General features: G+C 63.4%; 61 protein-coding genes and 1 pseudogene. 43 read left to right on the forward strand and 19 right to left on the reverse strand.

Annotated features, from left to right (window positions below):
- Together ACGTN6_RS16670 and tal are read right to left on the reverse strand one after the other, a co-directional pair.
- Positions 1–143, reverse strand: a 143-nt coding sequence (locus ACGTN6_RS16670) for a hypothetical protein (RefSeq protein WP_394593852.1), incomplete at its 3' end; no start/stop codon positions are given.
- A gap of 15 nt (positions 144–158) precedes the next feature.
- Positions 159–1,112 (reverse strand): transaldolase, encoded by a 954-nt coding sequence (gene tal / locus ACGTN6_RS16675; protein WP_394593724.1) that lies wholly within the window; start codon positions 1,110–1,112, stop codon positions 159–161.
- Between the two features lie 339 nt (positions 1,113–1,451).
- Between tal and rpiB the strand changes: the two genes are divergently transcribed.
- Positions 1,452–1,931, forward strand: coding sequence for a ribose 5-phosphate isomerase B (rpiB, locus tag ACGTN6_RS16680; protein WP_394593725.1), 480 nt, complete (start codon positions 1,452–1,454; stop codon positions 1,929–1,931).
- A gap of 62 nt (positions 1,932–1,993) precedes the next feature.
- On the forward strand, positions 1,994–3,025 hold the full coding sequence (locus tag ACGTN6_RS16685; protein WP_394593727.1) for a sugar-binding transcriptional regulator: 1,032 nt from the start codon (positions 1,994–1,996) through the stop codon (positions 3,023–3,025).
- Between the two features lie 46 nt (positions 3,026–3,071).
- Here ACGTN6_RS16685 and ACGTN6_RS16690 read toward each other — a convergent pair whose 3' ends face one another.
- The 3 genes from ACGTN6_RS16690 to ACGTN6_RS16700 form a co-directional block, all read right to left on the reverse strand.
- Complete coding sequence (locus ACGTN6_RS16690; RefSeq protein WP_394593729.1) at positions 3,072–3,506, reverse strand: DUF411 domain-containing protein; 435 nt, start codon at positions 3,504–3,506, stop codon at positions 3,072–3,074.
- Positions 3,507–3,639: 133 nt separating this feature from the next.
- Entirely contained in the window at positions 3,640–4,077 is a 438-nt protein-coding gene (locus ACGTN6_RS16695) for a secondary thiamine-phosphate synthase enzyme YjbQ (RefSeq protein WP_394593731.1), read from the reverse strand.
- A gap of 88 nt (positions 4,078–4,165) precedes the next feature.
- A complete protein-coding gene (locus ACGTN6_RS16700; RefSeq protein ID WP_394593733.1) occupies positions 4,166–5,059 on the reverse strand; it encodes a LysR family transcriptional regulator in 894 nt (297 codons plus the stop codon).
- A gap of 193 nt (positions 5,060–5,252) precedes the next feature.
- Here ACGTN6_RS16700 and ACGTN6_RS16705 point away from each other — a divergent pair, with 193 nt between their 5' ends.
- Positions 5,253–6,440, forward strand: coding sequence for an MFS transporter (locus tag ACGTN6_RS16705; RefSeq protein WP_394593735.1), 1,188 nt, complete (start codon positions 5,253–5,255; stop codon positions 6,438–6,440).
- A gap of 12 nt (positions 6,441–6,452) precedes the next feature.
- On the opposite strand, the gene ACGTN6_RS16710 is transcribed toward ACGTN6_RS16705, so the two are convergent.
- The 3 genes from ACGTN6_RS16710 to ACGTN6_RS16720 all read right to left on the reverse strand — a co-directional run bounded on the left by ACGTN6_RS16710 (position 6,453) and on the right by ACGTN6_RS16720 (position 10,570).
- The gene (locus ACGTN6_RS16710) at positions 6,453–7,475 is read right to left on the reverse strand and encodes a serine hydrolase domain-containing protein (RefSeq protein WP_394593737.1); all 1,023 of its coding nucleotides are present in this window, start codon (positions 7,473–7,475) and stop codon (positions 6,453–6,455) included.
- Between the two features lie 160 nt (positions 7,476–7,635).
- Positions 7,636–8,793, reverse strand: a complete 1,158-nt coding sequence (locus tag ACGTN6_RS16715; RefSeq protein ID WP_394593739.1) for a polyamine ABC transporter substrate-binding protein — start codon at positions 8,791–8,793, stop codon at positions 7,636–7,638.
- The gene (locus tag ACGTN6_RS16720) at positions 8,780–10,570 is read right to left on the reverse strand and encodes a chloride channel protein (RefSeq protein WP_394593741.1); all 1,791 of its coding nucleotides are present in this window, start codon (positions 10,568–10,570) and stop codon (positions 8,780–8,782) included. The genes ACGTN6_RS16715 and ACGTN6_RS16720 overlap by 14 nt, the downstream gene beginning before the upstream one ends.
- 97 nt (positions 10,571–10,667) lie before the next feature.
- Here ACGTN6_RS16720 and ACGTN6_RS16725 point away from each other — a divergent pair, with 97 nt between their 5' ends.
- Positions 10,668–11,096 (forward strand): GFA family protein, encoded by a 429-nt coding sequence (locus ACGTN6_RS16725; protein WP_394593743.1) that lies wholly within the window; start codon positions 10,668–10,670, stop codon positions 11,094–11,096.
- 101 nt (positions 11,097–11,197) lie between these two features.
- Here the strand turns inward: ACGTN6_RS16725 and ACGTN6_RS16730 are convergent, their stop codons facing one another.
- Together ACGTN6_RS16730 and ACGTN6_RS16735 are read right to left on the reverse strand one after the other, a co-directional pair.
- A complete protein-coding gene (locus ACGTN6_RS16730) occupies positions 11,198–12,448 on the reverse strand; it encodes an ammonium transporter (protein ID WP_394593745.1) in 1,251 nt (416 codons plus the stop codon).
- 218 nt (positions 12,449–12,666) lie between these two features.
- Positions 12,667–14,064, reverse strand: coding sequence for an aminotransferase-like domain-containing protein (locus ACGTN6_RS16735; RefSeq protein WP_394593747.1), 1,398 nt, complete (start codon positions 14,062–14,064; stop codon positions 12,667–12,669).
- Positions 14,065–14,163: 99 nt separating this feature from the next.
- On the opposite strand from ACGTN6_RS16735, the gene ACGTN6_RS16740 reads away from it, so the two are divergent.
- A complete protein-coding gene (locus ACGTN6_RS16740) occupies positions 14,164–14,763 on the forward strand; it encodes a LysE family translocator (protein WP_394593749.1) in 600 nt (199 codons plus the stop codon).
- 46 nt (positions 14,764–14,809) lie between these two features.
- Positions 14,810–15,655, forward strand: coding sequence for a PhzF family phenazine biosynthesis protein (locus ACGTN6_RS16745; protein WP_394593751.1), 846 nt, complete (start codon positions 14,810–14,812; stop codon positions 15,653–15,655).
- An 89-nt stretch (positions 15,656–15,744) separates the two neighbouring features.
- On the opposite strand, the gene ACGTN6_RS16750 is transcribed toward ACGTN6_RS16745, so the two are convergent.
- Positions 15,745–16,707 carry a nucleoside recognition domain-containing protein gene (locus ACGTN6_RS16750; protein ID WP_394593753.1) on the reverse strand — a complete coding sequence of 321 codons (963 nt, stop codon included), beginning with the start codon at positions 16,705–16,707 and terminating at the stop codon, positions 15,745–15,747.
- A gap of 134 nt (positions 16,708–16,841) precedes the next feature.
- Here ACGTN6_RS16750 and ACGTN6_RS16755 point away from each other — a divergent pair, with 134 nt between their 5' ends.
- From ACGTN6_RS16755 to ACGTN6_RS16785, 7 genes are all read left to right on the forward strand, one after another.
- A complete protein-coding gene (locus ACGTN6_RS16755) occupies positions 16,842–17,159 on the forward strand; it encodes an Lrp/AsnC family transcriptional regulator (RefSeq protein WP_394593755.1) in 318 nt (105 codons plus the stop codon).
- 8 nt (positions 17,160–17,167) lie between these two features.
- Complete coding sequence (locus tag ACGTN6_RS16760; RefSeq protein WP_394593854.1) at positions 17,168–17,299, forward strand: hypothetical protein; 132 nt, start codon at positions 17,168–17,170, stop codon at positions 17,297–17,299.
- A gap of 173 nt (positions 17,300–17,472) precedes the next feature.
- Positions 17,473–18,756: an RNA polymerase sigma factor gene (locus ACGTN6_RS16765; protein WP_394593757.1), complete on the forward strand. Its 1,284-nt coding sequence runs from the start codon at positions 17,473–17,475 to the stop codon at positions 18,754–18,756.
- A gap of 115 nt (positions 18,757–18,871) precedes the next feature.
- The gene (locus ACGTN6_RS16770; RefSeq protein WP_394593759.1) at positions 18,872–19,693 is read left to right on the forward strand and encodes a YciI family protein; all 822 of its coding nucleotides are present in this window, start codon (positions 18,872–18,874) and stop codon (positions 19,691–19,693) included.
- 32 nt (positions 19,694–19,725) lie between these two features.
- Positions 19,726–20,103 carry a YciI family protein gene (locus ACGTN6_RS16775; protein WP_394593761.1) on the forward strand — a complete coding sequence of 126 codons (378 nt, stop codon included), beginning with the start codon at positions 19,726–19,728 and terminating at the stop codon, positions 20,101–20,103.
- On the forward strand, positions 20,100–20,453 hold the full coding sequence (locus ACGTN6_RS16780) for a DUF1428 domain-containing protein (protein WP_394593763.1): 354 nt from the start codon (positions 20,100–20,102) through the stop codon (positions 20,451–20,453). The genes ACGTN6_RS16775 and ACGTN6_RS16780 overlap by 4 nt, the downstream gene beginning before the upstream one ends.
- A gap of 105 nt (positions 20,454–20,558) precedes the next feature.
- Positions 20,559–21,035: a VOC family protein gene (locus ACGTN6_RS16785; RefSeq protein ID WP_394593765.1), complete on the forward strand. Its 477-nt coding sequence runs from the start codon at positions 20,559–20,561 to the stop codon at positions 21,033–21,035.
- Positions 21,036–21,104: 69 nt separating this feature from the next.
- On the opposite strand, the gene ACGTN6_RS16790 is transcribed toward ACGTN6_RS16785, so the two are convergent.
- Positions 21,105–22,010, reverse strand: coding sequence for a cation diffusion facilitator family transporter (locus ACGTN6_RS16790; protein WP_394593767.1), 906 nt, complete (start codon positions 22,008–22,010; stop codon positions 21,105–21,107).
- A 105-nt stretch (positions 22,011–22,115) separates the two neighbouring features.
- Positions 22,116–23,051: a LysR substrate-binding domain-containing protein gene (locus tag ACGTN6_RS16795; RefSeq protein ID WP_394593769.1), complete on the reverse strand. Its 936-nt coding sequence runs from the start codon at positions 23,049–23,051 to the stop codon at positions 22,116–22,118.
- An 80-nt stretch (positions 23,052–23,131) separates the two neighbouring features.
- Here ACGTN6_RS16795 and ACGTN6_RS16800 point away from each other — a divergent pair, with 80 nt between their 5' ends.
- The 9 genes from ACGTN6_RS16800 to ACGTN6_RS16840 all read left to right on the forward strand — a co-directional run bounded on the left by ACGTN6_RS16800 (position 23,132) and on the right by ACGTN6_RS16840 (position 31,702).
- The gene (locus ACGTN6_RS16800) at positions 23,132–23,791 is read left to right on the forward strand and encodes a LysE family translocator (protein ID WP_394593771.1); all 660 of its coding nucleotides are present in this window, start codon (positions 23,132–23,134) and stop codon (positions 23,789–23,791) included.
- A 130-nt stretch (positions 23,792–23,921) separates the two neighbouring features.
- The gene (locus ACGTN6_RS16805; RefSeq protein ID WP_394593773.1) at positions 23,922–24,419 is read left to right on the forward strand and encodes a GNAT family N-acetyltransferase; all 498 of its coding nucleotides are present in this window, start codon (positions 23,922–23,924) and stop codon (positions 24,417–24,419) included.
- Positions 24,420–24,422: 3 nt separating this feature from the next.
- Positions 24,423–25,328 carry a LysR family transcriptional regulator gene (locus ACGTN6_RS16810; protein ID WP_394593775.1) on the forward strand — a complete coding sequence of 302 codons (906 nt, stop codon included), beginning with the start codon at positions 24,423–24,425 and terminating at the stop codon, positions 25,326–25,328.
- A gap of 170 nt (positions 25,329–25,498) precedes the next feature.
- A complete protein-coding gene (locus ACGTN6_RS16815; protein WP_394593777.1) occupies positions 25,499–26,896 on the forward strand; it encodes an amidase in 1,398 nt (465 codons plus the stop codon).
- A 54-nt stretch (positions 26,897–26,950) separates the two neighbouring features.
- The gene (locus tag ACGTN6_RS16820) at positions 26,951–27,184 is read left to right on the forward strand and encodes a hypothetical protein (RefSeq protein WP_394593779.1); all 234 of its coding nucleotides are present in this window, start codon (positions 26,951–26,953) and stop codon (positions 27,182–27,184) included.
- A complete protein-coding gene (locus tag ACGTN6_RS16825) occupies positions 27,177–28,703 on the forward strand; it encodes a sodium:solute symporter family protein (RefSeq protein ID WP_394593781.1) in 1,527 nt (508 codons plus the stop codon). The genes ACGTN6_RS16820 and ACGTN6_RS16825 overlap by 8 nt, the downstream gene beginning before the upstream one ends.
- A gap of 93 nt (positions 28,704–28,796) precedes the next feature.
- Positions 28,797–29,006 (forward strand): alpha/beta fold hydrolase, encoded by a 210-nt coding sequence (locus ACGTN6_RS16830; protein WP_394593783.1) that lies wholly within the window; start codon positions 28,797–28,799, stop codon positions 29,004–29,006.
- A 69-nt stretch (positions 29,007–29,075) separates the two neighbouring features.
- The gene (locus ACGTN6_RS16835) at positions 29,076–30,740 is read left to right on the forward strand and encodes a cation:proton antiporter (RefSeq protein ID WP_394593785.1); all 1,665 of its coding nucleotides are present in this window, start codon (positions 29,076–29,078) and stop codon (positions 30,738–30,740) included.
- Positions 30,737–31,702, forward strand: a complete 966-nt coding sequence (locus tag ACGTN6_RS16840) for a universal stress protein (protein WP_394593787.1) — start codon at positions 30,737–30,739, stop codon at positions 31,700–31,702. The genes ACGTN6_RS16835 and ACGTN6_RS16840 overlap by 4 nt, the downstream gene beginning before the upstream one ends.
- Positions 31,703–31,887: 185 nt before the next feature.
- Here the strand turns inward: ACGTN6_RS16840 and ada are convergent, their stop codons facing one another.
- Positions 31,888–33,006: a bifunctional DNA-binding transcriptional regulator/O6-methylguanine-DNA methyltransferase Ada gene (gene ada, locus ACGTN6_RS16845; RefSeq protein WP_394593790.1), complete on the reverse strand. Its 1,119-nt coding sequence runs from the start codon at positions 33,004–33,006 to the stop codon at positions 31,888–31,890.
- A gap of 125 nt (positions 33,007–33,131) precedes the next feature.
- Between ada and ACGTN6_RS16850 the strand changes: the two genes are divergently transcribed.
- The 9 genes from ACGTN6_RS16850 (at position 33,132) to ACGTN6_RS16890 (ending at position 41,241) form a co-directional block, all read left to right on the forward strand.
- The gene (locus ACGTN6_RS16850; RefSeq protein WP_394593792.1) at positions 33,132–34,133 is read left to right on the forward strand and encodes a DMT family transporter; all 1,002 of its coding nucleotides are present in this window, start codon (positions 33,132–33,134) and stop codon (positions 34,131–34,133) included.
- A 145-nt stretch (positions 34,134–34,278) separates the two neighbouring features.
- A complete protein-coding gene (locus tag ACGTN6_RS16855) occupies positions 34,279–36,999 on the forward strand; it encodes a cation-transporting P-type ATPase (protein WP_394593794.1) in 2,721 nt (906 codons plus the stop codon).
- A gap of 445 nt (positions 37,000–37,444) precedes the next feature.
- Entirely contained in the window at positions 37,445–38,119 is a 675-nt protein-coding gene (locus tag ACGTN6_RS16860; protein WP_394593796.1) for an SH3 domain-containing protein, read from the forward strand.
- Between the two features lie 6 nt (positions 38,120–38,125).
- Positions 38,126–38,374 (forward strand): hypothetical protein, encoded by a 249-nt coding sequence (locus tag ACGTN6_RS16865; protein ID WP_394593798.1) that lies wholly within the window; start codon positions 38,126–38,128, stop codon positions 38,372–38,374.
- A gap of 232 nt (positions 38,375–38,606) precedes the next feature.
- Positions 38,607–39,074, forward strand: a complete 468-nt coding sequence (locus ACGTN6_RS16870; RefSeq protein WP_394593800.1) for a hypothetical protein — start codon at positions 38,607–38,609, stop codon at positions 39,072–39,074.
- A 67-nt stretch (positions 39,075–39,141) separates the two neighbouring features.
- A complete protein-coding gene (locus tag ACGTN6_RS16875; RefSeq protein WP_394593801.1) occupies positions 39,142–39,402 on the forward strand; it encodes a helix-hairpin-helix domain-containing protein in 261 nt (86 codons plus the stop codon).
- 189 nt (positions 39,403–39,591) lie between these two features.
- Positions 39,592–39,918 carry a DUF7709 family protein gene (locus ACGTN6_RS16880; protein WP_394593803.1) on the forward strand — a complete coding sequence of 109 codons (327 nt, stop codon included), beginning with the start codon at positions 39,592–39,594 and terminating at the stop codon, positions 39,916–39,918.
- A 142-nt stretch (positions 39,919–40,060) separates the two neighbouring features.
- Positions 40,061–40,555 (forward strand): nucleotidyltransferase family protein, encoded by a 495-nt coding sequence (locus tag ACGTN6_RS16885; protein ID WP_394593805.1) that lies wholly within the window; start codon positions 40,061–40,063, stop codon positions 40,553–40,555.
- Between the two features lie 152 nt (positions 40,556–40,707).
- Positions 40,708–41,241 carry an AAA family ATPase gene (locus tag ACGTN6_RS16890; protein WP_394593807.1) on the forward strand — a complete coding sequence of 178 codons (534 nt, stop codon included), beginning with the start codon at positions 40,708–40,710 and terminating at the stop codon, positions 41,239–41,241.
- A gap of 88 nt (positions 41,242–41,329) precedes the next feature.
- On the opposite strand, the gene ACGTN6_RS16895 is transcribed toward ACGTN6_RS16890, so the two are convergent.
- Entirely contained in the window at positions 41,330–42,223 is an 894-nt protein-coding gene (locus ACGTN6_RS16895) for a LysR family transcriptional regulator (RefSeq protein ID WP_394593809.1), read from the reverse strand.
- A 104-nt stretch (positions 42,224–42,327) separates the two neighbouring features.
- Here ACGTN6_RS16895 and ACGTN6_RS16900 point away from each other — a divergent pair, with 104 nt between their 5' ends.
- Positions 42,328–43,440: an FAD-dependent monooxygenase gene (locus ACGTN6_RS16900; RefSeq protein WP_394593811.1), complete on the forward strand. Its 1,113-nt coding sequence runs from the start codon at positions 42,328–42,330 to the stop codon at positions 43,438–43,440.
- Positions 43,441–43,530: 90 nt separating this feature from the next.
- Here the strand turns inward: ACGTN6_RS16900 and ACGTN6_RS16905 are convergent, their stop codons facing one another.
- Complete coding sequence (locus tag ACGTN6_RS16905; protein WP_394593813.1) at positions 43,531–43,986, reverse strand: DCC1-like thiol-disulfide oxidoreductase family protein; 456 nt, start codon at positions 43,984–43,986, stop codon at positions 43,531–43,533.
- A 445-nt stretch (positions 43,987–44,431) separates the two neighbouring features.
- On the opposite strand from ACGTN6_RS16905, the gene ACGTN6_RS16910 reads away from it, so the two are divergent.
- From ACGTN6_RS16910 to ACGTN6_RS16935, 6 genes are all read left to right on the forward strand, one after another.
- A complete protein-coding gene (locus ACGTN6_RS16910; RefSeq protein ID WP_394593815.1) occupies positions 44,432–46,096 on the forward strand; it encodes a dihydroxyacetone kinase subunit DhaK in 1,665 nt (554 codons plus the stop codon).
- 173 nt (positions 46,097–46,269) lie between these two features.
- The gene (locus ACGTN6_RS16915; RefSeq protein WP_394593817.1) at positions 46,270–46,515 is read left to right on the forward strand and encodes a hypothetical protein; all 246 of its coding nucleotides are present in this window, start codon (positions 46,270–46,272) and stop codon (positions 46,513–46,515) included.
- Positions 46,516–46,651: 136 nt separating this feature from the next.
- Positions 46,652–47,143: a 2-thiouracil desulfurase family protein gene (locus ACGTN6_RS16920; protein ID WP_444875044.1), complete on the forward strand. Its 492-nt coding sequence runs from the start codon at positions 46,652–46,654 to the stop codon at positions 47,141–47,143.
- Positions 47,144–47,525: 382 nt separating this feature from the next.
- On the forward strand, positions 47,526–47,798 hold the full coding sequence (locus ACGTN6_RS16925; protein ID WP_394593819.1) for a hypothetical protein: 273 nt from the start codon (positions 47,526–47,528) through the stop codon (positions 47,796–47,798).
- Between the two features lie 481 nt (positions 47,799–48,279).
- Positions 48,280–48,867: a GNAT family N-acetyltransferase gene (locus ACGTN6_RS16930; protein WP_394593821.1), complete on the forward strand. Its 588-nt coding sequence runs from the start codon at positions 48,280–48,282 to the stop codon at positions 48,865–48,867.
- Complete coding sequence (locus tag ACGTN6_RS16935; protein ID WP_394593823.1) at positions 48,864–49,259, forward strand: SH3 domain-containing protein; 396 nt, start codon at positions 48,864–48,866, stop codon at positions 49,257–49,259. The genes ACGTN6_RS16930 and ACGTN6_RS16935 overlap by 4 nt, the downstream gene beginning before the upstream one ends.
- 8 nt (positions 49,260–49,267) lie before the next feature.
- Here the strand turns inward: ACGTN6_RS16935 and ACGTN6_RS21145 are convergent.
- Positions 49,268–49,450 (reverse strand): annotated as a pseudogene (locus ACGTN6_RS21145) (hypothetical protein); the annotation flags it as partial.
- Between the two features lie 27 nt (positions 49,451–49,477).
- Between ACGTN6_RS21145 and ACGTN6_RS16940 the strand changes: the two are divergent.
- The gene (locus ACGTN6_RS16940) at positions 49,478–49,621 is read left to right on the forward strand and encodes an alpha/beta fold hydrolase (RefSeq protein ID WP_394593825.1); all 144 of its coding nucleotides are present in this window, start codon (positions 49,478–49,480) and stop codon (positions 49,619–49,621) included.
- A gap of 57 nt (positions 49,622–49,678) precedes the next feature.
- Here ACGTN6_RS16940 and ACGTN6_RS16945 read toward each other — a convergent pair whose 3' ends face one another.
- Complete coding sequence (locus ACGTN6_RS16945) at positions 49,679–50,077, reverse strand: hypothetical protein (RefSeq protein ID WP_394593827.1); 399 nt, start codon at positions 50,075–50,077, stop codon at positions 49,679–49,681.
- A gap of 267 nt (positions 50,078–50,344) precedes the next feature.
- Positions 50,345–51,310, reverse strand: coding sequence for an integron integrase (locus ACGTN6_RS16950; RefSeq protein WP_394593829.1), 966 nt, complete (start codon positions 51,308–51,310; stop codon positions 50,345–50,347).
- A gap of 216 nt (positions 51,311–51,526) precedes the next feature.
- Between ACGTN6_RS16950 and ACGTN6_RS16955 the strand changes: the two genes are divergently transcribed.
- The 4 genes from ACGTN6_RS16955 to ACGTN6_RS16970 all read left to right on the forward strand — a co-directional run bounded on the left by ACGTN6_RS16955 (position 51,527) and on the right by ACGTN6_RS16970 (position 53,982).
- Entirely contained in the window at positions 51,527–52,045 is a 519-nt protein-coding gene (locus ACGTN6_RS16955) for an AAA family ATPase (protein WP_394593858.1), read from the forward strand.
- Positions 52,046–52,171: 126 nt separating this feature from the next.
- Positions 52,172–52,453 carry a putative quinol monooxygenase gene (locus ACGTN6_RS16960; RefSeq protein ID WP_394593830.1) on the forward strand — a complete coding sequence of 94 codons (282 nt, stop codon included), beginning with the start codon at positions 52,172–52,174 and terminating at the stop codon, positions 52,451–52,453.
- A 211-nt stretch (positions 52,454–52,664) separates the two neighbouring features.
- Positions 52,665–53,213 carry a GIY-YIG nuclease family protein gene (locus ACGTN6_RS16965; protein WP_394593832.1) on the forward strand — a complete coding sequence of 183 codons (549 nt, stop codon included), beginning with the start codon at positions 52,665–52,667 and terminating at the stop codon, positions 53,211–53,213.
- Positions 53,214–53,289: 76 nt separating this feature from the next.
- A complete protein-coding gene (locus tag ACGTN6_RS16970) occupies positions 53,290–53,982 on the forward strand; it encodes a HEPN domain-containing protein (RefSeq protein WP_394593834.1) in 693 nt (230 codons plus the stop codon).
- The last annotated feature ends 85 nt before the right edge of the window (positions 53,983–54,067 follow it).

Genomic DNA, 54,067 nt, shown 5'->3' on the forward strand with positions numbered 1-54,067 from the left:
TTGTGCTGGAGGTAGTCGTTCCACAGCACCTCGGCGATGTCGGCCATGCCCATGGGGGCGCCGGGGTGGCCGGAGTTGGCCTTCTGGACGGCATCCATGGACAGGGCGCGAATGGCATTGGCCAGTTGGAAGCGGGATGGCATGGGAGTGGTCCTCCGTCAGTGGGCGGCGAGGCGGTCGGCGATCAGGCCTTCGAGGCGCTGCTGGTCCTCGGCGAAGCGACGGATGCCCTCGGCCAGCTTGTCGTTGGCCATGGCGTCCTGATTGTGCCCCCAGCGGAACTCCGCTTCGCCGAGCGGCGTCGGCCGCGGGCCGCCGGATTTTTCCATGGCGACGCCAGGTGCCACGTCGCCTGGCGTAGCGGCCAGCTCTTCGAGCAGCGCCGGCGAGATGGTCAGCCGTGGGCAGCCGGCCAGCGCCAGCACCTGGTCGACGGTGCGGAAGCTCGCACCCATCACCACGGTGTCATAGCCGCCCTGGCCGACTCGCTGGCAGACGCCGCGCACGAACTGCACGCCGGGATCGTTCTCGGGGGTGAAATCCTGACCGGTCGCCTGCTTGTACCAGTCGGTGACTCGGCCGACGAACGGCGAGACCAGGAACACGCCGGCATCGAAGCAGGCCTGGGCCTGGGCATCGCTGAACAGCAGGGTCAGGTTGCAGTTGATGCCTTCGCGCTCCAGCACCTTGGCGGCGCGGATGCCCTCCCAGGTGGAGGCCAGCTTGATCAGCACGCGATCCCGCGAGACGCCACGCCGCTCGTAGAGCTCGATCAGCTCGTGGGCCTTGTGGATGCTGGCTTCGGTATCGAAGGACAGCCTGGCGGCGACCTCGGTGGACACCCGGCCAGGCACCACCTGGGCGATCTCGCTGCCCATGGCCACGGCGAGGCGGTCCACGGCGTGTTCGGCCTGGCGATCGCCGCCCTCGGCGCGGATCGTCGCCAGCTCCTCGTCAATCAGCGGCTGGTAATCGGGGAGCTCGAAGGCCTTGAGGATCAGCGAGGGGTTGGTGGTGGCGTCCTGGGGGCGGTAGCGGCGGATGGCGGTCAGGTCACCGGTGTCGGCGACCACCAGGGAATGCTGCTTGAGCGCGTCGAGTCGGGTCGGCATGAGGGCCTCCTGAGGCGTGGTCGTGCAGTGTTGCATTTGTTTTTGATCTTGGTGTGTTCAAATGATTGGGCTTTGAGAAGAATGTGTCAAGCCAGCGGGGCGCGGTGAGTGTGATCTTGGGCGCGTCATAGGGCGTGATTTCCGCGTTTTGCTGAGTAATTTACGGATATTTAGGCTTATTTGCCGTATCCAGGGCGTAAGGATGAGGGTTGTCTGGTGATGTTCTTTTGATCCTTGTCTTTACAAATGAACAGCCGATGTTATGTTGATCGACAGGCTCGATCACAAGCGAGGTGCCGCTCGGGCCACGATTTCCCCATCCACAGCGAGGTAGCAGCCATGTCCAGCAACGAGACTTCCCAGCGGATCGCCATCGGTGGCGACGAAGCCGCCTTCCAGCTCAAGGAAACGTTGATCGAGCATCTGCGCGCCCGGGGGTATGCCGTGGAGGATTTCGGCACCTACGATGCAGAACCGATCCTCTACCCCGATGTGGCGGTGACGGTGGCCCAGGCGATCCGCGAGGGGGACTTCGACCGCGGCATCCTGGTATGCGGGACCGGCATCGGCGTGGCGATCGCCGCCAACAAGGTGCCGGGCATTCGGGCCGCCCAGGCGCATGACACCTATTCCGCGGCCAAGGCCAGGACCAGCAACGATGCCCAGATCGTCACCCTGGGCGCGCGCGTGGTAGGTCCGGAGCTGGCCAAGAGCATCGTCGATGCCTTCCTGGCCAACGACTTCCCCGGTGGGCCGTCGGCCGCCAAGCTGGCACGGATCAGCGACTACGAGAGCGGCCTGGAGCGTCCCCGGCTGTAAGGCAGGCTGTCGCCCGTGACCGTTCGAGCGGCCGCGGGGGAAGGCGGGGCAGGCGGCGGTCGATGTGCTATCGTGTGGCGCGCTTCGCCACGCCATTCGACCACCAGGGACGCGGGATGAACGATCGCCAGGACAACGCCGACATCGATCTGATGACCGAGATCGCCACCCTCTACTACGTGGAGGGCGAGACGCAGGAGGTCATCGCCAAGCGCCTGGGCATCTCGCGGGTGCGCGTCGGGCGCTTGCTGAAGCGGGCGCAGGCGGAGGGTATCGTCGACGTGCGGGTGCGTCAGCATCCCGCCGTGAGCGCCGAGATCGAGCAGGAACTCAAGCGGCGTTTCGGCCTCAAGCGGGCGCTGATTGCCCTGGACAACGGAGACGTGGACGTCCAGCGCGCCTCGGTAGCCAGCCTGGTGGCCGACCACCTGTCGCGGCGCCTGGAGGAGGGCAGCATCGTGGCGGTGGGCATGGGGCGCAACGTCGGCGCGGTGGCCGACAACGCCTTCGACCACGGCGAGCGCCAGTGCTCCTTCGTCTGTGCCATCGGTGGCTCGCTGCGTGCCGGCGAGTACATGAACCCGGACCACATCTGCCGGCGGCTGGCGCTGAAATACGGCGGCGACAGCGAGACCCTCTATGCCCCCGCGCTGGTACAGAATGCGGAATTGCGCGACGCCCTCTACGACAACCCCACCGTCCGCCAGACCCTCGATCGGGCCCGTCGCGCCGATGTCGCGCTGATCGGCGTCGGCGACGTCAGCGAGGACAGCAACATGGTGCGCATGGGCTGGTTCTCGCCCCAGGAGATCGCCGAGGCCCGCCTGGCCGGCACCGTGGGCGACATGATGGGCTACGACTTCATCGACATCCACGGCCGGCCATCGGCCACGCCGATGCAGGGGCGGGTGGTCGGCCTGAACATCGCCGATCTGGCCCGTATTCCGGATGTCATCGCCATCGCCAGCGAGAACACCAAGGCGGTGGGCATCCTCGGCGCCCTGCGTACCGGGGTGATCGACACCCTGGCCACCAGCGCCACCAACGCCCACACGATCATTCGCCTCGACGAGGCCACGGCTGCGGAACAGTGAGGTTCCGGGCCGGCACGATGGCCCCGGACATATCGGCCCTCCGAGCCTACAGCGTCATCCACGGCGTGGCCCGGCGATCATCGAACTGCTTCACCTCAAAGGGCGCCTGCTGGGGGCCGGGCATGCCCGGCGTGCCGACCGGCATGCCGGCCAGGCCGATGCCGTCGATGTCGGGGCGCTCCTCCAGCAGGCGGTCGATGGCGGCGAAGGGCACGTGGCCCTCGATCACGTAGCCCTCGAGCTCGATGGTGTGGCAGGCGCCCTCGCCGTAGGGCACGCCGGCGGCCTGCTTGACGCCGCCCAGGTCGTGGGTCTCGACCACCTCGACGTCGACGCCGCGCTCCGCCAGCTGGCGGGCATAGGCGCTGCAGCAGCCGCAGGACGGGCTCTTGTAGAGGCGGGCCTCGAGGGCCTCGGCCTGGGCGGTGCCGGTCAGGGTGAGCAGGGCGGTGGTCAACCACAGGGCGGTCGGGCGGGACATGGGCGTTCTCCTGTCGAGCGAGTCATGGCGCCGCTCGCGGGGAGGCGGACGACGCCGTCGGGTTCGATCTATACCAGCTCCGGGGCGCCCAGAAAAGCTGTGTGCAGCACACAAGTTGTTGTTGTACATCGCCTTATTGGCCATTGGCCCGGCGGCCGTTGAGAGTGGCGATGAGCCGCCGTCCGCCGCCCTGATCCCGATGTTCGCCGAGCCAGATACCCTGCCAGGTGCCCAGTGCCAGTCGGCCGTCGCGCACCGCCAGGGTCAGCTGGGTGCCGAGCAGGCTGGCCGCCACGTGGGCGGGCATGTCGTCCGGGCCCTCCAGGGTGTGGCGGAAGTAGGGCAGGTCGCCGGGCACCAAGTCGCGCAGGAAGGCGTCCAGGTCGTGGCGCACGTCCGGGTCGGCGTTTTCGTTGAGGGTCAGCGAGGCCGAGGTATGTAGGAGTTGCAGGTGCAGCAGGCCGACGTCGAGCTCCCTCAGGACGGGGAGGGTGCGAGTGATCTCGTCGGTGATCAGATGGAAACCCCGTTCGCGCGGTGCAAGCCGGATCTCCTGCTGGTCCCAGGTCATGGTGGTCTCCCTTGGTGTGGCGGTCGCCCAGCATAGGCGAGGATGGGCTGCGACGACACCCGGACTTGTCTTCACTCCCGACTTGGCTTCACTCCCGGTAGCGCAGGCGGTCGATCACCAGCCTCAGCGCTGAGCTGACCTGGCGCCGGCCCGAGTAGAACAGATGGTAGCCATCGAAGGGCGGGCACCAGTCCGCCAGCACTCGCTGCAGGGTGCCGGCTTCGATGTCCCGGATCACCTCGGGCTCGGTCACGAAGGCGATGCCGTGGCCCGCCCTGGCGGCGTCGATGCAGACATCGCTCTCGCTGAAGATGAAGGGGCCCGAGACCTTCTTCACGAGCTCTTGCTCGCCCTTCTCGAATTCCCACTCGTAGGCGGGCGCGTGTGGGTGAAAGCGCAGCGACAGGCAATCGTGTTCATCAAGGTCGTTCGGGTGATGGGGCACGCCCTGCGCCTCGAAATAGCTCGGCGTGGCAACCGCCGCCATGCGCAACGGCGGACCGACCTTGACGGCGATCATGTCCGGGCCGACGAACTCGCCCAGCCGTACGCCGGCGTCGAAGCGGTCGCCGGCCAGGTCGGACAAGTGAGGGTCGAGATTGAGCTCGATCTCCACTTCCGGATAGTCGCGCACGAGCTGTGACAATATCGGCATCAGCACCGTCTGAGCGGCCGGTTTGCTCGCGGTGAGGCGGACCCGGCCGCTGGGAGCGTCGCCGAGATGGCGCAGCTCTTCGATACGCCCTTCAATCTGGCCGAAGCCGGGGCGCAGCGTCGCCAGCAGCTTTTCGCCGGCGTCCGTGGTCGAGACGTGCCGCGACGAGCGGTGGAGCAGCTTCAGGCCGATCGAGGCCTCCAGCCGACGCACCGTATGGCTGACGGCCGACTGTGAAAGGCCCAGCCGCACCGCGGCGCGGGTGAAGCTGCGTTCCTCCGCGACGTGCATGAAAACGGTCAGGTCGCCCAACGTCTCGCGCTTCATCGATGATTCCCATGGCATGAACGGTGAGTGTATCCTGCCAAATCCCCTCCATCATCCTTCCATTCATGTATCACATTCATGGTTGCCATGAGCCGGCGGCGATTGTTGTCGATGTGGTCGAGCGGTAGCGTAGCGCACCTCGCCGCGGGCAATGCCCGCATCGAACCGCATCCAGCAAGCCGAGGAATCGCCCATGACCGCTAGGTCCACGATCCTGGCGTCCGAGCAGAAGACCGTTGCCTGGGGCGCCGTATTCTCCATGTCCCTGTGCGTCGCCATGCTGATCGCCGCTGAATTCATGCCCGTCAGCCTGCTGACACCCATCGCCGACGGCCTGGGCGCCACCGAGGGCCAGACCGGCCAGGCGGTGTCCATCAGCGGCTTCTTCGCCGTGGCGGCGAGCCTGCTGATGACCACCCTGGCGGGGCGTCTCAACCGCAAGTGGGTACTGCTCACCATCACCACCCTGATGCTGGTGTCGCTGGCGCTGATGGCATCCGCACCGAGCTTCGCCGTGCTGATGCTGTCGCGGGCGCTGCTGGGGGTCTGCATTGGAGGCTTCTGGTCGCTGGCGACGGCAGTGATCATGCGCCTGGTGGAAGTCGAGCACGTCTCCCGGGCGCTGGCGATCATGTATACCGGCCAGGCCATCGCCGCCGCCTTCGCCGCACCGATCGGCAGCTACCTGGGCGGCATCATCGGCTGGCGTGGAGTGTTCTGGGTGCTGGTGCCGATCGTCGCAGTGAATCTGGTCTGGCAGTGGGCGACCCTGCCGTCGCTGCCCGCCAGCCAGCGTCTGACCTTCCGCTCGCTGAAGGGCGTGCTGACGCGCTCCTACTTTGCCCGGGGCATCGTCGCCGCGGTGTTCGGCTTCGCCGGCGCCTTCTCGATGTTCACTTACCTGCGGCCCTTCCTGGAGGGAGTGACCGGGGTGGACGTGACGATGTTGTCGGCACTGTTCCTGGTGCTCGGCTGTGCCGGCTTCCTGGGGACCTGGGCGGGCGGCAAGTTCGCCAGCCAGCGCGTCGTGAGGCTGCTTCAGGCCGTGCCGCTGCTGATGGGGCTCTCGACGCTCGGCCTGCTCGGCTTCGGCCAGCAGCTGGCGGTGGTCGCGGTGCTGCTCGCCATCTGGGGCGCCATGAACACCGTGATGTCGATCGCCTGGATGTCCTGGCTGTCGCAGAACGTGGACGATGCGCCGGAGGCGGCGGGCAGCCTGATCGTCGCCGCCATCCAGGCCGCGATTCTGCTCGGTGCCGCCTTCGGTGGCTGGCTGCTGGACCATCTCGGCATCCAGGCCACCTTCATCGGCAGTGCCGTGCTGTGCGCCGCGTCGCTGCTGCTGATCGGCAGCGGCCGGCGACTGCTCAAGCCCGACTGAAGAGCGGGCGTCTCAGCCGGCGAGGGCTTCGTCGGCCAGGCGCAGGACCGGGCCATCGAGCAGCCGCATGAGGTCGCCGAAATAGCCGGCCGACCGCGCCGGGCGGCTCGGATCGGAGGTGATGGCGACGGCCAGGCCGCGTTCGCGATGTGCGGCGATGACCTGGCCGCCATAGCCCCTGGCCAGGACGTAGCCGCTGTCGCTGATGAACCAGCCATAGCCGTATCCCATGCCCGAATAGGGCGAGTGCGCCCTGGGCTCCAGGGAGGCCTGGATCCAGTCGGTGGGGATCACCTGCTGGCCATCGAAGTGGCCGCCATCGCGGATCAGTCGGGCCAGCGACAGCATCGCGCGGGGTGTCAGCGCCATCTCGTTGCCGCCGAGATAGTAGCCTTGGGGGTCGCGGACCCAGGGCGGGATATCGAACCCCATCGGTGCGCTCAGTCGCCCGCGCGCGAGCTCGAGCAGGCTCTGCCCCGAGGCCTCGGCCAGGGCGACGCCCAGCACATGGGTGGTGCCGGTCGAATAGATCATGCGACCGCCTGGCCTGGCCACCATGGGCTGGGTCAAGGCATCGTCCAGCCAGTCGGATGAGGCCACCCAGGCGCCGTAGCGCTTCCCGGAAGTGCTTTCGAGCCCGGCGCGCAGCGTCACCAGGTCCTCGAGCGTGAAGTCGTCGACGCCCTCGGTGGCGTTCGGCGGCACGATCGCGGGGGCGACGTCGATCAGCCGACTGGCGACCGACGGGATCTCGCCCGTGTCGATGCAGCTGCCCAACAGCAGTGCCACCAGGCTCTTCGAGCAGGACTTGATGTTGGCCAGTGCGTCCAGGCCGGGGACTCTCGGCGCCTCGGCGATGATCAGCCGGTCGCCGAGCTGCACCTGGATCGAATGCAGCTGGTCGAGCCTGTTCAAGGCCTGGTCGAGGTCGAGGCCGGCGCCTTGTTGCGCGAACGCCGTCGCGGTGTTGGGCCCCGTCAGCGGCGTGGCGAGACTCGCAAGGGCCAGCCTGGTGAAGGCGCGGCGAGTGATCATGAGCTGCGATTCCGTTGCTTTGGCCGTCGAAGAGAGACGCCGGACCGAGACCGGCAGGACTTCAGAGTAGATCGCGGATTCCCGGCCGGGGTCCTGCCTCGGAGGCTCGCCCCTGGCGTTGCACCCATCGTCTCGGTTAGGCGTCCATGCCGTGGTGTGGTCAATCGCCTTCCGTTGCCTGCTCTTCGGCGAACAGCGCGGCGCGAAAGTAGTCGCCGATCCGATCATGGGTTTTCGCATACCAGGCCTCGTCCTTGGTGATCGCGCCCTCGGCGTTGAGCGGGTGGGTGGGGATGTGCAGGCGCATGTCGATGCCGCTGTCGGCGTGGGTGGTGATGCGCTCGGTCGCGCTGTGTCGTGACGGGCCGTAGGGAATGAATCGGGTCAGCGCGGCCTGGCGCTCGGTGGCGGTGGCGAAGCGGATAAAGCGGCGCGCTGCCTCGGGGTGTGGGGCGTGGCGTGGAATCGCCCATACCTCGTGCTCCTGGACCTGACCGTCCCAGAGGATGGCGATCGGTGCGTCGCGGTTGATCATGGCGTCGAAGAAGCGCCCGTTGTAGCCCGAGGCCATCACCACTTCGCCGTCGATCAGCAGCTCCGCGGGCGTGCTGCCGGTCTCCCACCAGCGCAGGTCCTCGAGGCCGGCCAACCTCGACAGGGCCAGCGACAGGCCGCGGCGGGTGCTGAGCAGCCGGTACAGCTCCTCCCGCGGCACGTTGTAGGAAAGCAGCGCCCACTCCAGGTTCACTGACGGGGTGCGCTGCAGTGCCCGAGGGCCGGGGAAGCGGCGCTGGTCGAAGAGGTCGGCGATCTCGGTGGGGCGCCGGCCGGGGAAGGCGTCGGTGCGATAGGCGACCACGGTGGCGAATACCGAGTGGGTGATGCTGCAGGCTCCGAAGGCGCCTTGGATGAAGTCATGCTCGGCGGGCGTGCCGTCCGGCGCCGGCGCGACGATATCCGGCGATAGTGGCTCGAGCAGACCCTCCGCGCAGGCGGCCATGGCCTCGCTGCGGGTCATGTCGATCACGTCCCAGGGCACTTTATCCTCTTGTACCGCGCGGCGCAGCGCCGTCAGTCCGCCGTCGTAACGCTCTACCTTGACCGGAACCCCGGTGGCCTCGATGAAAGGCGTGAACAGGGCGCGGCGCTGGGCACGCTCGTACGAGCCGCCCCAGCTCAGCACCGTCAGCGGTTCGGCCCTTGGCTCGGCGTTCGGAGGGCTCTGGGCAGAGGTCGTCGCGCTCGCCAGTGGTACCAGTAGCGTCAGTGATAACGCGATCCGGGCGAGGGCGCCTTTGGGTCGTCTAGCCAGTACCATGTTCCTCCCGCCTGAGTTCATCGCTGTAGCGCAGGAAGGCCCGGGCGATGCTGGCCTCGAAAACCACGCCGTGGAAGACATCGTGCTCGTCGACCACGGCGATGGCTTCGCCGGTGACCTCTTGCAGATGGCGCATGGCCATCCACACCGAGGTCTCCGGCCCCAGCACCGGGCGCGGTGTAGTGGGGCACTCGGCAATCGGTGTCGTCCCTTGGCCGGCTTCGCGCATCACCTCCAGGTTGGCCAGGGTGAGGCTGCCAAGGTAGTGCCCTTTGTCGTCCACCCGATAGGCCTCGCCGTGGCCCGCCTGGCCCAGCGCCCTGACGGCCTCGTCGACCGATGTCTCGGGGCGCAGGGTCACGCCCTCCTGGCTCAGCAGGTCGCCCAGTCGCGCGTCCTCCAGCACCGCCCGGCTGCGCCCCGAGGACAGGTCCAGGCCCCGGGCCGTGAGTTGGATGTCGAACAGCGAGCGGCCGAACAGCTGGGCGGCGATGGGGCTCGCCAGGGTCACGCTGGCCAGCGCCGCGGTGGTCAGCGCATAGCTGCCGGTGAGCTCGAAGACGATCAGCAGGCTGGTCAGGGGCGCGCCGATCACCGGCGCGGTGACCGCCACCATGCCGCAGATGGCATAGAAAACGAAGGTGTCCTGGGCGCCGCCGGCCATCGCCACCAGGGTGCCGCACAGGGCCCCGAACAGGGTGCCGATCACCAGCGCCGGGCTGAACACCCCGCCGCCGAAGCCCATCCCCAGGCACAGCGCGGTGGCGGCCAGCTTGAGCGCCATCACCACCACCAGTTCGGTGCCGCCGAAGGCCCCGGCGATGGTGGCGAAGCGCAGCGTCTCCTGACCCATGCCGAGGATATCGGGCACCCAGAGTGCGGTCACGCCGAGCAGCGATCCGGCCAGTGCCGGGCGCAGCGGGGCGGGCAGCGGCAGGCGCTTGGCCAGTCGGCCCACGCCGAGAATGGCATTCATGTAGCCGCCGGCCACCAGCGCGCCCAGCCCACCGATGGCCAGGAACACGGCGAACTCCCAGGGACGAGGAATGGCGAGATCGATCACATGAAACAGCGCGCCGCGGTCCAGTACCTCGCCGGCGATCACATGGCCGACCAGCGCCGCGGCTGCCACCGGGGCGAAGGCGCGCAGGGCATAGTGGCGTAGCACGACCTCATGAGCGAAGACGATGCCGGCCAGCGGGGCGTTGAAGGCGGTGGCGATGGCCGCCGCTACCCCGCAGGCGATGGTGATGTTGTCCTCCGAGCGCCCCAGCCGCAGCAGGCGCGCACCCGCTGAGCCGAGGCTCGCCCCCATGTGCACCAGTGGGCCGTACTGGCCTACCGAGGCGCCGGCGCCCAGCGACACCAGGCCGGAGAGAGCGGAGAGCGCTCCGGCTCGCGGTGGCAGCCGGCCGCGCCGGGTCTGTACGGCGGCGATGGCATCGGCGGGAGTGTGAGGGCGTCCCTCGGGAATGGCGCGGTGCAATTGGCCGACCACCAAGCCGCCGAGGGTCGGCACCAGAACAGTGGCCACCGCCAGCCATTCGGGATGGTCGAACATCATGCGCCCGCGCGGAGAGATCAGCAGCAGGTCGTTGAGCCACAGCACAGCACTGACGAAGCCCACGGCGGCTAGCGCCGCCACGCCGCCGATCACGCCGCCGAGCGCCACCAGTCCCAGAAAGCGCAGCACGCCCCGTGCCCCGCGGCCCTCGACTTTCCCTGTATCCGGCATGGTCATGTAGAAGGTGTAGGTGCTGGGCGATGGAAGATCCACTTTCGACGTCTCACGGAAGCGGCGTGATGCGGTTCGACAACAGGCTGCGCACTACACTCAACGGGACAGGCAACCCGTTAGCGCAGAGAGGTGATCAATGAGCGAGCGCTATCAAGGCGGCTGCTTCTGTGGCGCCGTCCAGTTGGAGGTCGAGGGCAAGCCCGAGGCGATGGGCTATTGCCACTGTGAGTCCTGCCGGCATTGGTCGGCCGGCCCGGTGAATGCCTTTACCCTCTGGAAACCCGATGCGGTGCGGATCACTCAGGGGGAAGAGGCGCTGGAGAGCTACCAGAAGACGTCCGCCAGCCGGCGCCGCTGGTGTCGACGCTGCGGCGGGCACGTGCTGACCGAGCACCCGGGCATGGGGCTGGTCGATGTCTATGCGGCGTTGCTGCCCGGCCTGGCCTTCGCGCCCCAACTGCACGTGCATTACCAGGAATCGGTGCTGCGCATTCCCGATGGGCTGCCCAAGATGAAGGATGTGCCGGCGGAACTCGGCGGTTCGGGAGAGACGCTGGAGGAGTGAGGAGCAAGGGGCGAGGTGCAAGGGGAAAGGAGCGAGGAGAACGGCGCCAGGCGTAGCGTGCGGGGCCCGTTGGGCCCCGCGTCGTGTCGGTTCGATGCGCTTCAATCCATCGAGGTGGCGCCGATGCGGTGAATGCTCAGGTCGGCGCCGTTGAACTCCTCTTCCTGGCTGAGGCGCAGCCCGGAGACCTTGGCCACCAGGCCGTAGACCACCAGGCCGCCGATGACCGCGACCGCCACGCCAGCCAGCGAGCCGATCAGCTGGGCCATCAGGCTGACGCCACCGAGGCCGCCGAGCCCCGCCTGGCCGAAGATGCCCGCGGCGATGCCGCCCCACACGCCGCACACTCCGTGCAGCGGCCACACGCCCAGCACGTCGTCGAGGCGCTCGACGCGTTCCTGCGCCCACTCGAAGAGACACACGAACAGCGCGCCGGCCACGCCGCCGGTGACCAGTGCACCGATCGGGTGCATCAGGTCGGAGCCGGCGCAGACCGCCACCAGGCCGGCCAGCGGGCCGTTATGGATGAAGCCCGGGTCCTTCTTGCCCAGCACCATGGCGACCAGGATGCCGCCGACCATGGCCATCAGGCTGTTGACCGCCACCAGGCCGCTGATGCTGTCCAGCGTCTGGGCCGACATGACGTTGAAGCCGAACCAGCCGATGGTCAGGATCCAGGCGCCCAGCGACAGGAAGGGGATGTTGGAGGGCGCGAAGGCCACTACCTTGCCGCCGCGATAGCGGCCGCGGCGGGCGCCCAGCAGCAGCAGCGCCACCAACGCCACCCAGCCGCCGAAGGCGTGCACCACCACGGAGCCGGCGAAGTCGTGGAAGCCGGCGCCGAAGGTGGCGGCGAGCCAGTCCTGCAGGCCGTAGTTGCCGTTCCAGACGATACCTTCGAAGAAGGGGTAGACCAGCCCGACGATCGCCCCGGCGGCGACCAGCATGGGGTAGAAGCGGGCGCGCTCGGCGATGCCCCCGGAAACGATGGCCGGGATCGCCGCGGCGAAGGTCATCAGGAAGAAGAACTTTACCAGGGCATAGCCGTGGCCGGCGGTCAGTTCCTCGGCGCCGGCGAAGAAGTGGGTGCCGTAGGCGATGTAATAGCCGACGAAGAAGTAGACCAGCGCCGAGACGCCGAAGTCAGTCATGATCTTGACCAGGGCGTTGACCTGGTTCTTGTGGCGCACCGTGCCCACCTCGAGGAAGGCGAAGCCGGCGTGCATGGCCAGCACCATGATGGCGCCGATCAGGATGAATAGCGTGTTGGCGCTCTGGGTCAGGGTCTCGACGGCACTCGTGATATCCACGGGAATGATCTCTCCTGATGCATGGGGAATGGCAAGATTCATCGGAGAGAAGCAATTAGTGTTCCATTCTGGCGCATATTGCGCCATGTCAGTGCTTTCTCGGCACCGTCACGGGGCGAGTGAGCCGCCTCGTGACGAGATTGCACCCCAATGGTGCCATGTTGCGCCACCTTGCACGCTTGGGGTGAATCCCCGTCCCTACACCCGTCGCCGGCCTGGTCGTCATGCGTCCGAGCCGCTGGTGTCGAGCCTGGCGAGCGTTAAAGCGTCTGCCAGGGCGACGAGGGCGGCTCGGATAGCAGCTCGTCGACGATCGTCAGCGCTCGATCTAGGGTCTCGCGGGTCTCGGCCGGGCCCAGGCACAGCCGAATGGCCTGGGGCGCCGGCTCACTGCCCATGCAGAACGGCTCGGGAGTGGAGACCTTGACCCCACGTCGGGCCAGCAGCGCCTGCACCTCGCTGCTGCGTCGTCCCTCCGGCAGGGGCAGCCAGATCAACGACGAGCCCTCGCGGCACAGCGGCGCGTAGGCAGCCAGGCGGTCCAGTGCCAGGCGGCGGCGGGCGGCCAGCTCGTCGATCTGCCAGCGCAGCAGCTCGCGACTGTCGGGATCCTCCATCCAGCGGCAGGCCGCCTCCACCATCAGCGGCGGCACCATCCAGCTCTGGGAGCGCAGGGCCGAGCAGAGGCGCTCCTGCAGCTGCTCCGGCACTGTGAGGCTGCCGATGCGCAGCCCACCGGCCAGTACCTTGGAGGTGCTGAAGATGTGCAGGGTACGCTCCGGGGCCAGGTCGATCAGCGGCGTGCCGCGCTGGGCCTCGGGCAGGTACTGCACGGCATCCTCGATCAGCCAGATGTCGTGTTCGCGGGCCAGGGCCACCAGGCGTTCGCGGCGGGCCTCGCTGAGCCGTGCCCCGGTGGGGTTGTTGAGGTCCGGGGTGGTGTAGAGCAGACGGGGTGGCTGGCGGGCGCACAGCCGGGCCAGGGCCTCCACGTCCAAGCCGTCGGCGTCCATCGGTACCGCCATCGGGCGCAGATGGGCCTGCTGGGCGGCGCAGACGAAGCCGGGGTAGGTGAGGGCATCGGCGGCCACCAGGTCGCCCGGCTGGGCGAGATTGTGCACCAGCAGGTGAATGCCGTGCTGGCCGCCCTGGGTGATCAGCAGGCGCGTGGGGTCGTCGGGCAGGCCGTGGCTGCCCTGCCAGGCGGCGATGCGTGCCCGCTGGGCCTCGCTACCTGCCTCGTGCTGATACTCGGTGGCGGCCTGCAGGGCATCGGGGGACGCGGCGATGCCCTCCAGGGCGCGCTGCAGGCCGCGAGCGCGCAGCGGATGGGGCGGCGGCAGGCTCATGCTGATGTCGATGACGCCGTCACCCGCCGGCTGGCCGGCGCGGAAGAAGGGGACGTGGTCATCCTCGGCCGCTCGACGCACATAGGTGCCGCTGCCGACCCGGGATTCGACCCAGCCGTGGCGTTGGGCCTCGGCGTAGGCGCGAGTGATGGTGCCCACGGTGACGCCCAGACGGTCGGCCAGCTGGCGCTGCGGCGGTAGCTTCTCACCCGGGTTGAGGTCGCCGCTGCCGATCGCCTCGGCCATGGCCTCGGCGATGCGCCGGTAGCGTGGGCCGCCGTCGGCGAGTGTCGGAGTCCAGATTGTCATGGTGACAATAAAACCTTTGACGTCGTAATTGTGCCCATTATGCTCAGAAAAGTCGGCATAAATAAACCCATTCACCAGGATTGTAGGGGTACAATTTAGATGGACACTCTGGCCGCCTTCGGGCCCGCGTCGCTGTTCATGATCTCCATGACCATCACGCCCGGCCCTAACAACGTGATGCTCACCGCCTCCGGCGCCAACTACGGCTTCCGGCGCACCCTGCCGCACTTGCTGGGCATCATGGGCGGCTGCTTCGTACTGTTCTCGGCCATCGCCCTGGGCCTTGGCATGGTCTTCGAGCGTTTCCCGCTGGTGCAGACCCTGCTGCGCGTGGCCGGCAGCCTCTACCTGCTGTACCTGGCCTGGGGCATCGCCACGGCGCCGCCGCCCCGCTTCGGCGATGCCGAGGGGCGCCCCCAGAGCTTCTGGCAGGCGGCGGCCTTCCAGTTCGCCAACCCCAAGGCCTGGGTGATGGGCCTGACGCTGATGGCGAGCTTCCTGCCCGAGGGTGGCAACACCGTCGTCAACGCCCTGGTGCTGGCCGGCTTCGCCGAACTGGTGGCGCTGCCCTGCATCTCGATGTGGGCGGGGTTCGGCATGGCCATCGGCCGCTGGCTCAAGGGGCCGCGCGCCTGGCGGGTGTTCAACGGCAGCATGGGCGCGCTCACCGCAGCCTGCGTGATCTTCATTCTTGGCTGACGGTGGGGCGGCATTGCCTCTCGGCCACTCACTTCTGGAGAGCGACATGAACGCCAAGCTGGTGGACGTATTCAGCGCCGAGCGGCTCAGTGGCAACGGACTAACGATCTTTCCCGAGGCCGAAGGCCTGTCGACGGTGGAAATGCAGGCCCTGACCCGGGAGATGCGTCAGTTCGAGTCGATCTTCGTCTGGCGCGAGGGCGATGCCTTCGCGGCGAGGATCTTCACCCTCGAGGAAGAACTCGACTTCGCCGGGCACCCGCTGCTGGGCCTGGCCTATTATCTACACCAGGCGTTCGGCGACGGCGATCGCCACGAGTGGCGGGTCAGGCTCGGCCGGCGCACGGTCGCGCTGACCAGCGCCTGGCGAGACGGCCGCTTCACGGCGACCATGGCCCAGGGACGACCCGCCTTCCTCAAGACGCTGACGCATGACGAAGTCGGTGAGTTTCACCAGGCCCTGGGCCTGGCGCCCGACGGGCGGCGTCGCTATCCGGCCGAGGTGGTCTCCACCGGCTTGCCCTATCTGATCCTGCCGATGGTCGGCGGCCTGGAGCGGGTCGCCTTCCAGGTCGCCGACCTGTCGTCGCTGCTCGAGGCCCACGGCGCCAAGTTCGTCTATGTGCTCGACGTGGAACGCTTCGAGGGCCGCACCTGGGACAACGCCGGGCGGGTCGAGGATGTGGCGACGGGTAGCGCTGCCGGACCCGCGGCGGCCTACCTGCACAAGCACGGGCTCGCCCGCGGCACGACCCTGTCGATCGCCCAGGGGCGCTTCACCGGGCGGCCGAGCCGCATCGCCGTGGAGCTGGTCATCGAGGGCCTGGAACTCGCGGATGTGCGGGTCAGCGGCGAAGTGGTCGAGGTGGCGGATATCACTTTCGTCGAGTGAGAGCCGGACAGTCGGACAGGTTTTCGGCTGAACGGTCCGGGAGGGTCGCTTGTTATAGCAAGCCTGGCGCCTGCCAGGCTGGAGAAACGCTAGCGTCTTCTCGACTCGAGGCGAGCGAGTCGGTGATGGGGAAGGCGGGCGAGCAGGGTGACCACTACCAGGGAAAACCCGAGTCGAGCCCACAGAATGCCCGACGCATCGGCGCCCATGAGCATTATCAGCAAGGTGTCCTCGATCAGGCTGTGACACAGGCCCAGGAAACTGAGGGTCAACAGCACGTCGCGAGATGTCAGCCGGCCGGAGCGCGTCTCGTGCAGCAGCATTCCGGCGCCATAGCTGAGGCCGAGCGTGATGCCGATCACCGTGATGTTGGCGGCATCAGGACCGATGCCAAGCCAGCGAAGACAGGGGGCGAGCAGGCGATGAATCACCCGCTCGATACCCAGGCGACGCAGGAGCCGCAAGATGGCGATGAGGGCCATGATCACGACGAAGATGGTGGCGAGCGTCTGTAGTTGCTGCCACAGCCATGTGTCCAGGGAAACATCCTGGGGCGCCGACTCCCAGGCGAGGCGATTGACATGCTGTAACCCGTTCCCCAGTGAGTAGGCCAGGTGCAGGCTCCAGGCAAGTAACCAGGCACCCCCCATACGCAGGGTCAGCGTCAGCCACCATGGAATGCCGGCCTTGCGAGCAACGGCACCCTCGACGGGCAGCGAATGGCCGATCGCCATCAGGCTGCCGAGCACCGTTACCTGGGCCACGCTCAGCGACATGTCTCGAGAGACGTCGAGGAAGATCACGACCCCGGTATAGATGTTGGTCAGCAAGGTGGCCGCCCAGACAAGACTGAGTGGTTCGGGAAGTCCCAAGGGAGTCATGACGGGGGCTAGCCACTGCCCGAGTAGCGTGGTCATGCCCAATAGCTCGAGGCATTTCACGATCAGTAGGGCAGGTACCATGATCTTGAGCAGCTCGAGGTAGACGACCTTGGTTTCATCCAGCAGTGAAAGGGCGGTGCGAACGGCGGGTGTCAGGCGTGAGGCGCGCATCTTCGATCCATCGAGGAAGGGGAGGTAATGTCGTGGCCCATACTCTATGGATATCCTGAAAAATCCGCTGTCGTTGTCGGGTGAATCGACATAGTATCTGCCGTTTCACGCCCGAAATAGACAGATTCTTCACCATGGACCGACTGGATTGGCGCCTCCTCGAGTGTATGCAGAATGATGCAAGCCTCACCAACCAGGCCCTGGCCGACAGGGTGGGGCTTTCACCTTCAGCCTGTCTCAAGCGAGTGAGGCGACTGCGCGAGAGCGGTGTGATCGAGCGTGAAATGGCACTGCTGGCGGCGGAGAAAGTCGGCGTAACACTGCATATCGTCGTCGAGGTCACCATGGCCCGGGACGATAAAGCGCTGTATCGGCGGTTCATCGATCGCGTTCAGGCCTCGCCGTCGTCAACCAGTGTTACCAGGTCACCGGTGACGTGGATTTCGTGCTGATCGTGTCGGTGGCAGACATGGACGCCTACGATCGCTTTTGCGACGAGGTGCTGTATGCCGGCGACGGGGTCCACAAGTTCCGGACGTTGATCTCCCGCAAGCGCAACAAGTTCGACGTGCGGTTGCCCCTGCCCAGCTGAGCGTGGGGCGGCTGGGCTGAGCGGGCTTCCGACGAAGGTTGATCGACCGTCCGCGGCCGGCAGCGACTATGCTGGAGGCTGGCGCCAGGGCGTCCGAACGGGCTTGTGACATGGCCGTGTCGGGCTTGGCCATGGCCGCCGTGCCAGGGAACGGCCCCGGGAGCGCTATCGCCATGCAGGTCCAGGTCTCCATCGAGTCTCTCTATCGCCGGCACGCTCCCCGCGTGCGGGCGACGCTGATTCGCCGCCTCGGCGATTTCGATGCCGCCGAGGAGGCCATGCACGACGCCTTCGCCGCGGCCGTCGCCCGCTGGCCGGGGGAAGGTGTGCCCGACGCGCCGGTCGCTTGGCTGATCCGGGTCGGCCATCGCCGCGGCATCGATCAGATCCGGCGTCGCCAGACGGCCCGCCAACATGCCCACCTGCTGGTGCCCGACGAGGGTGAGGGGGAGGAAGCCCGTGACATCGCGGACGACCCTCTGCGGCTGCTGTTCACCTGCTGCCATCCGGCGCTGTCCATGTCCGACCGCCTGGCACTGACCCTGCGCGAGATGGCCGGGCTGACCACCGAGCAGGTCGCCAGTGCGCTGTTGCAGCGCCCGGCCTCGCTGGCCCAGCGCATCGTTCGCGCCAAGCGCCGGTTGCGCAACGCCGGCATTCCCTACGAGGTGCCCGATGCCGCCGAGCTGCCGACACGGCTGCCCGGCGTGCTGGGGGTGATCTACCTGATCTTCAACGAGGGCTATTCGTGCAGCGACGGCGACCGGGTCGTCGACGTGCACCTGGCCGACGAGGCGATCCGCCTGGGCGAGGCCCTCGCCGACCTGCTGCCCCAGGGCGAGGTGTTCGGCCTGCTGGCCCTGATGCGACTCCATCATGCTCGCCGCGAGGCGCGAGAGGACGCGCGAGGCGAGCTGGTGCCACTGGAAGAACAGGATCGCCGCCGTTGGGATGCTCGGCAGATCCAGGCCGGGATGGCCTGGCTGGAGCGGGCCCTGGCGCTGACGCCCACCGATCCCTATACCCTGCAGGCCTCCATTGCTGCGGTGCATGCCCAGGCGGGAAGCGCCGAGGCCACCGACTGGCGGCGTATCGTGATGCTCTACGGAGCCTTGCAGCAGCGCCAGCCTTCCCCGGTCATCGAACTGAATCGCGCGGTGGCCGTGGCGATGCACGATTCGCCCGAGGCCGGCCTGGCACTGCTCGAGGCGCTGGCCGAGCACCATCAACTGGTCGACTACCACCTCTTCCACGCCGCCCGTGCCGATCTGCATCGGCGTGCCGGTCACCGCGAGGCGGCTCGTCATGCCTATGAGCGGGCCTTGGCGCTGACGGTGCAGGAACCCGAGCGGCGCTTCCTGGAGCGTCGCCTGGCGGAGCTGGAAGCCCTCGCCCCTGGCGATGCCGCGCTTCCCCCCTCTGTCGGCGCCGCCCATGGCCGCGGCTCGCCGGCGTAACGAAAAAAAAAATTCGCCGGGCTGTCGATTCGCCTGTTCGCCGCGCGACTCCTGACTATCTCACCGGCGAAGCAACACCGGGCGAGAGGTCCCCACAGGCAGGAGGAACGATGTCATGCGCTACATGCTGATGCGCAAGGCCGACGCGGCCACCGAGGCGGGCGAGCTGCCGAGCCAGGAGCTGCTGAAGGCCATGTCGGACTACAACGAGCGGATGATCCGCGCCGGCGTCTTCGTCACTGGCGACGGTCTGCGTCCCAGCGGGGAGGGCTGCCGGATCGCGTTTCGCGACGGTGAGCCGCGGGTCGTCCAGGGGCCCTTCGCGGCCACCGAGGAGCTGCTGGCGGGCTACAGCGTGCTCGAGGTCGACTCCCTGGAAGAGGCCATCGAGTGGGCCAGGCAGTGGCCCCCGGAGGACGGCGATGGCCACGTCACCCTGGAACTGCGCCGCTACTTTACCATGCAGGACTTCGAGCCCGGCGACGGGCTGGAGCGGCACGTCGCCCAGGCCAGACTGCCCCGTGGGCTTCAGGTGCACCTCAGTTTTGCGGGCAACTGCCGCGAGGCAATGGCCTTCTACGCCGAGGTCACCGGCGGCCACCTGGAGGCGATGCTGACCTTCGGCGAGACTCCGGCCGCCGCCGAGGTGCCGGCCGAGTGGCACGATCGGATCGCCCACGCCTCGCTCAATGTTCGCGGTCATCGCTTGATGGGCGCCGACATGCTGGGCGATTGCTACCAGGCGCCCCAGGGGGCCCAGGTGTTCCTCGACTATGAGGACGTCGACCAGGCGGCGGAGGTGTTCCAACGCCTGGCCGAGGGCGGCCAGGTGCAGATGCCCTTCGAGGCCACCTTCTGGGCCAAGGGCTTCGGCATGGCGACCGACCGCTTCGGCGTGCAGTGGATGGTCGCCACGCCCAGCGAGCAGTGTCCGTGATCCCAGCGTGTCGACGACACAAGGAGGAAGGCATGCAGTACGTCGCCTTGGTGTATTACCAGGAGCAGTTGATCGAGGCTATGTCCGAGCGCGACTGGCACGACCTCAACCAGGAATGTCTGGGCTGCGTCGAGCGCCTGACCGAGCAGGGCCATTTCGTCACCGGCCGGGCGTTGCAGCCGGTGGAAAGCGCCACCAGCGTGCGTCGACGCGACGGCGAGACGCTGGTCTCCGACGGCCCCTTCGCCGAGACCAAGGAGCAGCTGGCCGGCTTCTATCTGCTCGAGGCCCGCGACCTCAACGAGGCGCTGCGCCTGGCCGGGGGCATTCCCCCGGCGCGACTGGGCACCATCGAGGTTCGCCCGGTGCGCGAGCTGCCCCCCAAAGACGAGACGGGAGATCCCTCATGAACTACGTGGATGGTTTCGTGGCTGCCGTGCCTACCGCCAACCGGCAGGCCTTCATCGAACATGCCAGGAAAGCAGCGGAGGTGTTCAAGGAGTATGGTGCCCTCAAGGTGGTGGAATGCTGGGGCGACGACGTCCCGGAAGGCGAGGTGACCTCCTTCACGATGGCGGTGAAGCGCAAGCCCGACGAGAGCGTGGTGTTCTCCTGGGTGCACTGGCCGTCTCGGGAGGTTCGCGACCAGGCCATGGCCCGGATTATGGAGGACCCGCGCCTGTCGCCGGAGGCCAATCCCATGCCCTTCGACGGCAAGCGGCTGATCTATGGGGGCTTCGAGATGGTCGTCGTCGAATAGACGATGTCGTCTATGCATGCCGGCCGGGGCGCGTCGCCGGCCGGTGTCTCTCAAGCCATTTTCTACGATTCAGTGGCAGGCGGGTGCCTGCCGGGAGGACGCGATATGCACCGGATCACGCCTTTCCTGTGGTTCGATGGCCAGGCGGAAGAGGCAGCCCGCTTCTACGTCTCGGTATTCCCCGATTCCCGCATCGAGCGGGTGGTGCACTCGCCGGTCGACACCCCGAGCGTGCCGGCCGGCGAGGTGCTGCTGGTGGAGTTCGTCCTCGATGGGGCGCGTTACCTGGCGATGAACGGCGGGCCCGGCATGCCCTTCACCGAAGCGATCTCGCTGCACATCGACTGCGCCGACCAGGCAGAAGTGGACCACTACTGGAACGCCCTCAGCGAGGGCGGTAGCCCCATCCAGTGCGGCTGGCTCCAGGATCGCTGGGGGCTGCGCTGGCAGGTGGTGCCCGTGCGCATGCACGAGCTGATGCGCGACCCCGATCCCGGGCGGGCCCGGCGCGCCATGGAGGCGATGATGCGGATGGAGAAGTTCGTCATCGCTGACTTGGAGCGCGCCGCGGACGGCGGGTAAGGGCAGGACGCCAGCCCACTTCACTCGCGGGCCGGTCACGCCTCCCCGGAGGCAGGTGGCGTGGCCGGCTCAGGTCCAGGCCGGATCGGCGGTGAACGACACCGTGAACCAGCGGTGCTCGGCGGGAATGCTCAGCCCCGCGGCGATGGCCGCACGGACCTCGTCGAGCTCGGCCACGCCGCGCTCGGCGGCGAAGTCGGGCCGGGTGACGATATGGATCTCGATGAAGTGCCCGCGGCCGGCCTTGGCCACGTGGCTGCTGTATTCCAGCAGGCCGTCGCGCGCCATTACCGGCGCCATAGCGGCGTGCACTTCGCGGTCGACCGCGCTCGGTGCGATCAGGAACACCTCCTTCATGGCCCGGCGCACGATGCCGATCGGCACCGGCAGGAAGGCCAGGGTCAGGATCGCCAGCAGCAGCGAGTCGACGTAGGGCGTGAGATAGGCGTAAGGGGTGCGCTCGAGAATCAGCGCGATCACGAAGGCCACCAGCAGCGCACCGGTGATCAGGCCCGCCATCAGCCAGCCGTGCATGTCGATGCGCACGAACTCGGAGCCGACGTCGCGGTTGAGCCGGCGCTGGTAGGCGGTCATGGAGAAGCACACCGCGGCCACCACCACCGCATAGACGATGGCCACGCCGAAGGCCAGTTCGTGGCCGCCCGCCATCAGCCCCTGGATGGCGTTGAGAAAGGCGTAGAAGCACAGCAGCAGCAGGATCGAGCCGTTGAGCGCCGCCGCCAGCGGCTCCAGGTGCCAGTAGCCGTGCTGGAAGCGCTGGCTGACCTCGCGGGCGATCAGTCGCGTCACCACCAGCGCCAGGGCTGACATGGCCGCATCGATGGTCGAAAAGACCCCGTCGAAGAGGATCGAGCGGGAGCCGGCCAGCAGGCCGAAGGCGACCCCCAGGCTCGAGACCAGCAGGGTCATCATGATGGAGAGCTTGAGCGCGCGCTGTTCGAGGCTGGTGGACATGGACATCTTCCCTGGTGACCGAGCCCTCGAGTCTAGTGCGCGGCATCAGCGGTTGGCCACAGCATTCTGGCCGTGCCTCGCCTGGTGCTCCATGCATGCCCGTGGCTACCGCGAATCCGTCGCTAGACTGTCGTGCCCGGTGCTTGCCGAAAGGTCCTGCGCCTGCTGCATCAGCCAGGCCGAAAAGCGTGCGATGCGAGGATCGGCGTCGGGCGAGTCCCGGGTGAGCAGCACGTAATCGTATCCCGTTGCCACCATGCCCATGGGCGCGATGAGCCTGCCAGACCGCAAGTCATCGTCGACCAGTGGCAGCGGACCGATTGCGGTCCCCAGACGGTCGACCGCCGCCTGGAGGGCGAAGAAGAAGTGATCGAAGAATTGCTCGCTGTCCGGCGACCCCTGATAGCCGCTCTCGCGCTGCCAGTCGCGCCAGGCCTCAGGGCGCGTGCGACTGTGTAGCCACCTGGCACGGGAAAGGTCGCGGCCAATGGCCGTCTCCCAGCAGATGGGCGCGCATACCGGCCCGGCATACTCGGGCCACAGCCGGGTGACCACGTCGCGGTCTGGCAGGGCGAAACTGGTGTGCCGAATCGCGGCGTCGCAGCCGCTTTCCAGCAGGTCGATCGGGCCTCCCGCCAGCCTCAGGTCGATATTGAGATCGGGATTTAGCGTGCGAAATATTCCCAGGCGCGGCATCAGCCAGCGCATGCCCAGGCTCGGTTCGCAGGAAACGGTCAGGATCGGCGAGCTTCCTTCATGTCGGCGCAGCGTTTCGGCCGCGTCGTCCAGACGATCGAGCACATCGCTCGTGACCCGCATCAGCCGCTCTCCCGCCAGGGTGAGATACACCCTGCGGCGCCGCCGGACGAACAGTTGAACGCCCAGGCGCTGTTCGAGTTGGGCCACTGCCCGGCTGATTGCGCCATGGGTCAGGTGCAGTTCCTCGGCGGCGCGCGAGAAGCTTTGATGACGGGCGGCCGCCTCGAATGCCGGCAGTGGGGCCAGCGGGGGCAGCTGTCGTTTTCTGTGACGTTCGCTCACAACGTATCCGAATGATTTTCGATTTTCCGCGTGCCCGGTTGATTTCATACTCCTGTCGCCAACAACGCAAGGGAGCAGACATGGATAGCATTGCCCAAGCCGAGATCATTGCCGTTGCCATCATCACCGGCCTGGCCGTCATCAGTCCTGGCCCCGATTTCGCCATGGTCACCCGGGTGGCGCTGGTACGGGGTAGGCGTGCCGGAGTGTGGTGCGCGATTGGCATCGGCTGCGGCGTTTCGGTTCACCTGGCCTATACCCTGTTTGGGTTGGGCGTGGTGTTCGCCAGTCAGGCCTGGATATTGTCGCTGCTGCGCTACTTGGGGGCCGCTTACCTGATCTGGCTAGGACTGTCGGCGTTCTGGCCCGACATCCGGGCTCGGCTCCCGGGGAACGTCAGCGAACGTCCGCCAGGTGACGAAGGGCGCCCGGCGATGGGACGATCCGCTCGAGGGTCGGTGTTCTGGATGGGCTTTGCCTGCAATGCCCTCAATCCCAAGACCATGCTGTTCATCGTTTCGCTGTTCAGCCAGGTGGTATCGCCCCGCACGCCGCTCGATGTCGAGCTGGGTTACGGCCTCTATGTCATTGCCTGTCATATGACATGGTTTGCCGTAGTGGCGGCCGTGCTCACCCTGCCGGCTCTCCAGGCACGCATACGCGGCATCACCGCCTGGATCGAGCGAATCGTGGGTCTCTGCCTGTCGGGATTGGGGATCAAGCTGCTGGCCAGCGGTTGAGCCGCGGCGAGCTCCAGGCAGGGGAGAACGCCCCTGGCTAGCATCGGCCAGAACGGGGATACTGTGGCGTTTTGCCGGGCCGGCCGCACGCCGCCTGGCCACGTCACGCCACCTCGACAGGAATTTTGCCATGGACTCAGGCCTGCCTCTCGTCCGTATCGACGCTCATTCGCCGCATGTTGCCACCCTGGCCGGCTGGACCCACGCCGAATGGGGCCACCTGAACCCCGGCCAGGATCTCGCCGCCGCCATCGCGCACTTTCGTGCCGACTGTGGCCCGGCCGGCGTGCCCTCGGTGTTTGCCGTCATGGACGATGAGCGGCCGGTGGGCATGGCTAGCCTGGTGGTCGATGACATGAGCGACCGCCGCGAGCTGACGCCCTGGCTGGCCTCGGTCTACGTGCTGCCCGAGTGGCGCGGCCGTGGCATCGCCTCACGGTTGGTGCGGCGGGTGGAAGAAGAGGCCTGGGCCCACGGCGTCGAGCGCTTCTATCTCTACACGCCAGACCAGCAGGCACTCTATCGGCGGCTCGGCTGGCGGGACGTCGAGGAGCGAGAATATCGCGGCGAGGCGGTGACCATCATGCGGCGCGACGTCTCGGCGCCGACTGACGCGCCGGCAGGCTGAGCCATGCACTGGCGAGCCCTGCGCTACTTCGACGTCGTGGCCCATAGCCACTCGCTGCGCGAGGCTGCCGGGCGCCTGCACATCGCGCCCACCGCGATCAGCCGCCAGATCGACCTGCTGGAGCATCAGCTCGGAGCGCCGCTGCTCGAGCGCGGGCCCGGCGGCATTCGCCTCACCGCCGCGGGAGAGTTGCTGGCCGTGCAGGCCCGGCGCACCCTGCGCGATCTCGAGCGGGTGCAGGAGCATATCGCCGACCTCAAGGGGCTGCGGACCGGTCGGGTCAGCCTGCGAGTGGCCGAGGGGGTGGTCGCCGGCCTGCTGGCGCCGACGCTGGCCGAATTGAGCGAGCGCCATCCACGGCTGTGCTTCGATATCCAGATCGCCAGCGCCGGCGAGATCGTCGAGGCCTTGCGCCGCGGTGACGCCGACATCGGCCTGACCTTCTTCATGCCGCGCCACGATGACATCCAGCCGTTTGCCAGCGGCAGTCTCGAGCACCACGCGGTGATGTCTTCGAGCCATCCTCTAGCCGGGGCGGGCGAGCTGCGCCTGGCACAGCTCGCCGAGTATCCCCTGGCGCTGCCCGCCGAGCATTACGGGGCGCGCCAGGCGCTGGACGAGGCGGCTCGTCACCGAGGCGTGACCCTGACGCCGACCTTCCATGCCGCCTCCCTGGAGACCCAGAAGGCCCTGGCCATGGCCGGCGCCGCGCTGCTGATTCTGCCGCCCATGGCGGTGGCCCGGGAGTGCCGCGACGGCCAACTCGCCAGCGTGCCGCTGGCGCCTGGCGAGCTGCCGCGCACCCGGCTCGATCTTTGCCTGCACCGGCATCGTCAGCGGAGCTTCGCTACCGAGGCCTGTCTGGGGCTGCTGGCATCGGCGCTACAGGGGATGGGAGAACGAGACTGACCGGCCGCGGTGGCAACCAGCAGCGGAAGGGAACGGCGGCAATGGGCAATGGAGGAGGGTGGATAATGCGTGCACACAAAAAGTGGACGCCCTGGCATCGTAATTGTAATAGCGAGAGACACCGGGCGGCGCCAAGCTGAAGGCACCAATAACAAGACAGGGAAGCGTTCATGACAGATCTCCACTTGATGACGGCCACCCAGCTGCTGGCGGCCTATCGCCGGAAGATGCTCTCGCCGCTGGATGTCGCCGAGGCCCTGGTCCAGCACATCGATCGCTGGGAGCCGCATCTCAACGCGCTTTACGGTTTCCGGGCGGATGCCTTCCTGGCGGCGGCCCAGGCCTCGAGCGACCGTTGGGCACGGGCTGCGCCGCGTGGCCCGCTTGACGGCGTGCCCGTCACCCTCAAGGAGTTGATTGCCACCCGTGGCCTGCCGGTGCCGAGCGGCACAGGCCTCGGTGAGCTGGCCCCGGCCAGCGAAGATGCCCCGCCGGCGGCGCGCCTGGCCGAGGATGACGCCCTGCTGCTGGCCAAGACCACCTGTCCCGATTTCGGCATGCTCTCCTCGGGGCTGTCCTCCTTTCACGGCCTGACCCGAAATCCCTGGCGCCTCGAGTGCAACACCGGTGGCTCCAGCTCCGGGGCGGGGGCGGCCGCCGCGGCCGGCTACGGGCCACTGCACGTGGGCACCGACATCGGCGGTTCGGTGCGCCTACCGGCCGCCTGGTGCGGCGTGGTGGGCTTCAAGCCGACCCAGGGGCGGATTCCCATCGATCCCTATTACGTGGGGCGCTGCGCCGGCCCCATGACGCGTAGCGTCGACGATGCCGCCCTGATGATGACGGCCCTGGCACGCACCGACCGCCGCGACGCCACGCGCTTGCCGCCGGAGACGATCGACTGGACGAATCTCGAGCTCGACGTGGCCGGCCTGCGCATCGGCGTGATGATGGACGCCGGCTGCGGTCTGCCGCTGGACGACGAGATCGCTTGCGCCGTGGAAGCTGCCGCCGCCCGGCTCGAGGCCGCCGGGGCCGCCCTGGTGCCGCTGGCGCCGGTGCTGACCCGCGAGATGCTCGACGGCCTGGATCGCTTCTGGCGAGTGCGCCAGTGGAGCGCCCTGGCAGCGCTTGCGCCCGAGCAGCGCGAACGGGTTCTGCCGGCGATCCTCGCCTGGGCCGACGACGGCGGGCGGATCGACGGCGTCGAAGCGGTGCACGGCTTCGAGCAGACCCTGGCCATGCGCCGCGCCACCGAGGCGGTGTTCGACGACGTCGACGCGGTGATCTCTCCCACCACCCCCAACGTGACCTTTCCCGCCGACTGGCCGTCGCCGACCAACGACCCGCGCCGGCCCTTCGAGCACATCGTCTATACCGTGCCATGGAACATGGGGGAGCAGCCGGCGCTGTCGCTCAACGCCGGTTTCTCGCGCGAAGGGATGCCGCTCGGCGTGCAACTGATCGGCCCGCGCTTCGCCGACCACCTGGTGCTCAAGCTGGGCAAGTCGCTGGAGACGCACCTGGCGCTCGCGCCGCGTTGGCCGTCGCCGCCCTCATCGCAGTAAGGTCCGAATCCAGCGTTCAGGCATTCATATCGTCACCGTGGGAGAAATCTCGCCATGTCCCGTTTCGTCGTACTGCCCACCAGCCGCGCCGGCTGGGGGCTATTGATCGCCTTCGTCGCCGTGATCGCGGCGGGTATCTGGCCGGTGATCGGCTGGGTGAATCGCGCCGTACTGGTGCTGGGCCTGCCGCTGCTGGTGGTGTGGAGCTATGTGGTCATCTTCGCCTGCTTCGCCGTGATGCTGATCGCCAACCGCGTGCTCGATCGCCAGGAGGGCAAGCATGACTAGCCCTTGGCCGCTTCTCATCACCCTGGCCTATGTGGCCATTGCCATGGTCATCGGCCTGCGCGCCCGGGGCGGGCGGCGCATGAACAGCCTCGAGGAGTGGGGCGTGGCCGGACGCAGCATGGGTCCGGTGACGCTCTACCTGCTGATCGCCGCCGGCAGCGTCAGCGCCTACACCTTCATGGGCGCACCGGGCTGGGCCTATGCCAAGGGCGTGCCGGTATTCTATGTGGCCGTCTACCTGGCCTACCTGGCGCTGGTGGCCTGGTACGTTGGCCCCAAGGTGTGGCAGTTCGGCGAGCGCTTCGGCCATGTCACCCAGGCCAGCGCCATCGCCGACCGCTACCAGAGTCCGCTGCTGGGCGCCCTGGCCTCGCTGGTGATGTCGATCGGCTCGATCGCCTATGCGGTGCTGCAGACCATTGGCTCCGCCTACATCCTCAACGTGATGAGCGGCGGGGCGATTCCGGTGTGGCTGGGCGTGCCGCTGGTGCTGGCCTGCATCGCCGTCTATCTGTTCGTCAGCGGCCAGCGGGCCATCGGCCGCACCAACGCCTTCCAGGGCGTGCTGATGCTGGTGGTGGCCTGGGCGGTGGGGCTATGGGCACTGCATGGCGCCACCGGCGGGCTCGATGTCGGCACACTGTTCGCGCGGCTGCAGGCCGAGCACGGTGAGTTCCTGACTCTGCCCGGGGCCAGTGGTGACATGAGCTTCAGCTTCTGGACCACCTCGGTCATCGTCTCGATGTTTTCCTTCATGCCGCCCGTGTGGACTCAGTGGATGAGCGCTTCCTCGGCGCGCACCATTCGCCGCAGCGCCACCTGGCTGCCGACCTACTATGTGGTCATCCTGCCGATGGTGGTGGTGGGCTTCATTGGCATCTTCGCGCTGCCTGACCTGGCCCGCACCGACACCGTGGTGCTGGAGTACGCCATGCAGTTCCTGCCGGTATGGCTGGTGGGGCTGCTGGGGGCCGGCACGCTGGCGGCATCGATGTCTTCCAGCGAACCGTTCATCCACTCGGTGGCGCTGTCCTGGAGCAAGGACGTGGTTCAGCCGCTGCTGGGCCTGTCCGAGGCGTGTACCGGCAAGCTGGCGCGCTGGATGATCATGCCGCTGATGGCGCTGGTGATCGCCCCGCTGGCGATCGCCGAGCCGGGCAGTCTGGTGATGATCCTGCTGGTGGGGCTGGGCTTCGCCACCCAGGTGCTGCCGGCCTTCATCGGCATGTTCCTGTGGCCGCGCGCCTCCAGGCTTGGCGTGATGGCCGGCATCGTCAGCGGTTTCGTGGTGACCACGGCCTTTACTACCGTGTGGAAGCATCCGCTGGGCATTCACGCCGGCTTCTGGGGACTGATGCTCAACTTGCCGGTGTTCGTGGCGGTGTCACTGGCCACCAGGCCGGCGCCGCACGAGGTGGTAGAGCGCTTTTTCCGCATTGCCGCACCCCATGGCCTGACTCGGCTGGGCGGCGCGGAGAAGGGGCGTGCCGTCGAAGCCAGCGTTCTCGGCCGCGAGTAACCCTGCGGCCGTGGACGGGGCCGAGGGCAATCGACGCCCGGCCCCGCGCACTCACTCGAGCTTCGCCCGCTGCTGAAGCCCCTGGCAAGGCTGATGTTCGCCGCCACCATCCGCCCCGAGACCCTCATCCCGGTGTCGCTGGTCATCGTGGGCGAGGAGGATCGCTCGCTGCCGGTGCCGTTCTCGCAGCGAATTCACGAGCGGCTGCCGGGCTCGAGCCTCGAGATAATTCCCGGCGCCGGCCGTCTCTCGATCTCATCGAGCCAAATGGCGCGTGACGGGCTAGATTATAGTCTCGAGTGAAGGCTGCGATGTGGCCTGAAAAGTAAGAGCAATCAGGATGTTGTTCTGCTCGCTGCGAGGGTGGCCGTCATGCTCGAGAGTGTGTTTGCCCAGATCGGGATGGTTCTCGGCCTCGCCGTGCTGGGAGGGGTACTCGCCCAGTGGCTGCGCCAGCCGCTGATTGTCGCCTTCATCGGGGTGGGCATCCTGCTCGGGCCATCGGGGCTGGGCCTGGTGGAGCAGCGCACCGAGATCGAGCTGTTCGCTCGGTTGGGCATCGCCCTGCTGCTGTTCGTGGTAGGGCTGAAGCTCGACCTGCATATCATCCGGAGCGTGGGGCCGGTGGCGCTCGCCTCCGGTCTGGGGCAGGTGGTGTTTACCTCGGCAGTGGGCTATCTCATCGCCCTGGGGCTTGGGATGTCACCGGTGACCGCCCTCTACGTGGCCGTGGCCCTGACTTTTTCCAGCACCATCATCATCGTCAAGCTGCTGTCCGACAAGCGGGAGGTGGATTCCCTGCACGGTCGCATCGCGGTCGGTTTCCTGATCGTGCAGGACATCGTGGTGGTACTGGTGATGATCGGCCTGACCGCCTACGGCCAGGCCGGCGGCGACGCTAGCATGGGGTGGGAAGCCCTGAAGGTCCTGCTGACGGGCGCGTCCATGCTGGTGGGGCTGGCCTTGCTGATGCGCTACGTACTGCCGGGGCTGTTGCATCGTCTGGCTCATTCCTCGGAACTGCTGATGCTGTTCGCCATCGCCTGGGCCGTCATCGGCGCCGTGGCCGGTGAATTCCTTGGGTTCAGCAAGGAGGTGGGAGCCTTCCTGGCCGGGGTGTCCATCGCCTCGACTCCCTATCGCGAACAGGTGGCCTCCCGCCTGGTGAGCCTGCGCGATTTCCTGCTGCTGTTCTTCTTCATCGAGCTGGGGGCGACCCTGAACCTCGGCACCCTGGGGGCCCAGCTCGGTGCCTCGGCAATCCTGTCGCTCTTCGTGCTGATCGGCAATCCGCTGATCGTCATGGCCATCATGGGCTATATGGGCTATCGCAAGCGGACCGGCTTTCTCGCCGGGCTCACGGTGGCCCAGATCAGCGAGTTTTCCCTGATCCTGGCGGCCATGGGGCTGACCCTGGGGCACCTGCAACAGGAGACGGTGGGGCTGATCACCCTGGTCGGCATGATCACCATCAGCGTGTCCACCTACATGATCCTTTACTCCCATGCCCTCTATGAGCGCCTGGCGCCGCGGCTGTCGATCTTCGAGCGCGAGGTGCCGCACCGGGAACTCGACAGCCTGGACGAGGCCAACAATGAGGTGGACGTGCTGCTGATCGGGCTGGGGCGCTACGGGGCGGCACTCGCGGCGGATCTCCGGGCGCGGGGTTGCCGCCTGCTGGCGGTGGATTTCGATCCCACCACCGTCCAGCAGCATGTACGCGACCGCTACCGGGTCTGCTACGGGGATGCGGAGGATCCGGAGTTCCTGGCGACCCTGCCGCTGAACCGGGCGCGCTGGGTCGTCAGCACCCTCCGGGATCCCGCCGTCAACCGCATGCTGTTGCACGGACTGCGCCAGCAGGAGTTCACGGGCAAGGTGGCCATCGCCGTCTCCCATCGTCGGGAGGCGCGACGCTTCGAGCGAGACGGCGTGGACCTGGTGCTGGTGCCCTATGCTGATGCGGCAAGGGAAGCGGCCATCCGCGTGATGGCCTCCCAATCGTCGGTCGAACCTCGGGAAGGGGAGAGCGCATGAATCGTTTCCGGAACATCCTCTATGTCGTCGAGCCCTCGGCGCCCCGGGAGGCGGGGCTCGCCCGGGCGGTCTCCCTGGCCGAGAACAACCAGGCGACGCTGACCCTCATCGATGTCGTCCCCGAGGAGATGCTGGATCTCTCGCTCGTATCGCCGGGGTCCTCATCCGTCGAGGCCAGGCATCGGGTGATGGCCGAGCGCCGGGCCTGGATCGAATCGCTGCTCGTACCCCATGCCGACCGGCTCGCCTGCCATATCGAGGTGCTGACCGGTATCCGCTTCATCGAGGTCATCCGGGCCGTGCTCAGGGCCGAGCATGATCTGGTGATCAAGACGGCGGAGAACCCGGAGTGGAGCCGGCTGCTGTTCGGCAGCGACGACATGCACCTGATGCGCAAGTGTCCCTGCCCGGTCTGGCTGATGAAGCCGGAGGAAAAGCCCGACTACCGGCGTATCGTCGCGGCCGTCGATGTCGACGTCCACCATGACATGCCCGGCGAACAGGCGCTCAACGACGGTATCCTGGATATCGCCAGTTCCCTGGCCCTGTCCGACTTCGCCGAACTGCACCTGGTGCATGCCTGGGATGCGCCGGAGGCCGGTTTCGTGGGCCTCTGGGCGAATGATCCCGATCGGATGGAGCGACACATCGTCGAGATGGAAGCGTCCCATCACAAGATCGGCATGGACAGGCTGACCCATCGGCTCCGCGCGCGTATCGGCGAAGAAGCCTACGACTACCTCTCGCCCCGGGTCCACCTGCCCATGGGATCGGCGAAGAAGCAGATTCCTGAGTTGGTCGGAAAGCTGAAGGCGGACCTGGTGGTGATGGGTACGGTGGCGAGGACCGGGATCCCCGGCTTCATCATCGGCAACACGGCCGAGGCGGTGCTCCACCAGTTGCAGTGTTCGGTGCTGGCGTTGAAGCCGCCGGGGTTCGTCTCCCCGGTCACCCTGGCGTGACTCGGCCCGAGCGACGTTGATCCCCGTCCGTCTGGCTGTGACGAGATATCCTCTCTTCTAACCGGTCACAAACGTCGTATCAGGCGGTTTGTGGCCGGTATTCGGTTGGTGTCTTGAGGATCCTGAAAACGATGTGAATCAGCTTGCGCATCGCCGCCCCCAAGAGGCACTTTTTCAGATATTGCCTAATCAATTCGACGTTCTCTCTCGGCATCGAGTAGGGCACGCTTGCGCTCCAGTCCCCAGCGGTATCCGCCAAGACTTCCGTCTCCTCTCAAGACGCGATGGCAGGGGATCAGCACGCCGATACGGTTTTTCGCACAGGCTGAGGCGACGGCCCGCACGGCGTTGGGCCGATCGATTTTCGCGGCCACCTCACCATAGCTGAGTACGTCGCCTTCTCGGATGCTCAGCAGGAACTGCCAGACCTTCATTTGAAACGCCGTACCTCGCATATTGAGGGGCAACTCAGGCCTGGGAGCTCCTTGGCTGATATGCTGATCCAGGGCGTCCATCCAGGCATCCAGTTCAGGGGCATCCTGGGCCGGGGAAACGCGCAACTCCGCATGGGGGAACTCGGCTTTCAGGGCGTTGAGCAGTGACGCTGCGTCATCACCGAATTGGACGAAACAGACTCCCTTTCCGGTCGCTGCCATGGCCATTTGACCGAGCGCAGTGGTTCGGCAGGCGTAGGCGATCATCTCGCCGACGCCACCGGCTCGGTAGGCCTTGGGCGTCATGCCGATATTACGGGACGCTTCGCCGTAGACCCGGCTCATGGAACCGAATCCAGAGGAGAAAATCGCATCGGTCACGCTGTCGCTTTCCTTCAAGGATTGCTTGAAATACCGCATGCGAACGGCATCTTGATAGCCTTTCGGCGAAATGCCAAAAGCCGCCTTGAAGGTTCTTTGTAGCCTTGAAGGAGACAGCCCGGCGATCTTGGCCAAGTCAGCCAGTGTCAGCCGTTCATCGGCATGCTGCTCGATATGACGCGCGATCTCCACCAGTCGAGCCACCCGTGGCGTGCCTTCAGTGGGCTGGCAGCGCTTGCAAGGCCTGAAGCCTGACGACATGGCGCTTTCAACCGTAGGGAAGAACCTCAGGTTCTCGGCCCTGGCCGGGCGTGTAGAGCAGGACGGTTGGCAGAATACGCCTGTCGTGACGACACCGTAGAAGAACTGCCCGTCACGGGACTCGTCCCTTGCCGCTATCGCGTCCCGCATTTCCCGTTCAGATGGCATCGACATGGCAGGACCTATCATTCGATCGTGACACCAGTGATAAAAGCGGGTTTCGCTCAACGCTTCCATCCGATTCTTGCTGAGACATTGGTAATGACGATGTCCTGGCAAGAATCGGATGTTTCGAGGTGTGATCGCCCGCTAACGTGTTCTCCACACGTATCGACGCGGGAGCGGTGATCATCATGAAACCAACGATAAACGCCTCTATGGATGCTCGTGGCTGGGCGATGCTGATCACATTGTCTGGGCTGTGGGGAGGATCCTTCTTCTTCATCGGTGTGGCCGTGGGGGACTTGCCGCCATTGACGATCGTGACGCTTAGAGTCGGGCTGGCGGCGATAGCATTGTGGGGCATCGCTCTGGCATTGGGGCTTCGCCCCCCAAGGCGTCTTGGGGTCTGGGCGGCATTCCTGGGAATGGGGTTGTTGAACAATGTCATTCCCTTCGTCCTCATCGTTTGGGGGCAAACGCAGATCGCATCTGGACTGGCATCGATTCTGAACGCGGCGACGCCCATCTTCACCGTCGTCGTCGCGGGCCTGCTGTTGCCTGACGAGCGCGCCACCCCCTTGAAGCTTACCGGTGTGATGGTGGGCTTCATCGGGGTCGTCGTGATGATCGGACTACCCGCTATCGAGGGTGACCGCCGCTTGATCGCTCAAGCAGCGGTCATTGCCGCGACCTTGTCCTATGCCTGTGCGGGGGGCTATGGCCGCAGGTTCAAGGCAATGGCGATCAATCCCATGACGACGGCGGCTGGCCAGGTCACGGCTTCAGCCCTCGTGCTGGCGCCGATCACCCTGGCCGTAGACGGCCCTCTGGATGTTTCAGAGCCCAGTCTGGGGACATGGGGAGCCATCCTTGGGCTTGCCGTTCTTTCAACTGCTATCGCCTATGTTCTCTATTTCAAGATATTGGAATCGTCAGGCGCCACCAACTTGCTGCTGGTCACCTTGCTGGTTCCCGTCTCGGCGATACTGCTCGGCTCGGTCTTCCTCGGCGAGACATTGGAGGCGGCCCATTTCATAGGCATGGCGCTGATCGCGCTGGGCTTTTCCGCCATCGACGGGCGACTTTGGCGGCGCAGGGTGCCCGGAAACGCCAAGCCGTCTTTCTGGGGGCATCGCACGTCACCGGGAAGCGGCCGGCGTTACCAGGCGATGGATAGGGTGGATAAGCGTTAGCGCATCCAGCATGACTCGGCCCGGGCAACGCCACCGAACCTTGATCCAGGTCGCGAGCCCCCAGCAACCCCTGAGGTAGATTGGAGAAAGGGACGCCGCTCGTCGTTCGGCGTCGATTTCCTACGCGCCGGCGGGAGAGTAGGCGATGAACGAGGCATTGCGGGATCAAGCGCGTTTGGCCACAGCGGACTGGCATGCCCGGCCGGCCGAGGCCGTGGCGGAGCATTGGGCCGTCGGGCCGGAGAGGGGATTGGACGAAGCAGAGGTGACTCGCCGCCGTGAGCGCCATGGCTCCAACTGCCTGCCCGAGGCCCGGCCCCGCAGTGCGCTGAAACGATTCCTGGCCCAGTTTCGCAACCTGCTGATCTACGTGCTGCTCTGCGCGGCCCTGATCACGGCCATGCTTGGCCACTGGGTCGATACGGTGGTGATCCTGGGGGTGGTGCTGGTGAACGCGGTTATCGGCTTCGTCCAGGAGGGCAAGGCGGAGGATGCCCTGCGTGCGATTCGCGCCATGCTCTCTGCCCGGGCCATGGTGTTGCGCGCCGGCCGCCAGTACACGCTCTCGGCGGAGGAACTGGTGCCCGGCGACATCGTGCTGCTGCAGGCCGGCGACCGGGTGCCGGCCGACATGCGGCTGTGGCGCGCCCGGGGCCTGCAGATCGAGGAAGCGGCGCTGACCGGCGAGTCGGTGGCCCAGGAGAAGGCCACCGACCCGGTGGCGGGCGAGGCGGTGCTCGGCGATCGCCTCGGCATGGCTTACTCCGGCACCCTGGTGACCCACGGCCAGGGCACCGGCATCGTGGTGGGGACGGGGGCGGACACCGAGATCGGCCGTATCAGCCGCCTGGTGTCGCAGGTCGAGACCCTCACCACGCCCCTGCTGCGCCAGATGGCGACCTTCTCGCGCTGGCTGACCGGCGCCGTGCTGGGGCTGGCCGCCCTGATCTTCCTGTTCGGCACCCTGTGGCGCGGCATGGCCCCTGGCGAGACCTTCATGACGGTGGTGGGCCTGGCCGTCGCGGCCATCCCCGAGGGCCTGCCGGCCATCCTTACCGTGACCCTGGCCATCGGCGTCCAGCGCCTGGCCGGCCGCCAGGCGATCATCCGCCGCCTGCCGGTGGTGGAAACGCTTGGCTCGCTCGGGGTGATCTGCTCCGACAAGACCGGCACCCTGACCCGCAACGAGATGATGGTCCGAAGCCTGGTCACGGCCGCGGGCCACTGCACGGTGGAGGGCGAGGGCTATCGCCCGCGCGGCGGCTTCCGGGAGGGCGACGTACCCCTGGACCCGGACCGGCACCCCGGGCTGACGCGGCTGCTGCGGGCGGGCCTGCTGTGCAACGACGCCACCCTGGAAGGCTCGGACGGCGACTGGCAGGTACACGGCGACCCCATGGAGGGGGCGCTGATCGCCGCTGCCCTGAAGGGCGGCCTGGAGACCGACGACGAGCGCGCCGCTAACCCGCGCACCGACCTCATCCCCTTCGATGCCGAGCACAAGTTCATGGCCACCCTGCACCACGACCACCGGGGTGAGGCCTTCGTCTACGTCAAGGGCGCGCCGGAGGCGGTGCTGGGCGCCTGCCGGGCCGTGTGGGGCGAGCAGGGCGAGGAGACGTTGGACCCCGAGGCCTGGGAGCGACACATCGAGGCGCTGGCGGCGGGCGGCCAGCGCGTGCTGGCGGTGGCCTGCAAGGCCATGCCGTCCCATGCCCAGGAAGTGGACTTCGCCGATGTGGCATCCGGCCTGGTGCTGCTTGGCCTGGTCGGCCTGATCGATCCGCCCCGGGAAGAGGCCATCCGCGCCGTTGCCGACTGTCGCGAGGCGGGGATACGGGTCAAGATGATCACCGGGGACCATGCCGGCACCGCCCGAGCCATCGCGGCCCAGCTCGACCTGGCCAACGCCGACGAGGTGATCACCGGGCAGCAACTGGAACACATGGACGACGAAGCACTGGCTCGGCGGGTCGGGGACGTGGACGTCTACGCCCGAGTCAGCCCCGAGCACAAGCTGCGCCTGGTCACCCTCCTGCAGGCTCAGGGCGACATCGTCGCCATGACCGGCGACGGCGTGAACGATGCTCCGGCCCTGAAGCGGGCCGATGTGGGCATCGCCATGGGCAAGAAGGGCACCGAGGCGGCCAAGGAGGCCTCGGAGATGGTCATCGCTGACGACAACTTCGCTTCCATCGTCCGCGCGGTGGAGCAGGGGCGCACCGTCTACGACAACCTGAAGAAAGCGATCGTCTTCCTGCTGCCCATCAACGGTGGGGAGGCCATGAGCATCCTGGTAGCGGTGCTGTTCGGCCTCACACTGCCGATTACCCCGGTGCAGATCCTCTGGGTCAACATGGTCAGCTCCGTGGCGCTGGCCATGGCGCTGGCCTTCGAGGCCACCGAGCCGGATGCCATGCGTCGCCCGCCCCGGCCCGCCGACGAGGCCATGATCTCGGGATTCCTGCTGTGGCGCATTGCCCTGGTGGCACTGTTGATGGCGGCCGGCGTGTTCGGGATCTTCCGGCTGGCGCTGGCTGACGGGGCCAGTCTGGCGGAGGCGCGCACCTATGCGGTCAACACCCTGGTGGTGATGGAGATCTTCTACCTGTTCAGCGTGCGCTTCCTGCGCACGCCCTCGCTGACCTGGGAGCGTATGTTCAGCTCTCGCGCCGCCATACTCGCTGTCGCCGTGGTGGCCGCACTGCAACTGATGTTCACCTATGCGCCCTTCATGAGTGGACTCTTCGACACCCGACCGGTGGATCTCGCCCACGGCATCGAGATCGTGTTCATCGGCGTCGGCCTATTCGCCGTGCTGGAAGTGGAAAAGCTCTGGCTGCGACGCCTCGCTAGACGCTCGTGATGGAGGGGGCGCCAATAGAGTTCGCCGATGGCTCCAGCGATGGCGAGCAAACCCCGAGATCAGCGAAGCCTGCCAGAGCGACGCTTCTGCTCTTGCAGGCTGAGCACCGCCAGTGTCAGGACCGTGATGGGAAGGGCGAAGTACATCAGTCACATGCATGACAAGCAAGGCTCCCGGCAGCCGCCGTCGAGACGCCCATCGCTGCCAAGCACTGGACGAGCCCTACCGCACCATGATCGGCCATATGCATCATGGGATCGTACATGCACTGGTATCGGTTCAGCCTTCGAGACGATTTCCTCGATGTTTTCCGCGCCATTTTCGGCGATCATGGCCCTGAAGAGTCGATCTTGGACATGGTTCCTGGTGGGCAGGAAAACGACTCATGGCGAGAGAAGATACCAGTATGCTTCCCGCATTGACGATTTCGACACGGAGGTGGGCCATGATTTCCCGTAGAGTAGTGATGCCGCTGACGCTGAGCATGGCGCTGATGATGCCTGCCTTGGCGAGCGCCAATGAGGCCAGTGGCGTGCCGGCCGCGCCCGAGGAGGGAGGGCCGCGCAACTGGCAGGTGAAGGAGGTCACCGGTGGACTGAACCTGCGTGAGGCGCCCTCATTGTCGGCGGCGATCGTCGATCGCTATGCTGCCGGTACCCTGCTCGATAACCTGGGCTGCCAGGCCGCCGAGGGGCGTACCTGGTGCGATGTCCAGCAGCTTGGCGGCGGACCCCGAGGCTATGTGGCCGCCAGTTTCCTTACGCCGGCCATATCGCCGGACGGTACGCCGGCCTCCGGCCCTGACGATTCGGCCCTGCGCGCCGGGCAAGGGGAGTTCGATGCTACCGGGAGCCTGCCGTGTTCCATGGTGGGCGGCCAGCCCACCATGCGCTGCGAATTCGGCGTGGCCCGCAGCGGTGGGGGATATGCCACTGTCGTCATCGATAAGCCCGACGGCATGAGTCGATCGGTGTACTTTCGCATGGGCCGGGCGATCGGTGCCGGCACCAGCGAGGCCGACCCCGGCGAGTTTCGTGCCGAGCGTATCGACGACCTGACCGTCATACACGTTGGTGAGGAGCGCTACGAGATTCCCGACGCCGTGGTGCTGGGCGGCTGATTTGCCATGCAATGGCTGGTTTCGATTTTCGTCGGCTGCCCGCTCGCCATCCTGGCAGTTGCTTTGGCGTTTCTTGCGGGTTACCTGGCACTGCGGGGGCATCCACGTCCGCTGCTGGTGGCAGCCGGCGCCTGGGGCCTGTATGCCAAAGACCCCGAGGCCAATATTCGTGTCGATCTGATGCTGCTTTGGCCCATCCTGGCTCTGCTCACCCTGTGGGCGCTGTATCGAGCGCTGCTAGCGCGCCGATACTGATGATCCGCAGAGACGTGAGTGTACTGTGCTGAGGATAGGCGAGGGCACACGGTGTACAAGCGGGGTGGCCTGGACTTGCGTCCTGCAGATCGAGCCGCGATTTTTATCGTGCCGTATGATATCAAGGTGCAGTGGCAAATGGATGTGAGAGAGAGCCGCCTGGAAAGCGCTGGTACGCCCATCCCTTTTCGGTTTCGCGCTCGGGCCACTGTTCCGATAGAAGGAAAGAGACGTGCACCATTTGGCCGCCCAATGGATTGTAGGGTTACTGAGCGACAGACGTATCCCGTTTCAGGTCTGCGGCGGGCTCGCAGCCAAGGGATATGGCGCCGAGCGTGATCTGAATGACATCGACCTTTTCGTTCCCGGCGAATATTTTGCCACGGTAGTACGATGTGGCCGGGAGTACGTCTCCAAGGCGGCCGCTCATCGTCAGGAGGAAGGTTGGGACCTCACCTACGTACAGTTCAAGTATAAAGGCATCAAGGTTGAGGTCGGTAACGCTGACGGTGCATGGATTTTCGATGCTGGTGCCGAGACATGGGTTCCGCTAAACATCGATTTTTCTCGCAGCAGGATCGTGTCTGTGATGGGGATTGAACTTCCCTTGATGACCAGGGAAGACCTCGTTCGATATAAATCGCTGCTCTCCCGAGCGGTGGACCTTGAGGATATTCGTGCCATCAGTGAAAGCATGTAACCACGTCTGGCACCGGTAGAAGAGACCTTCGCTCCATTTTCGGTTCGACCATGATGGGAGAGGCGTCATGTATGCTCAAGGAGGAGATGTGGCGTTTTCAGTTGCTGATAGAGAGATACTGCTGACAGTCAAGGGCGTTGGCCCGACCGTTGTGAAGCGATTCGAGCAAATCGGAATAGACTCGCTCTCCCAGCTGGCATCTTGTCGGGCAGATGACATAGTGGAAATGGTTGCTTCAATGCTGGGGACAACCTGCTGGAAAAATAGTCCCCAGGCCAAGTCGGCTATCGAGGCGGCAATTATCAGGGCCAGAGAGGAGGTGTCATGATCCAGGCGTATCTCTTGCTACCGTATCTCGCTACTGGGCCATGGCATGCCGCTGGCGCTTGTCGTGAGCATGGTTGAGGCCTTTTGTTGTGCGATATGCTGTACAATGATGATCGTTAATCGTAAATGATAATGCCATCTTCGGTGATAAGTTTTGCTATGGATGATGAGTTGATGCGAAGGAGGTTGTGTGTCTGAAGTGTCGCCGGAAAACACGGATAAGCTCGGCTCGATCAATAAAAAGATTCTGGCCGAGGGAGAGCAGTTACCTGCCGTTACGCTGAAGGATGGTAGCAGGGTGCAGACTGGAACGGTCGCTGCAATGCTGCGCAACGTCGCATTATACAATGCGGGAGAGCGTGGCGACGTGGAAAAACAGCTGGAGGCTGCAGTACCTACGCTAATCAAGGTGGGCCTTTTTGAACTTTTCTCCGTAGATGAATGGATCGGCGGATCAAATCCTGGGCGTAGATTCGTCGGAGAGTGCGCTAGAGAATATCTTGATCGTCAAGGATGAGTCGCTGTGGCGCCTGCCCGGCGACGTCAGGCTGTTTGTTCGCGGCCTGATGTCGGACGGGTAGTCGCTGGGTTAGAGTGACAGGACGAATATGAATCGAGAGCACCAGATACTGTCATGGCTCATGCAGGATGCGATGCGGATGGCAGCGCTTCGTGTTGCCGCGTCGATGAACCTGCGTGATTGGTGCATTGGGGCGGGATTCGTTAGAAATCTCGTATGGGACAAATCACACGGCTATACCGTGACGACGCCTTTGAACGATATCGATCTGATATATCATGACTCGTCACGCGCGAGCGAAGAGCATGATGCACAGATCGAGGGTGCATTGAAGGAAACGTCTGACCTGCCATGGTCAGTGAAGAATCAAGCTCGCATGCACTTGCGTAATGGTGATGAGCCTTATGCATCTACAAGCGATGCCATGCGCCACTGGGTCGAGCTGGAAACAGCCGTTGGAGCAGCGCTTTCGTGCAGTGGTGAGGTCAAGCTTGTAGCCCCGTTTGGCGTTGATCGTTTGTTCGATAGTACGATCACGATTAATCCCGGTCATCGCAAGCCTGAGGCTTTTCTTCATAGAATACAAAGCAAGCGCTGGCTCGAGTCGTGGCCAAATCTAAAGGTGGTCGGTTAATGAAGAAATAAAGGCTTATACAGGAATGTCGATTGAGATTCGGTCATGCATTGGTGGCATAGCGATCGCGGCCTTTAGAAAATTCGGCTCGCGTCTATTTATGGTGATGGTTTTATTCTGTTTGGTTTTTAATGGTGAAATGGCAAGGGTGAATGCATCATAGAGTCGTGATCACTGGCGGTCCCGGTGGTGGAAAAACGAGCCTCATTGAGGCCATGGAAGAGCGTGGATATCCAGTCGTTCAGGAGACTGCTCGACGAATCATCAAAGAGCGCTTGGCAGCAGGGTTGTCGCCACGACCAGACCCGGTTTCCTTCGGTAAGAAGATCCTGAGTTCGGATATCGAAAAATATCAGGCTGCCGCTGGTGGCCACCGTGCTGTGTTCTTTGATCGAGGAATATTGGATGCGCTTTATATGCTGGATGAGGCCCAGGCGTTAACACGCGATGAGTTTGCTCAGTACGTTCGGCGTTTTCCCTATAGCAGTGTTGTCTTTCTTCTACCGCCATGGGAAGAGATTTACGCCAAGGATTCGGAGCGAGACCAAAGCCTTGAAGAAGCTGTCCAAGTATTTGAGGGTATGAAGGGGTGGTATTCATATTGGGGGTATGAAACAGTCGAAGTTCCACGTGTCAGCGTCGAAGCGCGAGTGGCTTTCGTTATTAAGCGTATATTCTGTGCCTAGTCATGCGCTTTGGAATGCGCATGACGGTTAGTCGAGGAGCCTGGAGGTATAGGAATTATCTCGCGGCAGGCTCCCAATAGCGTCACTTTTATCCCTTAGAAATATCCATGATGCCTATCCTCAGGTGCTCCAGGAACACCTTCACCTTTTCCAGCGGATACTTTTTGCCGGAGTAGAAGGCGTGCAGCACCAGATCTTCTGGCTCACAGCCAGGATCAATCCTGACGAGAGAGCCGCTATCGATCTCTGCTTGGCATGCATGCGTAGGTAATATGGCAAAGCCAAGTCCTTTCAGCGCGGCGGCTTTGGCCATGTTGCCGCTGTTGACCTTGTAGCTGGATGTGACCTGAATGGTTTGATTCTGCTTGAATCGCCAGGGCATGCCTTGTAGTACGGATAAACTGGTAATGCAGGGGGTCTTGCTCAGCTCATCCAGAGAGCTCGGTAATGGGTGAGATTCAAGCAGTTCTGGGGCGGCAACCACGCAGCTTGACCAGCGCAGGATTTCCCTAGCAACCCAGCCTGAATCCTCCAATGGCCCGCGCCCAAAGCGCAGGACCAGGTCGAAACCTTCCAGCACCCCTTCCGTAGGGTTCAGCTGAGTATCGCAACTCAGCTGTATTCGAGGATGATGCAGGCAAAAGTCTGCAATGAGCTCAGCCAGGAAGGGCAAGTCAGGCATGATGATCTTGAGATGGCCGGACAGGGTGTCGCCATAGAGGGATACCTCTTCCAGTGCGTCATCCATCGCCTGCGTGAGCGGCGCCATCGACTGATAGAGTTGCATGCCTGCGGCGGTGGGCGCCATCTTGCGGGTCGTGCGCTCCAGGAGTCGAAGATTCATCTGTTTCTCCAGCAAGGCGACGTGCCGGCTGACATTGGACGTTGGTATTTGAAGACGCTCTGCTGCGCGTTTGAAGCTTAGTTGTTCATAGGTGGCCTGAAAGCTGAGCAGCCACTGCATCTCGACGTTCTCTATCATCCATTATCTCGAAAAATGGGATTAACCCTGCCATGTTAGCAGGTTTATTCCTTTCTGTGAGATTGTGACAATCCGGGAAGCATTCGATTGTCGAGGGAAAAGGGATGAATGACACCCGTCGTATTGCCATTGTCGGCGCAGGCGTCGCGGGGATGGCGCTGGCGATATTCGCTAAACGGCAAGGCTGCCAGGTGAGCCTGTATGAGCGTTCAGACGAGATCTCGTCCATAGGAGCCGGTGTGACCCTATGGCCAAATGCCATGTATGTTTTGCAGCGGATGGGGCTGGATGAAGAGATAAGACGCGTTGGCGGTGAGCCTCGCTTCATGCGCCAGTTTGACCAGTATGGCGTCCCTAAGGGGGAGTTTGACCTTGAAGAGGTCAACGCGATTTGTGGTCTTCCCAGTGTGACGATCTTGCGCTGTGACCTCATGAAGGTGCTCGCCAAGACGCTAAGCGACATGGGAGTGAAGATCCACCTTGGATGCGAGATAACCGAGCAGGATGTGGAGGCGTTGAAGCAAGAGTGTGAGCTGGTAGTAGGGGCCGATGGAAGGATGAACTCGGTGGTGCGCCGGACATTGCATCAAGGCAAGATATCACCTCGCTATCACGGTTTCGTCAATGCGATTGGCGTCAGCCAGCTGCAGGAAGGCATTCTGGATGGCGCCATACTCGAGTACCGCGGGATGAGAGAGCGATTCGGCATCGTCCCCGTGTCAGCGGGATCTTGCTTTTGGGCCGGTGCCTGGAAGGCGCCTGTCGATCAAGAACGGCCACTGTCTGCTTGGTGGGACGAGCTACAGCGGCGCTTTAGTGGCTGGCCTGATCCTGTGAAGCATGTCCTGAAATTCCATGATGAAACACGGCTCAATCGCATTTTCGTCCATGATATTGACCCTCTCCCTTACTGGCATGAAGACAATGTATTGGTGATCGGCGATGCCGCCCATGCCTCCTTGCCGACGTCGGGGCAGGGGGCGTGCCAAGCACTGGAGGATGCATGGCATCTGGCCAGGATGATAGGGGAGAAGCCGTCAATGGAAAGCGTCCTGAGCGCTTTCTACCAGCAGCGCATCGCCAAGGTGTCTGCTGCTCAAGCCGTAGGGAGGCAGCTGGCCAGCCGCATTTTTGGACGCCATCCGGAGCTTCCGTCCTCTACTCCGGATATGTCCGCCGAAAAGCTGAGCCAGCTCTGGATGCAGGGCTTGCAATGATGTAAGCGTGAGGGGCGATGAGATACTGAGGCATACCACGAGGTCGCACATATGCTCTGGTGGCAGCTCATCGGGTGAGCTCTCATCCGTTCATCGGCGCAGATTATCGATAGGCGGGATGCGGCACAGGCGCAGCAGGCCATTGCGGCAGGCCTTGAGCCAGGGGTAGAGGCGGGCGGCTCGCCCGGGGCTCGCGAACAGGCGATACATCAGCCGATTGAACACGCCGCTGCGCGTGCCGAGCAGGGTGAGGCGATGCAGGGCCTCGCTGCCGTGATACCACTGATCGCCGACCTGCAGGGCGAAGCCTTGGTCCAGGTCGATGCCCCGGGCGCTGAGTTCGCGTCGCGCCTCGCTATCCTGGCGCCCGTCGATCACCTCCAGCTCGCCGACGTCGCGCCGAATGCGGTACCAGAGCACATAGCGCCGACATATCGGACAGTCGCCATCGTAGACCAGCCGCATCCGACGGCCCTGCGCCGGGGCGCTCTCTGGCGTCTCGGGTTCGGCGTTATCGGGTTTCCGAACATCGGTCGGTCGTGACATACCTTGGTGCCCTCCCTGTGAGGTGCCTCCCAGCCTACTCGGGCTCCAACTGCCTGCAAACCCTCCCGTTTCTGCACTATTCGGCACAGTTCACATCACGGCTTTTGCAGCCGATACCTCGTTCGAATAGCATCAGCTAATAAGGCCGCTTGAGACGGCCACAAAAGGGACGCAGGGCTACCGCAGGAGGCGGCTGAAGTACCGTCGCACGATGCAGGTTGGCAGGCGGTAGCGTGGCCGAGCCAGACATCTTCCTTCCGTCACTTCCCATCCCCGCAGGCGCTGACGAACCGCGTCGATGGCTAGCGTTTTCTTCCCTGGAGGAACATGACATTCCCATCGGCGCTCTGGACGTCGCCGTTGTCCAGTAGCAGGATTGTTAGCGTCATATTCTTTTTGTTCCGGCGGCACCGTTCGGTGGGTGCCGGAACCACCTGGGAGACCTATGGAACGCTTCTATAACGCGCCGGACCGTGTCGTCGACGATATCCTCCACGCCGCGGCGGCGACCGCCGACCTGCGCGTGGCCGAACCGGAAAGCGGGCTGCGGATACTCATCAGGGAAGACTGGGACCGGGCTAAACACGGCCGCCAGCAGGTGGCTGTGCTCTCTGGCGGCGGGGCCGGCCACGAGCCCGCCCACGCCGGCTTCATCGGCCAGGGCATGCTAACCGGCGTGATCTCCGGCAGCCTGTTCGCCTCGCCCAGCGTCGAGCCGATACTGGCGGCGATCCGCGAGGTGTGCGGCGAGGCTGGCTGCCTGCTGGTGGTGAAGAATTACACCGGCGATCGCCTGAACTTCGGCCTGGCGGCGGAGCGCGCTCGCGGCGAGGGGCTGAACGTCGAGATGGTGATCGTCTCCGACGACGTGGCCATCCACCAGGCGCCGCAGCCACGTGGCATCGCCGGCACCCTGCTGGTGCACAAGCTGGCCGGGTATCTCGCCGGGCAAGGTACAGCGCTTGGCGAGATCCAACAGCAGGCTCGCGCCCTATGCGAGCAGATGGGCTCGCTCGGTATGGCGCTGAAGCCCGCGGCACAGCCCGGCCAGCCGGCGGCGTCTCGCTCGCCCGAGCTGGGTCTCGGCATTCACAACGAGACCGGCACTCGCGAGGTGGCCCCCGAGAGCGCGGATGATGCCATGCGCCTGGTGCTCGAGCCGCTGTGTGAGGCGCTCGCCACCCTCTCCGGCGCATCGCCGAACACTGCCTGGGTGGCCATGCTCAACAACCTCGGCAGCTGCTCGACCCAAGAAATGGGCGTGCTGGCCGAGAGCCTGCTGCGTCAGTTGGGAGAGGGAAGCGTCAGCCACTTGATCGGACCCGCGCCGCTGATGACCTCTCTCGACATGCACGGCTTCTCCGTCACCCTGGTGCCCGGCACGCCCGAGTTGCTGGCCGCCCTCAGAGCGCCGACCAGCGCGCCTGCCTGGCCGGGCGTTCGTGGCGTGCGGAAGGCGCCCACCTTCATGCCGAACACGGGCCAGGGCCACGATGCCCTGATCGACGACGCCCCGCAGAACGCCGAAACCACGGCGGTGCTGTGGCGCGTTATCGAGACGCTACGCGATGCCCGCGAGGCGCTGGATGCCCTGGATGCCAGCAGCGGCGACGGCGACGCCGGGGCCAGTATGCAGAGCGGCGCCGACAGCCTGGCCCGCGCGCTCGATGCCAACCACCTGACCACCACCGCGCTGGCGCCGCTTTTCACCGGCATCGGCCAGCTGCTGGCCCGAGACATGGGCGGCTCCAGCGGCGTGCTGCTGTCGATCCTGTTCACCGCCGCGGGCAGTGCGCTGGATCGTGGAGACGCCCCGGCGGACGCCGACGCCCTCGCGGCGGGCGTGAACAAGATGCAGGAATACGGCGGCGCCAGGGTAGGGGACCGCACCATGCTTGACGCTCTGCTGCCGGCGATCGCATCGCTGCAGGGCGGCCACTCCCTGGCCGATGCAGCCCGAGCGGCGCGCAAGGGTGCCGACAACACCGCCTCGCTCACCACGGCCAATGCCGGACGCTCGGCCTACGTGCCGGAAAGCGCCCTCAAAGGCATTGTCGATCCCGGCGCCGAAGCCGTGGCGCGCGTCTTCGAGACGCTGGCGCGGGGATAAATAAGCCTGAACTCGGACCCTTCGCTAGAGATCGTAGAGGTAACCTTTCGATTCTGCCCCGAACTGAACCGTCCGGTTCGGGGCAAGTTTTTTATATGAGCCCCAGCGGTACGGATGTTTCTTACTCCACTCAAGGATTGAAACGTGCATTTATAAGCTTTCGAGGTAGATGAATGGTGAAATATAGCTCTAAGCTGACAAAGCTTGCTCGGATTTTCGCGGCGCTTGGTGTTGTTGGTGTATTTATTAATGCGACGCTCAATCTGGTGGCATTGCTTGTTCTTGAAAAGCACGCCGCCAATATGTTTAACGATGACTGGTGGTCAGTATGGTTTCCTGGGTACGCGACCTGGACGATGATGTTGTTTGTGGGGCTTGTCCTGTATCTAGCTAAAAAATATAGGTTTTCTAGTGAGTGAGCGGTGGTTGTCGAAACTGGCTGGCCGCGTCAAGTCGAATCGTCGTGTTTAAGGAATTGGATGTAGCTGCTCTAGTAGCTCCGATGGAACTTATGCCGTCAAGGCGCTAGTGTCAAAAGTACTGGAGTCTATTGCTTTGAGAAAAGTGTTGGTGAGTTCCTGCCTTTTAGGGAAAAAGGTTAGATACGATGGTGGAAGTCTCCCAGTGAATGACCAGCTCATTGAACAGTGGAGGAATGAAGGCCGTGTTGTCTCGGTCTGTCCCGAGGTTGAGTCAGGAATGAGTGTTCCAAGGAAACCTGCGGAGATTATCGCAGGAGACGGACTTAGTGTATTGGATGGCCGGGCCAATGTTGTTGAAAAAGAAGGGGGCGTTGTTACCGACGACTTTGTTTCAGGTGCTTCGATCGCCTTGAAGCTATGCAAGAAATTTAATATCGAGGTGGCAGTGCTGGCTGAAGGCAGTCCCTCCTGCGGAAGCTCATTTATTTATGACGGCAGCTTTTCAGGTAGTCGAATTGCCGGCATGGGGGTTACGGCAGCATTATTGCGCCGACATGGTATTCAGGTGTTTAGCCAGTACGAGATGGAAGATGCTAATGATGCCATTCATGCGCAAAGCGACTGATGGCAATGTTAACGATTGTTCACTGTTATTTTAAAGTCACCCTACGATACACAGAGTGTACTATGCATTTCGGCACTGCTTGGATCGCAGGTGTGTAGAGTTTGACTGCGCATGGTAGCCTTCATACGGCCCATCAGCTTTGGCGGTTTGCTGTGAGTATCCATATGGATGCTCTCCCAATGCATGGATATGCATGTTGTATTGGCATAGTTGGTGCTGAGAAAAATGCGCAAGTGCGCGAATTATGCATGGGCCAAGTTATTCTTGGTTTCATTTGATATCAATGGTTAGGTGCAGAATGACGGCTAGATAATATTGTTGAACGTGCTGGCACGTTAATCCAATATCAGAACATTCCAGCTAATCACTATTGGGCATCGCAATGAAGAGCAGCTCCAAACTCAAGCTCGGCGCTGTTGCCTTGGGAATCCTTGCTCTCGCCTTCGGCACCCCTGCTGTGCTCATTTCCGCCTACGCAGTCATCAAGGCGCGCATGCCCTACAACGAAGAGGGCAACTACTTCGACGGCGTCATAGTTCATCATGAGGGGAGTGAGTATGTCTATGGGTTACTCTCACTGCCATTCTGGGCATTCACCATCGTCGCGAGTATCGGCGCGTACCGCACCTTCAAACGTGCAGTCGCTGCCAACTAGGCATTCAATCCTACGGCCCCGTCTTCGCTGGGTTTCGGCGCGGCCGCGGGTGAAGCGGGCGTTATGTGCACTATAACCAACGGAGTGGATCTTATGGAAAAGGTGGAAGTAACCTGAGAGAAGAATCTACGCATTTAGTGGAGTTGCGTCGGTGGTGTGCATTTTTTAGTACACTGATTGGCTTAGTGCTCGAGTTTATAGCCAGCATTGTAGTTGTACTCATGGGTATACTTGAACTGGGCGCCCTTGTAGGTGGCCTAGTGAGATATCTAGACAGTATTCCCGTGAATGTTGCCAGGCTTAAAAACTCGAGAAACAACTTATGTGCAAGACAACACCTAACATAATAAGGTTTTCAGAAATGATTTGATATCCGTGGAGATTTTTGCTGCGGTGGTTCAGGCACTATATAGTGCAGGGAAAAATTAGCATCTCGTATCTCATATCTAAATAGAGCGTTATACGCAAAAAGGAGGAAGTAATGTCGCACGGGTTGTTTTTTCCGGTTATGGAAACCGAGAGATTGACACTTAAGCCCCTGGGAATTGATGATTCGGGTGGTCTGTTTGAGATTTTTTCTGACCCTGAGGTTATGCGTTATTGGAATACTGCTCCTTGGGTGGCGGTTCAGGACTCGCTAGATTTTATTAATGAGAGTAATGATTCGATGAGGAGCCAAGAGTCGCTGATACTCGGAGTGTATGTTAAGTCTACAGGTGAATTGGCTGGAAAGTGTATGTTGTTTGGCTACGATAAAGAATCCAAACGTGCCGAGATTGGTTTCGGTTTGGGTCGCTCCTTTTGGGGGAAGGGTTACATTTCCGAGGCGGGAGAGGCATTAGTTCAGTACGGATTTAATTCATTGGGCCTTCGGCGAATTGAAGCTGAGATAGATCCAGATAACCACTCTTCCGCGAAAGCATTAGAGAAACTAGGGTTTTCCCGAGAAGGTCTGCTAAGGCAGCGTTGGGAAGTCAACGGCATTGTCTCTGACTCGGCAATGTATGGACGACTGGTAAGTGACCATTCCGGACAGCATAACCAGGCTATGTACGCGACAAACGCTTGATTGTAACCATTTTGCCGCTGAGTGCAGTGTTATTTACTTTGGGGAACCAGATGGAAGTAGTCGTAGTCGAACAGCATGTTTCAGAATATCCAGAACCATTTTATTTGAAGAAATATGATGTTGTCACACTCGGTGTGCTCGATGACGAATTTCCGGACTGGATTTTTATCACCAGTGAGCGTGGGGAGCAGGGCTGGGCTCCAGTCCAATATATAGATAAACTTCCTCAAAACGCTAAGGGCGTCTTGCTTAAAGACTATGACAATGTTGAGTTTAATACTGTTTTAGGTGAAAGGTTGTCAGTGCTTTTTGAGCTTAATTCCTGGTATCGAGTTTCAAGGTCAAGCAATGAAATAGGTTGGGTGCCGGTGAATACGGTGAAACGTACATAAAAAGCTGTTCAAAGCTGACTCAGCAGGCGAGGCACGGCGGTCTCAAGTACCAAGAGCAACGCTACTGCTGGGCAGCTCGGGCTGGCGATCTTTTTCTTGAACACCGCGGCGTAGACTTCTAGCGGCGTGCGCCAGTCGAGCGTCTTGCACGGCCGCGTGTTGAGTGAGTCAGCGATCTCGACGAACTCTTTCGGGCTCGAGTCCCGGGATCGTTCCCGGTGCCGTTCTCGCGGCGGATTCACGAGCGGCTGCCAGGGTCGACCCTCGAGATCATCCCCGACGCCGGCCACCTCTCGGCGCTGGAACGGCCCGAGCGAGTGAACGTGGCCATCACCGGGTTCCTGGCGTCACGCTTCGGCTGAGCCAAGGACGTTTATCGTATCAGTTCGACTCCGCTCATCGGGTGAGCCCGGTTCCGCTCAGCGGCGCAGGTTGTCGATGGGCGGGATGCGGCACAGGCGCAGCAGGGCATTGCGGCAGGCCTTGAGCCCGGGGTAGAGGCGGGCGGCGCGCTGAGGGCTCGCGAACAGGCGATACATCAGCTGGTTGAACACGCCGCTGCGCGTGTCGAGCAGGGTGAGGCGATGCAGGACCTCGCTGCCGTGATTCCACTGATCGCCGACCTGCAGGGCGAAACCCTGGTCCAGGTCGATGCCCCGGGCGCTGAGCTCGCGACGCGCCTCGCTTTCCTGGCGCTTGTCGATCAGCTCCAGCTCGCCGTCGTAGACCAGGCGCATCCGACGGCCCGGCGCCGAGTGTCTCTCGGGCGTCTCGGGCTCGGCGTTTTCGGGTTCCCTAACATCGGTCGGTCGTGACATGGCGTGCTCCCTTCGCGCTGGGCATCTCCCAGCCTACGCGGCCCCCGCCTAGCTGCAAACCATCCCTTTTTCCCTCCATCTGCGCCTTTCGGCACAGTTCAAGACCCGCATTTTGCAGCCGATATCCCGTTCAAATAGCATCAGCTAATAAGGCCGCGGAAGACGGCCACACCAGGGACGCAGGGGCTACTGCAGCATACGGCCTGAGGGCCTTTACGTTTCGCAGGTCGGCCGGGCGGTAGCGTGCCCGGAGACACGTCGCCACGGCTAGCCCAGCGGACTCCTGACACCCGCGAAGCCGCTTCCCAGCACATGAGTGTAGATCTGGGTGGTTTCGACGCTCTTGTGGCCCAGCAACTCCTGCACCGTGCGGATGTCCGTGCCTCGGCTTAGCAACTGAGTGGCGAAACTATGCCGTAGGGTATGGCACGAACCCGGCCGAGGGAGATTCGCGGCACGCATCGCCTGTCTGACCGATTTCTGCACCGCCGACGTATGGATATGGTGCAGTACCACTTTCCCGAAAGGGTCGAAGCAGGGTTTGCTGGAGGGAAACAGCCATTGCCACGCCAGCGACAGGCCGGCATTGGGATACTTGCGATCCAGGGCATGGGGTAGGGTGACGGGAACCTGGCCATTTTCGAGTCGACGGTTCAGCAAGTTCTGGGCCTCTGCGATTCGCTGCTGTATCGGCACCAGGCAACTGGGCGGCAACAGCGTGGTGCGATCCTTGTCGCCCTTGCCGGATCTCACCGTCAGCACCTGGCGCTCGAATTCTATATCCCGCACGCGCAGTCGACAGGCCTCCGTCACGCGTAGGCCCGCTCCGTACATCAGTGCGGCCATCAGATGCATCGGGCCTGCAAGATGGCTCAGCACGCGCATCACTTCGTCGTGCGACAGCACTACCGGCAGCCGGCGAGGGCGCTTGGCACGCGAGAACTCCCCAATATCTCCCAAGGGCTGTTCGAGCACATGGCGATACAGGAAGACGAGGGCATTCAATGCCTGGTTCTGTGTGGCCGCCGCCACATGACGCTCCATGGCCAGGTGCTCCAGAAAGGCATGCACCTCGGAGGCTCCCATGCCGGCCGGATGCCGTATTCCATGGAAGCGGATGAAGAAACGGATCCAGTAGCAGTAGGTCTTCTCGGTTCGGAGGCTGTAACGTTTTACCCGCAGGGTGGCCTTCACGCGGTCCATCAGCTTCGGCGGCTTGCTGTGTGTATCCATGGTGCCCCCCCCTTCGATGCATGGATATACATACAGTATTATTGCTACCGGGAAAACGCGCAAGCACGCGAATCCTGCATAGGGAGCCGAGCTTTTCTTAGCTTTACGTGATATCAATGGGTTAGGTACGAAATGACAGGCTCGATAAGCTTGTTGAACGTGTCGGCACGTTCATCCAATATCCGAGCTTTCCACCTAATCACTGTTAAACAACCAATGAAGAATCCAACACTGTATATATTTTCGGGGTTACCCGGATCAGGAAAATCGACGTTGGCTAAGAATTTAGCGAGCGATACAGGTGCCGTGTTTATAAGAATTGACACGATAGAGCAAGCTGTTCGAGATTTGTGTGATTTCAAGGTTGAGGGTGAGGGATACAGACTCTCATATAGAATTGCATTGGATAATTTGGCCTTGGGAAATAGCGTAATTGCAGACTCTTGTAATCCTATAGAGCTAACTCGCCAGGAATGGAGAGATGTTGCAATCAATGCTCGTTCGAATTATATAGATATCGAGGTGAAGTGTTCAGATGTCGCTGAGCACAAGCACCGTATTGAAACGCGAGAGCAAGAGGTGCCAGGGCTGAAACCGACTACGTGGCAATGCGTTATAGATAGGGAATTTCACCCTTGGGAATCGAAACGGATCGTAATTGATACAGCAGGTAGATCCATAGATGAGTCTTTTCAAGAGCTCATTCTTGCACTAAATGAGCATGAAAATGTTTAACAATAACATGCACAGGAAACCAACTACGCGCCACCAATTGTGGTGCGCTACGCGCACTTTACCACAATTGGCTCTGCTCCGTTGGTTCCTGTGATGTTGGCGTTATGCGCTCATAAGGAATGAACATTGCCAAAAATAATTTTAGAAGGATACATAGTCGTTCCAGAAAGTGAGCTTGAAATTGTAAGGAATGAATTGAAAAGTCATATCAATCTCACGAGAGAAGAAGAAGGCTGCTTAGAATTTCAAGTAGTTCAAGATGAATGTGAGAAAAATAGGTTTCATGTTTACGAGGAGTTTAAGAATCAAGCGGCTTTTCAGTATCATCAAGAGCGTGTGCAGACCTCTCACTGGGGTGAAATCACAAAAAATGTCGAGCGGCACTATCAAATTCATGAGGGTGGCTGACTGTGGCTGGTGAACCCTGTAGATTGGCCAAGCGTATCTTGGGCACCGGCGCATAACTAGGCGCTGCACCGGACGGCCAACGCTATGCACCTTTGTGCTGGTCGCTTCGCTCCCATTTTCGCACAAAGGTGCATAGCATTGTCCGCCGGTGAGCTCGGCGTTAGACTTCTGGGGATAGATTGTGCCAACGAATTTTTATTACGTGTACTCGTTGAAGGATCCGAGATCTAATCCTGCGAAGCCATTTTATATTGGCAAAGGAACGGGGAGTCGAGCCTTTGATCATTTAGTTAAGCCGGACAGCACAAAAAAATATTCCCGAATCAAGGAAATCCAAGAATCAGGCTTTACTCCGATCGTTGATGTTTTGGTGGATGATCTTACAGAGGCGCAAGCGTTAAAAATTGAATCAGAACTTATAGCGGCCTTCGGGACAGAGGAAATGGGCGGAATTCTCACTAACTCGGTAGTTCCGTCCGGCCTTGGTGGTAAGCAACGTGATGGAATCGTAGTGCCACAAGGCTCGGTTGAGAGAGCGCAGCTTGGCCTAGAGCTGCTAAAGGCCTCGATACTTGAGCTGGCCGTAGCTAATCCTGATGGCATCCTCAACTCTGACGCGGCAAGTTTGTTGGGGCTACGTAGTGACTATCGTGGAAAGCAGAAGGATTACCTATCTTATAGCGTTATAGGGCTCTTAATGAGGGAGGGCAAACTTTCTAGAGTCGAAGGAGCGCGTCCTCGCCATGTTGCAAAAGCCTAACAAGGCCCGGCAATATGCAGCCTTCGGCTGCCGGACTCGCTACGCTCGCCGTTGCGGGCGGCGTTAGGCGATAAAAATGAGCGAAATATCTCCAATAAGAAGTCTCCAGGCGAACATGAAAGATGTAGACCGCCTTCTTGAAATTCACACGGACATAGGCGGAACCGCTGCTGGCCGCCGATATGGCTCTGAAGTGCTCAATAAAAGTGCGGTGGTTATGACTTGTGCGAATTGGGAGGCTTTTGTTGAAACGCTTGCGGAGAAAGCTATTGATCATATTCTTACAAAATCTCGGGATCATCAATCTGTGCCTAAGGTCATACGCAAGGGCGTTGCTAGTCAATTGAAAGATCATAAAAACGAACTCAAAGTTTGGGATCTGGCTGCTGACGGATGGAAAGACGCCATATTGGGATTCAGAGACAGAGTTATTTCAGAAAATATAAGCCCATTCAACACTCCAAAGCCCCACAATGTTAAAGAGCTTTTTAAGAAACTTCTTGATATAGACGATGTCTGCGCCAACTGGTATTGGCAAGGTATGTCAAAAGTTAAAGCGGCAGATAAGCTAAAGAAGTTCGTGTCAACAAGAGGGGCTATTGCACATCGTGGCGAACTAGATTCTTCCATCACCAAGCAGTACGTAGAGCAGCACATAGAGTTTGTTATTCGGTTATCGGTTCGCACATCAAACGTTGTTCGTGATCATGTTAAGCAACAAACGGGAAGCTATCCATGGAAAAGGGCTCGATACCAAAACTTTGTCTAGCGCCTAACAAGCGGCGGCAGTCGGACCAAATTTCCGCTCGTTCCTCGCTCCAATTTGCCCGCTGCGCCGGGCGTTAGCTTATTTT

This window comes from Halomonas sp. B23F22_20 (assembly GCF_043496985.1).
Taxonomy (GTDB): Bacteria; Pseudomonadota; Gammaproteobacteria; order Pseudomonadales; family Halomonadaceae; genus Halomonas.

Excerpts from the sequence above, each read along its gene's own strand:
- tal (WP_394593724.1), bottom strand. The coding sequence starts at position 1,112 with ATGCCGACCCGACTCGACGCGCTCAAGCAGCATTCCCTGGTGGTCGCC.
- rpiB (WP_394593725.1), top strand. The coding sequence starts at position 1,452 with ATGTCCAGCAACGAGACTTCCCAGCGGATCGCCATCGGTGGCGACGAA.
- ACGTN6_RS16685 (WP_394593727.1), top strand. The coding sequence starts at position 1,994 with ATGTGCTATCGTGTGGCGCGCTTCGCCACGCCATTCGACCACCAGGGA.
- ACGTN6_RS16690 (WP_394593729.1), bottom strand. The coding sequence starts at position 3,506 with ATGTCCCGCCCGACCGCCCTGTGGTTGACCACCGCCCTGCTCACCCTG.
- ACGTN6_RS16695 (WP_394593731.1), bottom strand. The coding sequence starts at position 4,077 with ATGACCTGGGACCAGCAGGAGATCCGGCTTGCACCGCGCGAACGGGGT.
- ACGTN6_RS16700 (WP_394593733.1), bottom strand. The coding sequence starts at position 5,059 with ATGAAGCGCGAGACGTTGGGCGACCTGACCGTTTTCATGCACGTCGCG.
- ACGTN6_RS16705 (WP_394593735.1), top strand. The coding sequence starts at position 5,253 with ATGACCGCTAGGTCCACGATCCTGGCGTCCGAGCAGAAGACCGTTGCC.
- ACGTN6_RS16710 (WP_394593737.1), bottom strand. The coding sequence starts at position 7,475 with ATGATCACTCGCCGCGCCTTCACCAGGCTGGCCCTTGCGAGTCTCGCC.
- ACGTN6_RS16715 (WP_394593739.1), bottom strand. The coding sequence starts at position 8,793 with ATGGTACTGGCTAGACGACCCAAAGGCGCCCTCGCCCGGATCGCGTTA.
- ACGTN6_RS16725 (WP_394593743.1), top strand. The coding sequence starts at position 10,668 with ATGAGCGAGCGCTATCAAGGCGGCTGCTTCTGTGGCGCCGTCCAGTTG.
- ACGTN6_RS16730 (WP_394593745.1), bottom strand. The coding sequence starts at position 12,448 with ATGAATCTTGCCATTCCCCATGCATCAGGAGAGATCATTCCCGTGGAT.
- ACGTN6_RS16735 (WP_394593747.1), bottom strand. The coding sequence starts at position 14,064 with ATGACAATCTGGACTCCGACACTCGCCGACGGCGGCCCACGCTACCGG.
- ACGTN6_RS16740 (WP_394593749.1), top strand. The coding sequence starts at position 14,164 with ATGGACACTCTGGCCGCCTTCGGGCCCGCGTCGCTGTTCATGATCTCC.
- ACGTN6_RS16745 (WP_394593751.1), top strand. The coding sequence starts at position 14,810 with ATGAACGCCAAGCTGGTGGACGTATTCAGCGCCGAGCGGCTCAGTGGC.
- ACGTN6_RS16750 (WP_394593753.1), bottom strand. The coding sequence starts at position 16,707 with ATGCGCGCCTCACGCCTGACACCCGCCGTTCGCACCGCCCTTTCACTG.
- ACGTN6_RS16755 (WP_394593755.1), top strand. The coding sequence starts at position 16,842 with ATGGACCGACTGGATTGGCGCCTCCTCGAGTGTATGCAGAATGATGCA.
- ACGTN6_RS16765 (WP_394593757.1), top strand. The coding sequence starts at position 17,473 with ATGCAGGTCCAGGTCTCCATCGAGTCTCTCTATCGCCGGCACGCTCCC.
- ACGTN6_RS16770 (WP_394593759.1), top strand. The coding sequence starts at position 18,872 with ATGCGCTACATGCTGATGCGCAAGGCCGACGCGGCCACCGAGGCGGGC.
- ACGTN6_RS16775 (WP_394593761.1), top strand. The coding sequence starts at position 19,726 with ATGCAGTACGTCGCCTTGGTGTATTACCAGGAGCAGTTGATCGAGGCT.
- ACGTN6_RS16780 (WP_394593763.1), top strand. The coding sequence starts at position 20,100 with ATGAACTACGTGGATGGTTTCGTGGCTGCCGTGCCTACCGCCAACCGG.
- ACGTN6_RS16785 (WP_394593765.1), top strand. The coding sequence starts at position 20,559 with ATGCACCGGATCACGCCTTTCCTGTGGTTCGATGGCCAGGCGGAAGAG.
- ACGTN6_RS16790 (WP_394593767.1), bottom strand. The coding sequence starts at position 22,010 with ATGTCCACCAGCCTCGAACAGCGCGCGCTCAAGCTCTCCATCATGATG.
- ACGTN6_RS16800 (WP_394593771.1), top strand. The coding sequence starts at position 23,132 with ATGGATAGCATTGCCCAAGCCGAGATCATTGCCGTTGCCATCATCACC.
- ACGTN6_RS16805 (WP_394593773.1), top strand. The coding sequence starts at position 23,922 with ATGGACTCAGGCCTGCCTCTCGTCCGTATCGACGCTCATTCGCCGCAT.
- ACGTN6_RS16810 (WP_394593775.1), top strand. The coding sequence starts at position 24,423 with ATGCACTGGCGAGCCCTGCGCTACTTCGACGTCGTGGCCCATAGCCAC.
- ACGTN6_RS16815 (WP_394593777.1), top strand. The coding sequence starts at position 25,499 with ATGACAGATCTCCACTTGATGACGGCCACCCAGCTGCTGGCGGCCTAT.
- ACGTN6_RS16820 (WP_394593779.1), top strand. The coding sequence starts at position 26,951 with ATGTCCCGTTTCGTCGTACTGCCCACCAGCCGCGCCGGCTGGGGGCTA.
- ACGTN6_RS16825 (WP_394593781.1), top strand. The coding sequence starts at position 27,177 with ATGACTAGCCCTTGGCCGCTTCTCATCACCCTGGCCTATGTGGCCATT.
- ACGTN6_RS16830 (WP_394593783.1), top strand. The coding sequence starts at position 28,797 with ATGTTCGCCGCCACCATCCGCCCCGAGACCCTCATCCCGGTGTCGCTG.
- ACGTN6_RS16835 (WP_394593785.1), top strand. The coding sequence starts at position 29,076 with ATGCTCGAGAGTGTGTTTGCCCAGATCGGGATGGTTCTCGGCCTCGCC.
- ACGTN6_RS16840 (WP_394593787.1), top strand. The coding sequence starts at position 30,737 with ATGAATCGTTTCCGGAACATCCTCTATGTCGTCGAGCCCTCGGCGCCC.
- ACGTN6_RS16850 (WP_394593792.1), top strand. The coding sequence starts at position 33,132 with ATGAAACCAACGATAAACGCCTCTATGGATGCTCGTGGCTGGGCGATG.
- ACGTN6_RS16855 (WP_394593794.1), top strand. The coding sequence starts at position 34,279 with ATGAACGAGGCATTGCGGGATCAAGCGCGTTTGGCCACAGCGGACTGG.
- ACGTN6_RS16860 (WP_394593796.1), top strand. The coding sequence starts at position 37,445 with ATGATTTCCCGTAGAGTAGTGATGCCGCTGACGCTGAGCATGGCGCTG.
- ACGTN6_RS16865 (WP_394593798.1), top strand. The coding sequence starts at position 38,126 with ATGCAATGGCTGGTTTCGATTTTCGTCGGCTGCCCGCTCGCCATCCTG.
- ACGTN6_RS16875 (WP_394593801.1), top strand. The coding sequence starts at position 39,142 with ATGTATGCTCAAGGAGGAGATGTGGCGTTTTCAGTTGCTGATAGAGAG.
- ACGTN6_RS16885 (WP_394593805.1), top strand. The coding sequence starts at position 40,061 with ATGGCAGCGCTTCGTGTTGCCGCGTCGATGAACCTGCGTGATTGGTGC.
- ACGTN6_RS16890 (WP_394593807.1), top strand. The coding sequence starts at position 40,708 with ATGCATCATAGAGTCGTGATCACTGGCGGTCCCGGTGGTGGAAAAACG.
- ACGTN6_RS16895 (WP_394593809.1), bottom strand. The coding sequence starts at position 42,223 with ATGATAGAGAACGTCGAGATGCAGTGGCTGCTCAGCTTTCAGGCCACC.
- ACGTN6_RS16900 (WP_394593811.1), top strand. The coding sequence starts at position 42,328 with ATGAATGACACCCGTCGTATTGCCATTGTCGGCGCAGGCGTCGCGGGG.
- ACGTN6_RS16905 (WP_394593813.1), bottom strand. The coding sequence starts at position 43,986 with ATGTCACGACCGACCGATGTTCGGAAACCCGATAACGCCGAACCCGAG.
- ACGTN6_RS16910 (WP_394593815.1), top strand. The coding sequence starts at position 44,432 with ATGGAACGCTTCTATAACGCGCCGGACCGTGTCGTCGACGATATCCTC.
- ACGTN6_RS16915 (WP_394593817.1), top strand. The coding sequence starts at position 46,270 with ATGGTGAAATATAGCTCTAAGCTGACAAAGCTTGCTCGGATTTTCGCG.
- ACGTN6_RS16925 (WP_394593819.1), top strand. The coding sequence starts at position 47,526 with ATGAAGAGCAGCTCCAAACTCAAGCTCGGCGCTGTTGCCTTGGGAATC.
- ACGTN6_RS16930 (WP_394593821.1), top strand. The coding sequence starts at position 48,280 with ATGTCGCACGGGTTGTTTTTTCCGGTTATGGAAACCGAGAGATTGACA.
- ACGTN6_RS16945 (WP_394593827.1), bottom strand. The coding sequence starts at position 50,077 with ATGTCACGACCGACCGATGTTAGGGAACCCGAAAACGCCGAGCCCGAG.
- ACGTN6_RS16950 (WP_394593829.1), bottom strand. The coding sequence starts at position 51,310 with ATGGATACACACAGCAAGCCGCCGAAGCTGATGGACCGCGTGAAGGCC.
- ACGTN6_RS16955 (WP_394593858.1), top strand. The coding sequence starts at position 51,527 with ATGAAGAATCCAACACTGTATATATTTTCGGGGTTACCCGGATCAGGA.
- ACGTN6_RS16970 (WP_394593834.1), top strand. The coding sequence starts at position 53,290 with ATGAGCGAAATATCTCCAATAAGAAGTCTCCAGGCGAACATGAAAGAT.